Origin of the sequence: Echinicola arenosa, assembly GCF_014841125.1 — a bacterium.
GTDB lineage: Bacteria > Bacteroidota > Bacteroidia > Cytophagales > Cyclobacteriaceae > Echinicola > Echinicola arenosa.
In genome coordinates this window covers 115,343-157,814 of the sequence record NZ_JACYTQ010000010.1, presented here as the reverse complement: position 1 = coordinate 157,814, position 42,472 = coordinate 115,343, and the positions used below count along the sequence as shown (strand labels likewise).

40 protein-coding genes (1 of these 40 only partly in view) are annotated in these 42,472 nt (G+C 40.1%); 18 read left to right on the top strand and 22 right to left on the bottom strand.

What is annotated here, in order from left to right:
* The first annotated feature begins 144 nt into the window (after positions 1 to 144).
* Positions 145 to 642 carry a hypothetical protein gene (locus IFO69_RS20475; protein WP_192012014.1) on the top strand — a complete coding sequence of 166 codons (498 nt, stop codon included), beginning with the start codon at positions 145 to 147 and terminating at the stop codon, positions 640 to 642.
* Positions 643 to 823: 181 nt separating this feature from the next.
* A complete protein-coding gene (locus IFO69_RS20470; protein WP_192012013.1) occupies positions 824 to 4,318 on the top strand; it encodes an SMEK domain-containing protein in 3,495 nt (1,164 codons plus the stop codon).
* Positions 4,319 to 4,517: 199 nt separating this feature from the next.
* Here IFO69_RS20470 and IFO69_RS20465 read toward each other — a convergent pair whose 3' ends face one another.
* Positions 4,518 to 5,099, bottom strand: coding sequence for a group II intron maturase-specific domain-containing protein (locus tag IFO69_RS20465; protein ID WP_317173493.1), 582 nt, complete (start codon positions 5,097 to 5,099; stop codon positions 4,518 to 4,520).
* 87 nt (positions 5,100 to 5,186) lie between these two features.
* Between IFO69_RS20465 and IFO69_RS20460 the strand changes: the two genes are divergently transcribed.
* From IFO69_RS20460 to IFO69_RS20450, 3 genes are all read left to right on the top strand, one after another.
* A complete protein-coding gene (locus tag IFO69_RS20460; protein WP_192012012.1) occupies positions 5,187 to 5,396 on the top strand; it encodes a hypothetical protein in 210 nt (69 codons plus the stop codon).
* A gap of 246 nt (positions 5,397 to 5,642) precedes the next feature.
* Positions 5,643 to 6,215, top strand: a complete 573-nt coding sequence (locus IFO69_RS20455) for a hypothetical protein (RefSeq protein ID WP_192012011.1) — start codon at positions 5,643 to 5,645, stop codon at positions 6,213 to 6,215.
* Between the two features lie 257 nt (positions 6,216 to 6,472).
* Complete coding sequence (locus tag IFO69_RS20450; RefSeq protein ID WP_192012010.1) at positions 6,473 to 6,622, top strand: hypothetical protein; 150 nt, start codon at positions 6,473 to 6,475, stop codon at positions 6,620 to 6,622.
* Positions 6,623 to 6,631: 9 nt separating this feature from the next.
* Here IFO69_RS20450 and IFO69_RS20445 read toward each other — a convergent pair whose 3' ends face one another.
* From IFO69_RS20445 to dgt, 3 genes are all read right to left on the bottom strand, one after another.
* Complete coding sequence (locus IFO69_RS20445) at positions 6,632 to 7,273, bottom strand: lipoprotein signal peptidase (protein WP_192012009.1); 642 nt, start codon at positions 7,271 to 7,273, stop codon at positions 6,632 to 6,634.
* Between the two features lie 41 nt (positions 7,274 to 7,314).
* A complete protein-coding gene (gene ileS / locus IFO69_RS20440) occupies positions 7,315 to 10,701 on the bottom strand; it encodes an isoleucine--tRNA ligase (protein ID WP_192012008.1) in 3,387 nt (1,128 codons plus the stop codon).
* 1,129 nt (positions 10,702 to 11,830) lie between these two features.
* Positions 11,831 to 13,177, bottom strand: a complete 1,347-nt coding sequence (gene dgt, locus IFO69_RS20435) for a dGTP triphosphohydrolase (protein WP_192012007.1) — start codon at positions 13,175 to 13,177, stop codon at positions 11,831 to 11,833.
* Positions 13,178 to 13,352: 175 nt separating this feature from the next.
* On the opposite strand from dgt, the gene IFO69_RS20430 reads away from it, so the two are divergent.
* The 5 genes from IFO69_RS20430 (at position 13,353) to IFO69_RS20410 (ending at position 18,088) form a co-directional block, all read left to right on the top strand.
* Positions 13,353 to 14,411, top strand: a complete 1,059-nt coding sequence (locus tag IFO69_RS20430) for a carbohydrate-binding family 9-like protein (protein ID WP_192012006.1) — start codon at positions 13,353 to 13,355, stop codon at positions 14,409 to 14,411.
* A 265-nt stretch (positions 14,412 to 14,676) separates the two neighbouring features.
* Complete coding sequence (locus IFO69_RS20425) at positions 14,677 to 15,513, top strand: DUF4382 domain-containing protein (protein ID WP_192012005.1); 837 nt, start codon at positions 14,677 to 14,679, stop codon at positions 15,511 to 15,513.
* Positions 15,514 to 15,718: 205 nt separating this feature from the next.
* Entirely contained in the window at positions 15,719 to 16,525 is an 807-nt protein-coding gene (locus IFO69_RS20420) for a DUF4382 domain-containing protein (protein ID WP_192012004.1), read from the top strand.
* 22 nt (positions 16,526 to 16,547) lie between these two features.
* Positions 16,548 to 17,576, top strand: coding sequence for a bifunctional diaminohydroxyphosphoribosylaminopyrimidine deaminase/5-amino-6-(5-phosphoribosylamino)uracil reductase RibD (gene ribD, locus IFO69_RS20415; protein WP_192012003.1), 1,029 nt, complete (start codon positions 16,548 to 16,550; stop codon positions 17,574 to 17,576).
* Positions 17,577 to 17,605: 29 nt separating this feature from the next.
* A complete protein-coding gene (locus IFO69_RS20410; protein WP_192012002.1) occupies positions 17,606 to 18,088 on the top strand; it encodes a GAF domain-containing protein in 483 nt (160 codons plus the stop codon).
* Between the two features lie 51 nt (positions 18,089 to 18,139).
* Here the strand turns inward: IFO69_RS20410 and IFO69_RS20405 are convergent, their stop codons facing one another.
* Complete coding sequence (locus tag IFO69_RS20405; RefSeq protein ID WP_192012001.1) at positions 18,140 to 18,712, bottom strand: LOG family protein; 573 nt, start codon at positions 18,710 to 18,712, stop codon at positions 18,140 to 18,142.
* 159 nt (positions 18,713 to 18,871) lie between these two features.
* Between IFO69_RS20405 and IFO69_RS20400 the strand changes: the two genes are divergently transcribed.
* The 3 genes from IFO69_RS20400 to IFO69_RS20390 all read left to right on the top strand — a co-directional run bounded on the left by IFO69_RS20400 (position 18,872) and on the right by IFO69_RS20390 (position 20,647).
* Positions 18,872 to 19,450, top strand: a complete 579-nt coding sequence (locus tag IFO69_RS20400; RefSeq protein ID WP_192012000.1) for a non-canonical purine NTP diphosphatase — start codon at positions 18,872 to 18,874, stop codon at positions 19,448 to 19,450.
* A 36-nt stretch (positions 19,451 to 19,486) separates the two neighbouring features.
* The gene (gene udk, locus IFO69_RS20395) at positions 19,487 to 20,119 is read left to right on the top strand and encodes a uridine kinase (RefSeq protein WP_192011999.1); all 633 of its coding nucleotides are present in this window, start codon (positions 19,487 to 19,489) and stop codon (positions 20,117 to 20,119) included.
* A 99-nt stretch (positions 20,120 to 20,218) separates the two neighbouring features.
* Entirely contained in the window at positions 20,219 to 20,647 is a 429-nt protein-coding gene (locus IFO69_RS20390; protein WP_192011998.1) for an outer membrane insertion C- signal, read from the top strand.
* An 84-nt stretch (positions 20,648 to 20,731) separates the two neighbouring features.
* Here the strand turns inward: IFO69_RS20390 and rpiB are convergent, their stop codons facing one another.
* From rpiB to IFO69_RS20375, 3 genes are read right to left on the bottom strand one after another with little or no spacing between them, the layout of a single operon-like run.
* On the bottom strand, positions 20,732 to 21,169 hold the full coding sequence (rpiB, locus tag IFO69_RS20385; RefSeq protein ID WP_192011997.1) for a ribose 5-phosphate isomerase B: 438 nt from the start codon (positions 21,167 to 21,169) through the stop codon (positions 20,732 to 20,734).
* Positions 21,170 to 21,185: 16 nt separating this feature from the next.
* Entirely contained in the window at positions 21,186 to 22,031 is an 846-nt protein-coding gene (gene tatC / locus IFO69_RS20380; protein WP_192011996.1) for a twin-arginine translocase subunit TatC, read from the bottom strand.
* 16 nt (positions 22,032 to 22,047) lie between these two features.
* Complete coding sequence (locus IFO69_RS20375) at positions 22,048 to 23,316, bottom strand: serine hydroxymethyltransferase (RefSeq protein ID WP_192011995.1); 1,269 nt, start codon at positions 23,314 to 23,316, stop codon at positions 22,048 to 22,050.
* A 284-nt stretch (positions 23,317 to 23,600) separates the two neighbouring features.
* Between IFO69_RS20375 and IFO69_RS20370 the strand changes: the two genes are divergently transcribed.
* Positions 23,601 to 23,975 (top strand): UDP-glucuronosyltransferase, encoded by a 375-nt coding sequence (locus IFO69_RS20370; RefSeq protein ID WP_192011994.1) that lies wholly within the window; start codon positions 23,601 to 23,603, stop codon positions 23,973 to 23,975.
* Here IFO69_RS20370 and IFO69_RS20365 read toward each other — a convergent pair whose 3' ends face one another.
* Positions 23,976 to 24,203, bottom strand: a complete 228-nt coding sequence (locus IFO69_RS20365) for a hypothetical protein (RefSeq protein WP_192011993.1) — start codon at positions 24,201 to 24,203, stop codon at positions 23,976 to 23,978. It lies immediately after the preceding gene.
* Positions 24,204 to 24,311: 108 nt separating this feature from the next.
* On the opposite strand from IFO69_RS20365, the gene IFO69_RS20360 reads away from it, so the two are divergent.
* A complete protein-coding gene (locus IFO69_RS20360) occupies positions 24,312 to 25,217 on the top strand; it encodes an AEC family transporter (protein WP_192011992.1) in 906 nt (301 codons plus the stop codon).
* Between the two features lie 100 nt (positions 25,218 to 25,317).
* On the opposite strand, the gene IFO69_RS20355 is transcribed toward IFO69_RS20360, so the two are convergent.
* The 13 genes from IFO69_RS20355 to IFO69_RS20295 form a co-directional block, all read right to left on the bottom strand.
* A complete protein-coding gene (locus IFO69_RS20355) occupies positions 25,318 to 28,323 on the bottom strand; it encodes an AsmA-like C-terminal region-containing protein (protein WP_192011991.1) in 3,006 nt (1,001 codons plus the stop codon).
* A 147-nt stretch (positions 28,324 to 28,470) separates the two neighbouring features.
* Positions 28,471 to 29,085: an NADPH-dependent F420 reductase gene (locus IFO69_RS20350; protein ID WP_192011990.1), complete on the bottom strand. Its 615-nt coding sequence runs from the start codon at positions 29,083 to 29,085 to the stop codon at positions 28,471 to 28,473.
* 252 nt (positions 29,086 to 29,337) lie between these two features.
* A complete protein-coding gene (locus tag IFO69_RS20345) occupies positions 29,338 to 30,126 on the bottom strand; it encodes an inositol monophosphatase family protein (RefSeq protein WP_192011989.1) in 789 nt (262 codons plus the stop codon).
* Position 30,127: 1 nt separating this feature from the next.
* Positions 30,128 to 30,814 carry a 16S rRNA (cytidine(1402)-2'-O)-methyltransferase gene (gene rsmI, locus IFO69_RS20340; RefSeq protein ID WP_192011988.1) on the bottom strand — a complete coding sequence of 229 codons (687 nt, stop codon included), beginning with the start codon at positions 30,812 to 30,814 and terminating at the stop codon, positions 30,128 to 30,130.
* Positions 30,814 to 31,044: a 4a-hydroxytetrahydrobiopterin dehydratase gene (locus tag IFO69_RS20335; protein ID WP_192011987.1), complete on the bottom strand. Its 231-nt coding sequence runs from the start codon at positions 31,042 to 31,044 to the stop codon at positions 30,814 to 30,816. The genes rsmI and IFO69_RS20335 overlap by 1 nt, the downstream gene beginning before the upstream one ends.
* Positions 31,045 to 31,057: 13 nt before the next feature.
* A complete protein-coding gene (locus IFO69_RS20330; protein ID WP_192011986.1) occupies positions 31,058 to 31,324 on the bottom strand; it encodes a DUF493 family protein in 267 nt (88 codons plus the stop codon).
* Positions 31,325 to 31,433: 109 nt separating this feature from the next.
* Complete coding sequence (locus IFO69_RS20325) at positions 31,434 to 33,542, bottom strand: peptidylprolyl isomerase (protein ID WP_192011985.1); 2,109 nt, start codon at positions 33,540 to 33,542, stop codon at positions 31,434 to 31,436.
* Between the two features lie 90 nt (positions 33,543 to 33,632).
* Positions 33,633 to 34,898, bottom strand: a complete 1,266-nt coding sequence (locus IFO69_RS20320) for a hemolysin family protein (RefSeq protein ID WP_192011984.1) — start codon at positions 34,896 to 34,898, stop codon at positions 33,633 to 33,635.
* Entirely contained in the window at positions 34,898 to 35,113 is a 216-nt protein-coding gene (locus IFO69_RS20315) for a hypothetical protein (RefSeq protein WP_192011983.1), read from the bottom strand. Before IFO69_RS20315 ends, IFO69_RS20320 begins: the two co-directional genes overlap by 1 nt.
* A 25-nt stretch (positions 35,114 to 35,138) precedes the next feature.
* Entirely contained in the window at positions 35,139 to 35,690 is a 552-nt protein-coding gene (gene lptC, locus IFO69_RS20310) for an LPS export ABC transporter periplasmic protein LptC (protein ID WP_192011982.1), read from the bottom strand.
* Positions 35,691 to 35,816: 126 nt separating this feature from the next.
* On the bottom strand, positions 35,817 to 37,121 hold the full coding sequence (locus IFO69_RS20305) for a tetratricopeptide repeat protein (RefSeq protein ID WP_192011981.1): 1,305 nt from the start codon (positions 37,119 to 37,121) through the stop codon (positions 35,817 to 35,819).
* Positions 37,122 to 37,132: 11 nt separating this feature from the next.
* Positions 37,133 to 38,416 carry a hypothetical protein gene (locus IFO69_RS20300; RefSeq protein ID WP_192011980.1) on the bottom strand — a complete coding sequence of 428 codons (1,284 nt, stop codon included), beginning with the start codon at positions 38,414 to 38,416 and terminating at the stop codon, positions 37,133 to 37,135.
* Complete coding sequence (locus IFO69_RS20295; protein ID WP_192011979.1) at positions 38,400 to 39,128, bottom strand: type III pantothenate kinase; 729 nt, start codon at positions 39,126 to 39,128, stop codon at positions 38,400 to 38,402. The genes IFO69_RS20300 and IFO69_RS20295 overlap by 17 nt, the downstream gene beginning before the upstream one ends.
* Before the next feature lie 166 nt (positions 39,129 to 39,294).
* Here IFO69_RS20295 and IFO69_RS20290 point away from each other — a divergent pair, with 166 nt between their 5' ends.
* From IFO69_RS20290 to IFO69_RS20280, 3 genes are all read left to right on the top strand, one after another.
* A complete protein-coding gene (locus IFO69_RS20290) occupies positions 39,295 to 40,374 on the top strand; it encodes an anhydro-N-acetylmuramic acid kinase (protein WP_192011978.1) in 1,080 nt (359 codons plus the stop codon).
* Positions 40,375 to 40,648: 274 nt separating this feature from the next.
* Positions 40,649 to 41,875, top strand: a complete 1,227-nt coding sequence (locus tag IFO69_RS20285; RefSeq protein WP_192011977.1) for a Glu/Leu/Phe/Val dehydrogenase — start codon at positions 40,649 to 40,651, stop codon at positions 41,873 to 41,875.
* 189 nt (positions 41,876 to 42,064) lie between these two features.
* Positions 42,065 to 42,472, top strand: the 5' portion of a protein-coding gene (locus tag IFO69_RS20280) for a sodium:proton antiporter (protein WP_192011976.1). It continues 1,125 nt past the right edge of the window; only the first 408 of its 1,533 coding nucleotides appear in the window; it begins with the start codon at positions 42,065 to 42,067; the stop codon falls past the right edge of the window.

Genomic DNA, 42,472 nt, shown 5'->3' with positions numbered 1-42,472 from the left:
ATGAAAGACAAATGCCCATAGCACTTCACCGGCTTCGTTCAACTATGTTTTAAACGCAATCTTGATTGTCTTAAGAAAATAGTTTATTTTTTTGACTAGATTACGTTTAAAACACTTTGCGTTAGCCACAATTAAATAAAAGAAATGTCAGCAATAGCAGATTTTAGAATAATTAAAACTGATAAATTGGATGCTTTAAAAGAAGCTTCTGAGATAATTATAAAGAAGAGTTTATTCAAAAGGACAGTAACTGACAATTATTGGAGCTTCATAGAAGAATACTCAAAAAAACTAAAGGACTTTGAATGGTCTGGATATATTTTTGGAAACCTTCTAATTTATCTTCAGGAGAATAAAAAAATCGATCTTTTGACCAGTGAATTTGATGTAATTGCAGATTGGATTTCTGAAAAACGTGGAGCATCATTGATGATATTTACACATAATCACAAGAAAGCTTTTCTTGACAAATTGGATTCTGAAAATTTCCCAATGGAGGAACTAATAAACTTTAACAAAGAATTTTCTGAGGATGACGATCCTGAATTGGCAAAAGCTCAAATTGCAGGAATTGATGCTATTAAAGCGAGTCTTGAAGAATTAATTGATGACAAAGAGATTGTAATACTCAATGTAGGATAAAATAAAAAGTGGCTAACACTATGTAAAAATGCATTAAAAAGCATTTTACATTAACCGTTGTGTTTCATACTGAAAAAAGCCAACCGCACAAACAGCACATTTGGTTTTTTTCCAAAACATAAGCCAACGCTAAAAAACCAAAAGAGCTGTTTTATGCCAATGCTGAATCCAATAAAGTAAAATGAACTTTGCATCAGGAAACATAATAAAGGATATAAATTTTGGATTAGCATTATTAACCACTGCTATCAAGCTTGATACACACATCAACTTGACAGACAAAGCACAAATTGCAGAAAAGATATTTGGAGAGCTATTTACAATCATTTACAGCACAGATTATACAAGAGCGGATACAATAGCTTTAAAACATCCGGCAATTGATTTAATCTCTGATGATACAGTATTTCAAGTTTCAACTGATGCGACACCTGAAAAAATTAGAAAAACTGTTGCAACTTTTATAGAGAAAGAATACCATAAAAAGTATAAAAAACTCAAGTTTTTATTTATTTCTTCAAGAAATCCAATTGGCACTAGTAGGAATACGAACTTCGGAGATTTACCTGAACAAATATTCAATCCAAAGGAGGACATCTATTATTCCGACAGATTAAGCAGTCAGATACAAGGATTAGAAGATTCTGACCTAGAAAACATTAAAAACATTCTTTGGAAAGAACTTGGGTTAGACTATAAAAAGAAGCGATTTAAATGGATTAATGAACTAAAAATTGAATTAGAATCGAGAATTAATAAAGAAGGAACAAGCATTCTTGATTTTGAGAATAACCTTATTTATTACACAAAGCAAGAAGAAAGGCTGATTGAAAATTTTGAAAAAGAAATTGATTTTGAGAACAAAAATACATTCTTGATTACGGGCTTTCCTTCAACAGGTAAAACAACAGTTGCCTTTGATATTGCAAGAAGAGTTCAAACAGATAAAAACAAAGGTTATTACCCCTTTTATATAAAAATTAAGGCAAATGAAAATCTCAGTTTTGCCGATTTCTATGATGATGTTGAAAAAATTGGTTACAATCCAGCCATTCTTGTTATTGATGATATTCATTTGAATTTTCCTTTAGCAAACGAATTACTTTTAAAAAGCCAGCAATACTCAAATATTATTTTCCTGTTTGTATCTCGTTATATAACAAAGGATTTAAGAAAGGATTTATATACAGAAACCGAGGATATTTTTGAAGTGTTAAAGGACTCAAAACTATCTTTCGAGAAATTCAATTCCGATAATTTTTATAAAGAAAAACTATCAGGTATAATTGAAAAACACAAAAATTACAAGCAAAAAAAAGGCTATGATTTAAAAGTAGGAAACCCATTAAAAATATTCGACTTAACAAAAAAGAATTTATTCAAGTTAAGATTAATCTTAAAAGATTGGCAAGAGAGTAATAATACTCTTAGTGAACTTGATGATACTCAATTAAATAAAAATCTTTATTCTCGTTTTCTAAAAGGTCTAAATCCAACTGACCAAAAATTATTGTTAAGGTATGCCTCTTTGTACTCCTTTGAAATTCCGTTTTCCAAATCAGTGGTGGATGATTCATCTGAAAAAGATGGACTTTTCTTTACAGAAGATTTCAACGAGTCACTTTTTATGCACTCGAGTTTCTCTGATTTATTAATTGATGCATATCTTTTTTACAATAAGCCTGAATTCAAACAGCAATTTAATAGCCAAAAAGAAAGATTTATTTTCTCAAACATCACGGATTATATAAGCGAAAATACATCCAAAGCTTTCTGTGATTACCCAGATAATATCTATCAGATTTTTTACAACTTAGGTATCAATAAAGAACAATGGATTTTCAGTGAACTTCAAAAGAGTACAGATAGTTTTTTTGCACTAGTAAAGTATTTCCAGAATTCAAATAGTGCTAATTCGGAAGAACTAAAAAACATACTTCAATTGACGAAAATATATTCAAGAAAGAATTATGAAAAACTAGTTTCTAAGTTAATAGTTGAAAATGATAATAGAACAAACGTCTTAAAGAGAGGTGAAAATAGTTTATTAACATTGTCCTATGCCCATTACTCAATTCATCCAAAAAACAAAGGTTTAAAGAATCGTATTTACGAAGTTTTTTCAGATGGTGAATTAAAGGATATTATTCTAAGTGCCAATATTAGTAAGATAACTTTAGCTTTTAAATATCTTCAGGATATTAAAATTCGTCATCAATTAGTTTCAATTTTATCTAAGGAACAATGGGTGGATATTTTTAATAATGTGCCATTTAAGTTTTTAGGTAATTCATTAACAGAAATAAAAACCATAAACTCTGAACTTGCCTTTTACATATACAATAATCTTGATGAGGAATATATATCATCAAAAATTGGTAGAACACATTTCGATAATATTACGAAAACGCTAAGCGAAATAAATGTTCTTGGAAATCGGAAAGCCAAGTACATATTGAAGAACATATCCCAAGACAGGCTTCAAAAATCAATAGCATTCGTTACTGTTCCACAAATTGGAATCGGTTTATCAAGGCTTAAAAAAATTGACCAAACTATAAGCCTTGATATTGCAAACAGTTTAAATGCCGAACTTATTTATAGAAAACTAATTCGAAGTGATTTAAATGATTTTGGTAGAGTTTTAGTTGAAATAAACAATGTGAGCGAAGAACTTACTTCTCAAATATTATCGCACATTGAAGAGCAAAATGATTTAGAAGAAAAGTTCAATTCATCTAAAATTAGGGGAAAGGAAATATCGCATATTCTTGAATCTTTACATAAAGTTGGTGCTAGAAAGTATGGCAAATTCTTACTAGATAATGCCCATCCCGATATAATTTACGGTAGAATTTTGAGTTCAAGTGTTTCTATTTCTTCCCATATAATCAAATCTGTAGGATATTTCGATAAAGGTTTAGCCGAGAAATATATGGATTCATATTTTAAAAGTAATCTAGTTGAGAAACTTGAATCAAAGCAAATCTTATTAACCCATTTACCAAACATTTTTAACGATTTCAGTTCAATAAATTTTGTCAAAGCAAAAACCTTTTTCTCTAGTTTAGATAATTACTTGTTTGTAAAAAAAGGTTTAGCGAGAGAAGTTAAACTTCCAGGACTTGCAAATGCCTTTAATGTTTTGAAAAAATACGACAGAACTAAAATAGATGAGATTATTAAGAATCTAAATTCACACAACATATTCAAGCATAAAATAACGGAAAGCTCAGCTGAAAGTCTGTTTAGTTCAATTGCTATTTTAAATAAACTAAGTCCAAGTACAACTGATTCAATGATAAAGACCTACAAAGGGAAAATGGATACGAATCAGAAAGTTTCTATTCAATTTTCTCAATTCTGTGATTCTCTTTATCGATTAAGTAAAGTTGACAAAGATTTAGCATTAGACTTATTGATAGATTTTAAACCAATTTTGATTAGGTCATATAAAAACGTTGGATTTAGGAAATTATCATCAGGATTAAATACACTTGGAAAAATTGACATTGATTATGCTAAAAAACTGCTTTGTGAACTTCCTATTGAAGACTTAAAAAAGAAAATTGATAATATTTCAAATAACGAACACAATGTAAATGGAGCTTTGGGAGAAATTAAAAAAGTTGATGAAATGATATGGAAAAAACTGTATGAATACGCCAACGCTTAAAGCCATACACATTTGCAATTCGCATCAGCCGACACGCAAGCCAAAAATTGCAAAAGAGTATGCCTTTGCCAACGCTGACAAACAGAAGGGAAAAAGTACGAAAGCACAATCGTGTAGACGGCCGTGAGCTATAAGCTCACGGTGCGCCTCACACACCACTCCCGAAAGCTTTCGGGATACGGGTCTCGTATACGGCGGTTCACTGGATTGTAGGTTGCGATTTGATGTAGTAGGAAAGCATCGACTCGTACCCTTTTCTTCTCAGGCGTGACAAAGTGATAGTCGTGATCAGAATCGGACTCTGGGCTACTGCCCAGCCGCCTTTTCTGGTTCTACTCCATGCGTAAGCATGGTCTTGGTCAACTCCCAATCTGATCAGGTTTTTGCGTTTCCGCTCAGGTTTCTTCTCCGCCGCGGCGGACCAGATACAGTAACGGAGTCGGTTCCTCATCCACTCATCGAGTGATTTTAGCTTTGCGGTGATACTGGCAAGGCGGTAATTATTTACCCATCCCATCCAGACCTCTCTAAGCTTTTGGAGCCGTTCCTCAAGACTGTACGGTTTGGTCTTCTTGGTAAGCTGTTTGAGCTTGCGTTTGAGTGATTCCCAACTGTTTTTCTTCACCACCAATTGGTATTTTCCTTTGGCCCCCTTCTGATATGTTGGTACAAATGCATGTCCCAGCAGTTCGAAGTTGGAGGGTATTCGGATGCCGCTTTTCTCCCTGTTGATGGGTAACCTAAGCTTATCTCTTAGAAAGAGGTAAATCTCGTTCCCCACCTTCTTTGCTTCTCTTTTTGACTTGGTGTAGATGCTGAAGTCGTCAGCATAGCGGACGTATTTCAGGTTTCCCCCTCTAGGCGAAGTATGTCACTTCGCCTTCATATCTCGGGAATTTGTAATTCCCGTTATGAAGAACAAATTATAATATCTAGAGTGGATTTTGATAAAAAGGAGCTTTTATGTGAACGGCCAGAGATCTTTCAAACTTCATTGGGTGGTTTTGTAAGGGAAAAGGTTAGGTCTTTCCATATAGATGCTCTAAGTCCTATTAGAGATACAGTAGAGGATACGTAGACTTTTGGCTTGGACTTTATTGAAGGGGACTTTCGAAGGATATCATACCCAATATGAAGTATTTTATTTGTTTTGGGCATTCTTTAGTTTAGAGGACAATATCCATCTTTAACCATTTTGGTATACCAAATAATGGATAAAAATGATATCTTAAAATAAAATTCACGAAAGGTATGCCAATCCAGCAAAAAATGGGGCTTGTTAAACCTTTAGTGAACAGATATACAAGTTGGCACACATTAAAAAATGAAACTTAGACCATTTATAATATTGCTTCTCGGTCTGACTATTAGTTGTTCTCAAACGACTGAAAAGATAACAGAATCTGCAAGTGACAACACCAACTCTTCCGATAAAACGACAAAGACAGAGATGGTTAATTCAGACTCACCAAAGGACACCCTTATAATTGTCGACTCAGAATTTACAATTGATCCGTTCGATTTTGGAGAAAATCCATTGAAACGACTGACTTCGATTGAAAGCTCGTCAACGAACTACCAGACCTATAAAAATCCGCACGTAGACAATCAAATCGACACATCCTTTCAAGTGACAATTAATGTAGACACTTTCGAAGTTTATAAAACCGCTTCTGAAAATTGGGTGACTGCTGCTGACATTAACTCTGACCGTTTTCCGACCAGACAAGGAATTCGAATTGGGATGACAAAATCTGAAATTAAAGAACAACTAAAATCAGCCGACAACTTCCCAGACTTTATTCGACTTCAAAACCTGGAAGTTCTCGAATGGATTGACCTTAAATTCGTAAATAACAGGCTTGAAAAGATTGAATTTAAAGGGTACATGGACTAAGATAAAGAAAAAACGTGTGGCACATCGGCTACAGCAAACCCCTATTAACTGCTTAAAAATAAAGACATTACTGTAAGCTACCCCAAAAACTGGACAGTTTGAAAGGCGACAAAATTGCTAACTTTGAACTATACAACAATAATGATATTTTAACTGTTAGAAATAGAATGAAATAATAGAACGAAACTTGAAAAAGGTGTAGTAGTATCTAAGTATTCGGGTACCCGGAACCACCAAACCTGCCAAATTGGGCAGGTTTGAACATAAATTCAATATTGAACGAATGGTTGCTTGGAAAGGGCAATTATAAGGAAAGCCAAGGTACTTATCTGATCACTCAGTGGACTATTTTGGAATTGTTCTTAGATGAATCCAAAAAAAGCCCTGAAATGCTTCAGGGCTTTTGATATCGTTTCTTATTTCTCTTCTATAAACTGCTTCTGTATTTCATCTTCCTCTTCGTCTTTTTTGCCTTCTTTGGTTGTTTCACCAAAAAACCGTTTTTGGAAGAGCAGGATAATGGCTACACCAATAAAGATCGAAGCATCAGCGACATTGAAGATCGGCCAAAGTGCGGTATAACTTCCTCCCCACAAGGGTACCCAATCCGGGATAAAGCCTTCCCAAATATCGATGTAGAACATGTCCACTACCTGACCATGAAACCAAGGTGTACTGGCATCATAGGGCGCATTGTTTAACCAAACCCCATAGAACACACTGTCCACCAAGTTTCCGATGGCACCACCGAGGATCATCGCAATGCACACAATATACCCGGCATGGACTTTCTTGCTGATCAAATAGTAAAGGTAATAACCTATACCTACCATGGCCACCAGCCTAAAAGAGGTAAGGATCAGCTTTCCATACTCAGAGCCCAGTTGCATCCCAAAGGCCATCCCGGGGTTGGTGGTATAATGGAGCTTGAACCAGTCCCCAAAGATTTTGATTTGGCCGGCAGAGCCCATGGTCATATTGGAATCCACTGCCAATTTCACAAGCTGATCGATAAGGATGACCAGTAAGGTAATGCCAAAGTACTTTAAATATTTCATTTTCTATTTTTTCAGAAGCCTAAGACTGCATCAGCAGCCTCTTATACTTTTTCTACCTTTACTTTTAATTCAAATTCATCCATGTCCAAGACCGTACCCTCGCTCACATCTCCATTCACGGAAAGCGAAAGGGCCTGCGTTTCAGCTTGGATATAATCCGAGAAGTTGACCAAAGCTTGGTCTACTTGCTCATTCAATTGGGCCACTTTGATGGTAATCTTGTCCTGCACTTCCAGCCCCATATCCTTTCTCAGATTTTGGATCCTGTTCACCAAATCCCGGGCGATACCTTCCTGCTTCAATTCATCCGTCAAAGTCACATCCAAGGCCACGGTGATGCCATTGTCACTGGCTACAGACCAGCCTGGAATATCCTGGGAGGTAATCAACACTTCCTCCAGGTTAAGCGTGGCTTTCTCTCCATCCAAGTCGATCTCTACAGCACCATTTCGCTCAATGGCACTAATGTCTTCTTGCCCCCATTGATTGATCACAGCAGCTACCAACTTCATTTTAGGACCAAAACGCTTACCCAATAGCGGGAAGTTTGGTTTGGCATTCTTCACCAATATGCCTGAGGCATCATCGATATATTCCACCCCCTTGATATTTACTTCCGACTTGATCAGCTCCTCCACATGTTCAATCTGCTCTCTGGTCTTTTCACTCAAAATCGGGATCAAAATCTTTTGAAGTGGCTGACGCACTTTCAATTTATCCTTTTTACGCAGGCTGTGCACCAAGGATGAAATGTCCTGTGCCAATTGCATGCTCGCTTCTAGGTCGGTATTGATCAAAGCCTCATCAGCGGCTTGCCAATCCGTCAAGTGAACTGACTCCGCAATTTCCTGCCCTGCTTCTTTTGCTCCACCGGTCAAGTTCTTGTACATCCAATCGGCATAGAAAGGAGCAAATGAGGACATCAACTGGCAAAGGGTGGTCAAGCATTCATACAAAGTCTCGTAAGCAGCTTGCTTGTCCTCGTTCATATCACCTCTCCAGAAACGCTTTCTGGCCAACCTCACATACCAGTTGGACAGTTGGTCCACGGTGAAGTTCATGATGGCCCTGGTTGCCCTGGTCGCATCATAATTGTCCATGGAGTTTTCCACTTCCGTGATAAGTGACTGCAATTTGGAAATGATCCATCTATCCAATTCAGGTCTTTCACTGACGGCCACCATTTTGCTGGCATCATAGGTGAAGTGATCCAAGTTGGCATATAACGCAAAGAAGTTATAAGTATTTTGCAGGGTACCGAAGAACCTACGCTGTACCTCAGCAACGCCTTCCAGGTTAAATTTCAAGTTGTCCCATGGATTGGCATTGGAAAGCATGTACCAACGCAAAGCATCCGGCCCATACTCTTTCAAAGTCTTAAATGGATCTACCGCATTGCCCAATCGCTTGGACATTTTATTTCCATTTTTGTCCAGCACCAAACCATTGGCAATCACATTTTTGAAAGCCACGCTGTCAAACAACATCACCGCTATCGCATGGAGGGTAAAGAACCACCCCCTGGTCTGATCCACCCCTTCGGCGATGTAATCCGCTGGATAATTGGCCTTGAAGATGTCTTCATTCTCAAACGGATAATGCCACTGCGCGTATGGCATCGCTCCTGAGTCAAACCATACATCGATCAAGTCCGGCTCACGGAACATTTTATTGCCCTGTGAATCCACCAAGATCACATCATCTACATAAGGTCGGTGAAGGTCCACTTCCTCTCCTTTGAAAGGAGACTCGGTCATAAATCCCTTGGCAATGGACAGCTCAATTTCCTCATTCAGTTCCGCAATGGAACCAATACATTTGGTTTCGGTGGCATCTTCATTTCTCCAAACCGGAAGCGGGGTTCCCCAGAAGCGGGAACGGCTCAGGTTCCAATCCACCAAGTTTTCCAGCCAGTTGCCAAAACGACCTGTTCCTGTTGCCTCAGGCTTCCAGTTGATGGTTTTGTTCAATTCCACCAATCTATCCTTGCAAGCGGTGGTTTTGATAAACCAGCTTTCCAGTGGATAATAAAGCACTGGCATGTCAGTTCTCCAGCAATGTGGGTAACTGTGCTCGTACTTCTCTACTTTGAAAGCTTTATTTTCATTTTTCAAGATGATGGAAATGATCACGTCGGTATTTTTATACTCCGGTGCATTTTCATCTTCTTTCAAGTAATTCTTTACGTAGAAATCATCCACCCCATATTCCTTATGGGCAGTGATCTGGTGCTCCTTCATTTTGGCCAGCAAATATTCTCCCACTACCGGTAAGAATCTTCCTTGCTTATCCACTACGGGGATTTCATTTCCTTGGTCATCTTTTACAAAAACCCCAGGAACTCCCGCCTGCACCAAGGCCCTAAAGTCATCCGCCCCAAAGGCTTTGGCCAAGTGAACGATACCTGTACCGTCTTCAGTAGTAACATAATCAGCAGAAATCACTGTAAAAGCTGGATGGGGAAGTGCTATTCCTTCAATCGGGAAAAGCGGCTCATACTCCATGCCCAGCATGTCTTTTCCTTTGAACTCTTCTACCACCTCAAAAGGAATCAGCTTATCGCCAGGTTTATAATCTTCTATTTTCAGCCCTTCAGCCTTTTTGTTAAACAAAGCCGCCATTCTGGCTTTAGCCAAAATAACGGTCTGCTCCTGATAGGTATAAGGGTTGAAGGTTTTTACTTTCACATAATCCAGTTTCTCTCCGATGGCCAAGGCAGAGTTGGAAGGCAAAGTCCAAGGAGTGGTGGTCCAGGCAATGATGTATTCATTTTCCCGGCCCTTCACTTTAAACTGTGCCGTGATGGAAGTATCCTTGACATCCCTGTAGCAACCTGGCTGGTTCAGCTCGTGAGAGGACAAGCCCGTTCCTGCTGCAGGAGAATAAGGCTGGATGGTATAGCCCTTGTAAAGCAGGTCTTTTTCATACAATCGCTTAAGCAAGCTCCACAAAGACTCAATGTATTTTGGGTCAAAGGTGATATATGGATCGTCTAAATCCACCCAATAACCAATCTTTTCGGTCAGGTCATCCCACTCATTTTTAAAGCGCATGACCGTCTCCCGGCATTTTTTATTGTATTCTTCTACAGAGATTTTCTTTCCGATATCCTCTTTGGTGATGCCCAATTCCTTCTCCACTTGAAGCTCAACTGGTAGGCCATGGGTATCCCAGCCACCTTTACGCTTAACCTGAAATCCTTTGAGGGTTTTATATCGGCAAAAAATATCCTTCAGGGTCCTTGCCATCACATGGTGAATACCCGGTGTACCATTTGCTGAAGGCGGGCCTTCAAAGAAAGTAAAGGTTTCCGCACCTTCACGATTTTCAACGGACTTTTCGAAAATCTTGTTTTCCTGCCAGTAACTCAGTACACTTTCTCCTATTCCGGGATAATCTACTTGTTTGAACTCCTGATATTTCTTCACGATATCTCTATATTATTACTTCTTACTCAATTCTTTGGCTGCAAAAGGTAGGGAACACTTGATTTAAATGTCTCCTTTTAACCCTTTCAAAAGCAGGCACAAAGTTAATAGAAAACTAGGGTTTCTGTATGGCGAAAATAGAAAAACTCGCTTTGCCCCTGATTTCATCCATAAAAACTCCACTTTGGGCGCAAGGGTTTTACTTTTTTGTGGTTTTAATCAGGCTCTGCTCACAGATTATTTGGCCAAATTCTCTCAATCAAATGCCCAATAGAAACTCAACGGGTCAGCCGTCCTTCTCAAAAACCAAGTCCAGCAAAACTAAATTAGTATTGTAAGGGGACTTTTATCCTTAAAAACAACTTCACCCCTTCTTTCAAAGCTCATATGGCTGATAACAAAGCAGGATTTACACCGCCCATTTCCATCCGGTTCCCATATAAATAAGTTAGATTTTGCTAAGTTTTTTCTTACCTGCCTAATTCTTTTCACAATTTCAAGAATGAAAAGTCAATAAGAATTGATCAGAGGCCTTATAAGCATAATGAGACTTTGATGATCATGAAATTTCTGAATTTAGTGAAGGCTTATCTAGAACACGCTGTGCTAGTAAATTAAAGTCATTCAGCTTGAAATCTTTTATGGCGGGGAGGTCGACACAGCTGCGGGGCGGCGGTGGCTTTGCGGGAAGAAGCTTTAGCTGTGTCTTGATTTTTCTTTGCTTCGTTTCTTTTCATCTAAGGAAAAGAAATGAAGAGTAAAGCCTAGGAAACAAACTTAATTGCTAAAAAACATTTTCAATTATCAGTTTTTAAAAGATTAATTCAAATAATAAGTTTTATCAAAATATAGAACTAAAACAATGGGTTAACTAGAAAAACGATATAACATAAGGTCAAGAACATAAGATTAGATTGTTAGGGTTAGTTGTTAGTGTGTTTGTGTTGGCTTGCACTTAGGAGCAGGCTGCACAAACAACTCTTAAAAAACAGAATAAAATTTGTCACAATAAGAATTAACAACCTGTAAATAAAAAGTTTGGCATAAAAATAGCTAATAAAACAAAATATTAAATCAACCGCAATGGCCAAGGGTTGCTGACATCAAGTCAGCTCCCTTGGCTTATTTTTTAGGCACCTGGCAGAGATATCCCCTTCACTTTGCGATAGAGTGACAAGGCATATTTGTCAGTCATGCCAGAAATAAAATCTATCAAATTTCTTAAAAGTAAATAAGGCATCAGGACTTCTTTGTCCAGCTGGAACTCTTCCGGCAGTAATCTTAGGATACTTTTATCTTTACCAGAAAACTGCGCCGCATCAAAATACTTATTGAATAGCGCCTTTGAAAACACCTCTAAAAGCCCTTCCAGCACCTGAAAGCCTGCGGCTTCCTTTTCCAAAACTGGCTGGGATCGGTATATTTTCTGCACGGACAGTTGGCTGATTTCTTCCAAAACTGGAGCAGAAGGAATGATATCAGTCAATGCCTGATCAAAGTCACCTGTCAACATTTCCTCTTCATGTTCCCTAAAAGCTGCCACCGTTTCATCCACCAATCTTCCAATGGCCATGGCCCTAAGAATCGCCAATTTCTGTGCTTTGGATTTAAGGGAGTTGAGTTTTTCTTCATCAAACCGCTCTCCGATTATCCTGGCCAGCAAATCCACGACAGCCTCCAGCTGGACCAAGCCCAAGGTACATCCATCTTCCAAGTCAATAATGCTGTAACAAATATCGTCAGCAGCCTCCACCAAAAAGGCAAGTGGATGTCTAAACCAAGTGTTTTTTCCTGATGACGGAATCCCCAGCAGTTCCGCCAAACGCTTGTAATGTGGTATTTGATCTGAAAAGAAACCATACTTCTTTTGGCTCCTTCTTGCTTTATCCCTTTTCGTAATCAGTGCTGGCCTGGGGTATTTTGTAAATGCCGCCAATGTGGCAAAAGAAAGCTGTAAGCCATTATCTTTTTCCAGCAGCATTCGGAACCCCTGTGCATTGCCTTCAAAACTGGTCATGTCCGCCCATTCCTCTTCTTGCAGATGGTCTTTCCAGATATTTCCACAGGGATGAAATTTAAAAAAGTCAGAAATGGCATCTTCTCCTGAATGTCCAAAAGGAGGGTTGCCAATATCATGGGTCAAGGCAGCAGCAGCTACTATCGCACCAATATCACTGGACCCTATTCCTTTTTCACTCAGTTGGGGATATTTTTGTAATAAAAACTCTCCAGCTGACTTTCCCAGAGACCTTCCCACACTCGAAACCTCCAAGCTATGGGTAAGCCGGGTGTGCACAAAATCCAATTCCGGCAATGGAAATACTTGCGTTTTATCCTGCAGGTTTCTAAATGGAGCAGAAAAAATAATCCGGTCATAATCCCGTTCAAACTCACTTCTATATTGATCAGGGATAGTTTCTGTCTTCTTTTTCAGATCAGATCTACCCGCTCTTAACAGCTGTTCCCAATTCATCATGTCCAAAATTAATGATCCAAAGTAAGAATCTTGTCAAAATCACCTATAAAATCAATTAACTCTGCTTATAGCCCCTTCTCCGTTGATGTAAATGAATCAAAAACCAATGAAGGATTAAGCTTATTTAAATATATTAGCGCCTTCAAAAATGAATAAAACCCTACAACTAAATCATATGAATAAGTTAGTTCTCCTACTGATTTTGGCGCCAAGCATTCTGAGTGCCCAAGATTTAGCAAACAGAAAACACTATGTGGCACATCAGACGACGGGCCCTTTGGAAATGGACGGAAAGCTACAAGAAGAGGATTGGCAAGCGGCAGAGTGGTCAGATCTATTTGTAGACATTGAAGGAGATAAAAAACCTGCTCCACTTTATGACACCAAATTGAAAATGCTCTGGGATGATAAAAATCTCTATATCGCGGTTTGGATGGAAGAGCCTGATCTTTGGGCCACCTACACCAAACGTGAATCTGTGATTTTTCATGAAAATGACATTGAGGTTTTTATTGATCCAGACGGAGACACTCATCATTACTACGAACTGGAGATCAACGCCCTAGGCACTGAATGGGATCTCATGATGACCCAACCTTACAGAAATGGAGGTTCTCCCATTAATGGCTGGAACATTAATGGTTTCAAAAAAGGAATTCAACTCAATGGCACCATCAATGACCCTTCCGATAAAGACCAGTCATGGGTGGTAGAAATGGCCATTCCATTTGAGGCACTTTCCCAACGTGGCCCCAATGCAACAGTTCCAAGAGATGGTGACCAGTGGCGCATTAATTTCTCCCGTGTCCAGTGGCAGTTGGAAGCCCAAGGCGATAAATATGCGAAAAAGATCAATCCAGAAACCGGAAAAAACTTTCCGGAGTACAATTGGGTCTGGTCTCCGCAAGGACATATCAATATGCATTTACCGGAATACTGGGGGTACCTTCAATTCGCCAAAAGTCCGGTTGACCAAGAAAAAGTGGCTTTCCAAATAAAAAAAGATGAAAGCGTGAAAGATGCATTAAGAGAGGTGTTCCATCTTCAAAATGCCTATTTCCGAAAAAACGGAAAATATGCCACATCCACCTCGGAACTTGGCACCTCCAAAAGCCTAGATGCATACCAGCTCCAATATGAAGTAAGCGCTACCCGTTACAAAATCTCTATCCCTTCCATTGATTCAGAGGGAACCTGGTACATCACCGAAGATAGCAGGATCTGGAAAAAGTAGTCTTCCGATACCCACGGATCAATTCTAAACCATCGCTTCATGAAAGGCAAGCCTCCAAGGTTTGCCTTTTTAATTATTCCTTATATACAAAAATTTAGGTCAAATGGATTTTTACGGAAATAAACTGAATAAAAAAGTAAATAATAGAATTTTTGTATGAAAAAACAATATTCATATAAGAATACAGGAAAGTTAGATTGCCTGGCACCTCAAGTGGCATGCTAATTGTTTTGGCCTGACCAAACTAAACCAACTATTTGTTACAATGAAAACTTTACCATTCAAAAACTATTTCTTTGGACTCGCTGGATTACTTGCTTTGGCCTCTTGTAATAATGAAGATGAGGACATCATGGAAGGAAGTGCGCAGGTAAATATTGCCTTGATTGATGCGCCAGCAGACTATGACGAGGTTTGGATCGAAGTACTGGGAGTCGAAATCCTTACCAATGATGAAAATGAGAATGATGATTCCGCTTGGATCTCCATTCCCAATGAAGCTGATGAAGACAAGCTAAACCTCCTAAGCCTGGTGGGCGGCAATGAAGCTTTTATTGGTTCGGAAGAAGTGCCAGCTGGTGAAATTGCTCAAATCCGACTTTTATTGGGAGATGACAATTATTTGGTAATGGATGGAGAGGAGATTCCTCTGACTACTCCAAGTGCCCAACAAAGTGGATTGAAACTTAAGCTGAATCAAGAATTAATGGCAGGTATACAGTACGATTTGGTGATCGATTTTGATGCAGCCAAATCCATTGTTGAAGCAGGAAACTCTGGTCAATATATTCTTAAACCCGTATTGAGGGTGGTTGCCGAGGAGTCCGCGTCCATAGAAGGACAAGTACTACCCTTGGAAGCCAAATCAACAGTGTATGGAATTATCGGAGAAGATACTGTTTCTACTTATACGGATGACATCGGTGCATATGCACTGAGGGGATTGATAACAGGAGAATACACCATTATCATCGACCCAATAGAAGGCTATGAGCCGGATACTTTGTTCAGTGTATCTGCCGTAGAAGGAGAAGTAACGATACTTGATCCCATAGAATTAGAAGAGACTTCTGCAGAAATTGAAGTAGAAATCAATAACTAAGACAAGTGACTGTCTATCATTTAAAGGAGTCTATTCGACTCCTTTTTTCATGCCTTTTCCAGTATATTTTGATTACCACATCTCAAGCCCTCAAAATTTGAATTCATCAATGGTCATTTGCCACTCGAAATGGTTACTTTTGTGGAATAATTAAATCAAAAGCCATGTGCTTTTCGTTATTTACCTGAACTAAAAAACCGAGGCAATGTCATTCAAAAGCGTCTCCTTACTTTTCATTTCAATGCTATTCCTGACTTTTTCATGTCTGGATGCTTCTTCCAATGAAAACAGTGCCTTGATCAATATATACCTGATCGATGCACCCGGAGATTTTGACCAGGCCTGGATAGACATTGAGCGAGTGGAAGTTTTTATCCAAGGAGGAAACAGCGCAGGAACGAAAGATTGGATTCCCTTGGATTATGTACCAACCAGCAATGTCATCAATGTGACTAGTCTTGTCAATGGAAATCAATTGATATTAGGCCGTTCTGAATTGCCTTTAGGCAAAATAAGCCAAATTAAATTGGTTCTTGGAGAAGACCATTACTTGGTTAAAGATGATGAACAGCTCCCCTTGACCTTGCTCAATAGCGAAAGCCAAGAACCCACCATTGATGTCGACTATTCGCTTTCCGGCGCCATGTCTTATGACATTCTACTGGATATGGATCTGAGCAAGTCCATCATTGCAGACCCCGTGCAAGAAAATGTCTTCTGGCTTGACCCTGTGATGAGGTCATTTGAAACGGGCGCTGTAGCATCCATTAGTGGCAAAGTAACACCAATTGAGGCGAAACCGATCATTTATGCCATCATCGGTGAAGATTCCATATCCACGCATACAGATGATTCCGGCGCATTTCTTTTCAATGGCTTGCAAGCTGGAGATTATAGCATTTACATTTCCCCAAGAGCCCCTTACTTGGACAGCTTAACCACCGTAACTACCAAAATAGATTCCTTATCAGCTATGGAGACAATACTTCTACCCACACCTGATGAGGATTAGGAAACTCAATTGACGCTAAAACATGAAGGACTTTAATCCATATATGTTGCGGGCCTTAGAGTTGGCAGAGTTGGGTAGAGGGCATGTTAGTCCTAATCCTATGGTAGGCTGTGTAATCGTCCATCAAGACAGAATTATAGGTGAAGGCTATCATCAACAATACGGCGGCCCTCATGCGGAGCCCAATGCTGTCCATGATGTAGCTGACCAAAGCTTACTTAAAGAAGCGACAGTCTATGTCACCTTGGAGCCCTGTGCACATTTTGGAAAAACACCACCCTGTGCCAACCTACTAGTGGAAAAACAGGTCAATAAGGTGGTGATCGCCGCCTTTGACAGTAATCCGCTAGTGGGTGGTAAGGGCATCAAAATTCTCAGGGATGCTGGCATTGAGGTTGTCACTGGTGTCATGGAAAAAGAAGCAAGAATCCAAAACAAGCGTTTTTTTACTTCCATCGAAAAGCAACGGCCCTATGTCATCCTGAAGTGGGCCCAAACACAAGATGGCTTCGTAGCCAGGGCCAACTATGATAGCAAATGGATCTCCAATTCCTATAGCAGACAATTGGTCCATAAGTGGCGGGCGGAGGAAGATGCTATCATGGTAGGCACCAAAACAGCCCATTTTGATAATCCAAAATTGAATGTGAGGGACTGGGAAGGGAAAGATCCGCTGCGGATTGTATTGGACAAGCAGTTGACCTTGGATGCTAACCTGGCCCTTTTTGATAGAAGCATTCCAACAGTCTGCTATAACCTGATCAAAAATGAGTCACAGGAAAATCTGGATTATGTCAAATTGGAAAAAGACTTTTCCGTAGCAGATGTGTTGGAGGATCTTCATCAAAGGAAAGTACAAAGTGTGATCATTGAGGGAGGATCCTTTTTATTACAAAAGTTTATACAAAGTGAACTTTGGGATGAGGCCCGGGTGTTTACTGGCCAAAGCCGATTTGAAAGTGGCATTCCTGCCCCTAGATTAGCGCAAAATCCAGTGGAAACCCTTCAAATTATGAATGATCAATTGGAAGTTTATCAATCTGGTCATTAACATTTAATTTTACCTAAAACATATCATCCATGGCAGAATCCATATTTCTTCCTGAAAATGCTAACAAGGCAGAAAAATACGAAGCCTTGCTTCCCCAAATTGAAGCTTTGATCACAGGTGAGGAAGACCTGACCGCCAACTTGGCCAATATCAGTGCTGCCCTCAAGGAAGCCTTTGATTTTTTCTGGGTGGGCTTTTACCTCGTCAAGGGAGAGCAGCTGGTGCTTGGACCATTCCAAGGGCCAATAGCCTGTACCCGAATTGCAAAAGGCAAAGGCGTTTGTGGTGCCGCTTGGAAAGAGGGTAAAACCCAGTTGGTGCCGGATGTGGATGCTTTTCCGGGTCATATTGCCTGCAGCTCCGCCTCCAAATCTGAAATTGTTTTGCCTGCTTTAAAAGATGGAGAAGTAGCCTTAGTGCTGGATATTGATAGCAACCAGCTAAATGATTTTGATGAAACGGATGCCAAACATCTTGAGCAATTGATGAAAGTTATAGAAAAGTGCCTGTAGGGAATTTTCAACAATAAGGGGTGTAATGAATACGCCCCTTATTGTTGTATCTTAATTTGATCCCCACTTGGGAATATATTTAGGCTCATAGGTAGCCATCTTGTCCAGCATCTCTGCTGGATCATCACTTATGATCAGGAGCTCTTTCTGCTCATCTTTTAAAAAACCTTCTTCGGAAGCAAAGGATAAAAAGTCAATAAGTTTGTCATAATACCCTTCCACATTATACAAGGCCAAGGGTTTTTGGATATAGGCCAATTGATTTAAGGTCATGATTTCAAACAGCTCCTCCAAAGTTCCAATGCCTCCCGGCATGGCCACAAAACCATCTCCGCGTTCCGCCATCAGCCACTTCCTGTCCCTCATGGTCTCTACCACCGTCAATTCGGTACAACCCTGATGGGCTACTTCCACGTCCACCAATTTTTGTGGAATAATCCCATATACATTTCTCCCCACACTCAGCATTTGATTGGCGATCACTCCCATCAGGCCCACCTTGCCAGCACCATACACCAAGTCCATTTTTCGTAAAATCATTTCCTCAGCCAAAGCAATTGCCCCAGCTTTATAGGCAGGGTTTTTCCCGGTATTGGAACCACAGTAGACGGTTATTTTCTTCATTTCCTCTGAACTTTTGGGTAAAACAATTCTACTAATAACAGCAATTTCACCTCCTTTCGCAAAGCCAAAATATTAAATGAATACTAAGAATATCTAAATCGGCAACGCGTTACAATTTATCAAGCTTCATGAGCAGGAAAATTTGCTTACTTTTGGAGTATGAAAATCTGTTTTGCAACCAACAATCCCAAAAAAATAGAAGAAGTGAAAGCCGCACTTGGCGAAGACTTCACCATTGTATCACTTGCAGAAATCGGATGCCACGAAGAGCTCCCCGAAACTGGAGACACTTTGGATTTTAATGCTTTTCAAAAAGCCAGACATGTCTTTGATAACTATGGGGTAAGCTGCTTCGCTGATGATACAGGCCTGGAAGTAGAGATACTTAGCGGTGCGCCGGGAGTATATTCCGGCAGGTATGCCGGTGAGCCTCGCAGCGATGACAGAAATGTTGACTTGTTGCTTCAGAATTTAGAAGGAGCCTCTGATAGAAAAGCCCAATTCAGGACAGTGATCGCCCTGATCTTGGATGGTGAAGAACATAGTTTTGAAGGCACTGCCAAAGGGGAAATTATTACAGAAAGGTCTGGTGAGGGAGGATTTGGTTACGATCCGATTTTCCTTCCAGAAGGTTACAAAAAAACCTTTGCCGAGCTCAGCATGGATGAAAAAAATGCCATCAGCCACAGGGGCAAAGCCGTCAGAAAGCTGATTCATTTCTTGAACAGCTACCAATAAAGGGTATTGATTCCAAATAATTGATATATTAGGAATATGAGAAAACCGTATATAGTTGGTATCACAGGAGGAAGTGCCTCTGGCAAGACCTTATTTCTCAACAGGTTATTACAATCTTTTGATCCGGAAGAGATTTGCCTGATCTCCCAAGACAACTACTATAAGCCCATCGAACAACAGCCTTTGGATGATGAAGGCATTGAAAACTACGACACTCCTCATTCATTTGACTTTCAGGCTTATGCGGCAGACATCAAAAAAATTCAAATGGGTGAAAAGGTCTTTCGACAGGAATATACTTTTAACAACCCTAAAGTAACCCCTAAGATGCTGGAGTTTTGTCCGGCGCCTGTCGTAGTGGTGGAAGGAATTTTTGTGCTTTACTCACCAGAACTGTCCAACCTATTGGACTTAAAGGTCTTTATAGATGCCAAGGACTATATCAAGCTCAAAAGAAGGATTGTCCGCGATAAGGTAGAGCGCGGATATGACCTGGACGATGTACTTTACAGGTATGAAAAACATGTGATGCCTACTTATGAAAAGTACATCGACCCCTTTAAGCATGATGCAGATCTTATCATTCCCAATAATGACAGTTTTGAAAAAGGACTGGAGATGCTAACAATTTTCCTGAAGGAAAAGATTGTAAACCAGCCCTGTATCTAAAAAATTCCATTGGTAGGTGGCAAACTTTAGCTTCAAATTCACTTTTTGGCAAAGAGTTTGCAAAGTTTGGTTTGAAAACTAAACCAACTATTATTTACCATGAAAAAGTTTTTGATTTTATCACTGACTGCTTTTTTGATTTTACAACACAAGTCCGTTGCACAGATCAGTGCCGGAGTTTATCAATTAAGTTCTGGAACCTTTGCGGCTATTGGAAGTAATCCGGACAATAAAATGTTTGGAGAGGCCAGGATAGGCGCTGGAGGCAATGTGGATATAGAAGGTACCTTTGGATACAATTTTGTCCAAAGGGATGAAGTTAACTTCTACAGCGGCTTCCACTTGGGTGTAGATGATCAAGGAAATGACAATGACCTTTACCTTGGTATTCCCCTTGGAGTCTTTGTCAAGCCTTTTCCTTCCACCAGAAACTTCGGTTTTCTCTTGGAAGCCAGTCCCATTTTTCCCACAGGAGAAAGCAATAATTATTTCAGGGCAGGGATAGGCCTCAAATACACATTTAGGTAAAAACCATTCGACCATGAAACGATAAAAAGGGCCTGACAGCAATTGTCAGGCCCTTTTTGGTTTGACTGATAAGTCTATTCAAATCTACTTACAAGCAATTTTATTCACCCTATTCGCATGTCGACCACCTTCAAAATCCGTCCTTAAGAAGGTTCCTACCATTTCTTGTGCCAATTCGTAAGGTACAAAACGAGCAGGAATGGAGATGACATTGGCATCATTGTGCTGTCTGGACAAAGCGGCCAAGTCAGTATTCCAGCAAATCGCCGCCCGGATTCCTTGGTGCTTATTGGCAGTAATAGCTACACCATTACCACTACCACAAACCACAATCCCCTGTACAAATTCCCCACCTTCAATGGCATCACAAAGCGGGTGAACATAATCAGGATAGTCAACAGAAGCATCTGTAAACGGACCAAAATCCTTTACTTCAAAGCCAGCTTCGGTCAAATAGGCAACCAGTTGCTGCTTATAATCAAAACCTGCATGGTCACCACCTATTGCTATTTTTTTGGACATGACGATAGTGTTATTATTATTTCTTTTCTTCTTCTAATTCTTCTCTCTTCTTACGTTCTAAACGCTTAGCGATCATAATCCCTGCCTCATACAATACCAGTATCGGCATGGCTATCAGCAACTGACTGATCACATCTGGCGGAGTAATCAACGCAGAAAGTACCAAAATGATCACGATAGCATGCCTTCTATAAGACTTCAGCATTCCAGAAGTAACCAGTCCAGACATGGACAAGAAATAAATCACCACTGGAAGCTGGAACATCACGGCAGAAGCCAGCACCAGCATGATTAAGGTCGAAATATACGAAGTGATATCAAACTCATTTGCTATGGAAGGATCCAGTCGGTAATGCGAGAGGAAGTTAATCGAAAGCGGTGCCAAGATAAAATATCCAAAGGCCGCTCCCATAAAGAACAACAAACTCACAAAGAAAACCGCCCCTCTGGCTGCCTTCCTCTCCTTATCATATAATCCCGGGCTGATGAAGCGCCAAACTTCCCAGAACACATATGGAAAGGCTACCACAAGCCCCACCACCAAACTGGAAGTCATGTGCATGGAAAACTGTCCAGTCATCTGTCTACTTTGCAAGATAAACGGTAGTTCGTCTATACAAAGTGCTGGAATACTTAAATAAGCAGAGAGCTGACAGAGCATCCTATAGGTGAAAAAATCCACCTTGGACGGTCCTAAAATCACTTCTCCAAATACGATACTCTTGGAAAGAAAGGCTACTACTGAGCAAATCAGAATGGCTGCAATGGATCGAACCAAATGCCATCGCAATTGCTCCAAATGATCCAAAAATGACATGCCTCCTTCTTCTTCCTCCTCTTCCCTGTATTGATCTAATGCCACTTAATTTCTTTTTTTCTTAGTACAATGGGAACTGAACCATCCAGTTATTTACCTCCGTCTTGATTGCTGCAAGGGTGGCTTCATTTTCATGGTTCATCAATGCCTTATCGATCAATTCCACGATCTTGATCATATCTTGTTCTTTAAGGCCTCTGGTGGTGATGGCTGCTGTTCCAACCCGCATTCCTGAAGTTACGAATGGAGAGCGGGTATCGAAAGGCACCATGTTTTTATTGATGGTGATATCCACTTTACCTAGCGTTTCTTCAGCAATTTTTCCTGAAAGATCCTTATTTCTCAGGTCGATCAGCATCAGGTGATTGTCTGTTCCACCAGAAATCAATTTATATCCTTTTTCCACGAAAGCATCAGCCATCACGGAAGCATTTTTCTTCACTTGCAAAACGTACTCCATGTATTCATCTGAAAGGGCTTCTCTGAAAGCCACTGCTTTAGCAGCAATGATGTGCTCCAAAGGTCCTCCCTGCATTCCTGGGAATACTGCTGAGTCCAACAATTGCGTCATTTTTCTCAATTCTCCCTTTGGATTTTTATGGCCAAATGGATTGTCGAAATCTTCTCGCATCATGATCAAGCCACCTCTTGTACCTCTTAAGGTCTTATGTGTGGTCGTGGTCACGATATGGCAATGCTCCAATGGATCATTCAAAAGACCTCTAGCGATCAGACCGGCTGGGTGAGAGATATCCGCCAACAATAAGGCGCCCACCTCGTCAGCGATTTCTCTGAATCTTGCATAATCCCAGTCACGGCTATAGGCAGAAGCACCACAAATGATCAACTTTGGCTGAACCTCTTTGGCAGTTTCTGCGACTTTGTCCATATTGACCACGCCAGTTTCTTCTTCCACACCATAGAAGTGAGGCTTATAGTTCTTGCCGGAGAAGTTTACCGGGGAACCATGAGTCAAGTGACCACCATGAGAAAGATCAAAACCCAAAATGCTATCACCAGGATTCAGACAGGCCAAAAACACAGCTGCATTGGCTTGAGCACCAGAGTGAGGCTGAACATTGGCCCATGTGGCTCCGAAAAGCTCCTTGGCACGGTCAATAGCGATCTGCTCAATATCATCCACTACTTCACAACCTCCATAGTAACGCTTCTTAGGTAACCCTTCGGCGTATTTATTGGTCAATACACTACCGGCAGCTTCCATCACCTCCTTGCTGGTGAAGTTCTCAGAGGCAATCAGCTCAATTCCTCTTTTTTGACGGTCTTCTTCTTTTTGGATAAGGTCGAATATTACCTGGTCTCTTTTCATGAGTATGCTCTTGTTTTTACAGTCTTTTTCTGCCCAAAATGATTTGGGAACTTCCACCAAGTCCTATGGCTAAGCCGGATAATGGCAGATATAATTTTGGCTGCCCAAAATTAGTTCGAAACAATGTATTATCCAATTGATTGAGAAATTGCTTCTGCTAAAAAAGACTTGGAAAAGGAAAAGCCGCGCAAACCTTCCATTAAGTATCTAAAACAGCTCACGGACAACACTTAATCAAACCCAACTTTGTTTAATTCTTGTCATTAATCTTTTAATTTTGAACCATGATTGATTTTGAATTTGCTCCTAAAAGTTATTTCGACGGTACTGGACCTTCGGCTTTACTCGCCAAGCTTTCTTATCCAGAGAGTCAATGGGGTGAGGAAATCAGCATTTATGCTGCTCCTTTGGATGGCAAAATCTATTACGAAGTGGTGGATTTTTACGGCAATGAATTTGACCCTAGCCCTGACAAATCAAATAACCCCCTGACCTTACAGGAGTTTATTTTTCTGATCGAAACATTGGAAGTCGTGGACCAAAGTATCAAGGGCGATATGAACCTGACGCTTGCTGGTATCCCAGAAGCAAAAAGTAATGTATATCCCCAACTGGAGGAATACTTTCAGGAAAAGCGCAAAAAGTTTGGGATGAATTAATTAAAAATCCCAAATGGATGCCACACCTTCTCGCGCATGACTGGACTGAAACCAATATTCATACGTTTCAAAATCGATGCAATCGTGCAGTTCCATTCCTTGAAAATTCATTTTCTTAATGCTTGAACCAGGCAAAAAGCTTCTTAAGTCATTGGCCTGGTCAATGGTCAGCTGTGATAATTGGATCATGCGTTGTTCTCCAATCAGGATAGGTACAAGTTTCGTCATAATCTTAGATTTTCTCCTATCAAATAAAGCACTCAAATTTAAAATATTGATTAACAACAGATTACATTACTGTTAATTTCTAAGCAATTTTTACCTTATTTTTGATCCATGACCAACCTCATTCTTGTCATTCTTTGTCTGATCATTGGCATTTTGCTCCAGCGCCTAAAGGAACTGCCCAAAGATGCTCCCAAGTCCCTCAACACTTACCTGATTTATATCGTCCTCCCTGCTTTGGCTTTGCTCCATATTCCCGAGACGGAACTTTCGCTTGGATTGCTACTTCCCGTACTGACTGCATGGATAAGTTTTGGGATTTCATGGGTAATTTTTGGCACTTTGGGAAAAAAATTGGGTTGGAGCAAGGCAACCACAGGTTGTTTGATCATTGTGCCTGGTTTGGCCAACACCTCTTTTATTGGCTTTCCGATCATTGAAGCACTTTATGGTAGCGAAGGCCTTAAAATAGCCCTGATGGTAGACCAAGCGGGTTCCTTTATCATTGTGAGCAGCATTGCCATCATTGTGGCTTCTATCTATGGCCATGGGAAAAAACGCAAAAGGGATGTGACCAAAAAGATCCTCACCTTTCCTCCTTTTTTATTCTTCCTGATTGCCTTGTTCATGAACCTCTTGCATTTGGAGTTTGAAGGTACTGTGTATGAAATATTACAGGCTTTTGCTGACACTCTTACACCCATAGCACTGATTGCCGTTGGCTTACAGGTAAAAATCAATGCAGAGACTTTATCTTCAAAAAACCTGTGGTATGGCCTGTCTTTTAAATTATTGTTTATCCCAACGCTCATATTCTTCCTATACAGGTTGTTCTTGGATGAAGGAAATATCCTTTACAAGGTAAGTGTGATGGAGACCGCCATGGCTCCGATGATCACTGGCTCTATCATTGCCATCAACCATGACCTCAACCCAAAACTTGCTTCACTTTTGGTGGGAATTGGCATTCCGCTTTCCTTTATCACCTTGATGGGCTGGTACTATTTGGTGGGGTAGAGAGCGGATTATTTTAAAGAATTGATTATGGCTAAATGTAAGCACAAAAAAGCCAGGCAAAGAATCCTCTGCCCGGCCAAATAAAACTGTTTCACCATTTTCATTCGATTGGTTTCGTTTTGGTCGTATCTGTCTTGGGCTTGGACTTGTTGAAAAATCCTTTGAGTAAATCCTTCACTTCATCCGCCGCTTGGTTTTGCGCTTCTTCCACCTTTTTGTTCAGTTCCTTTTTAGCACTGTCCTGAGCGGCATTTGCTTTGGCTTTCAATTCTTGTTTTACACTGTCTTCCTGTGCCTTGAATTGCTCGGCCACTTGGTTCTGCAACTTTTCACCTTCAGCTGAAGCTCTTGACTTCAGCGCATTGGTGATCAAAGCTTCCATGCTGTTTCCACCGGCCAAGCTGATTTTAGGCTGTTGATAAGTACCTCCCAGATTGATCGCAACAGGAATCTTGGTATCCCCCGTTACCTCTGTTCCAGAGATGGATGCCAATAAACTGTTGGCTTGGCTCCCGAACTTTCCTGCTGGCACTTGCATATTGACTAGGTAACTGATACTTCCATCAAACCCCGTACTTCCTTGAATATTGGCCTGGTAATCCCACAGTTTGATATCAAAAGGACTCACATTGAGCATGCCATCTTTGATTTCTGCTTTTAAATTCAGGTCCTTTATCTCCAATGTATTTCCATCTTTGAGTTTGGTCAATGAGGTAATGCCACCAATGATTTTACTATCTTTTAAGGCCGCCTGTGCCACTTTAATCAGTCCGTCTCCATCCAGCGAGGACAAAACAGGCATCATGTCTTGACCTAAGTTTCCAGATAAAGAAAAGTTCGTTGTAAAATCACCATTAAGGTGTTCTGCAATGGGTGCAAATGCCTTGATAGTATTGAAAGATTTAAAGGCTTCCTGAATACTCACTCCCAGCATATTGAAATCCATATTGAATTTCGGGTCTTTTATATTTTGGGTATTATAGGCACCATTCAATGTGAGCTGCCCCCCCATGGTGTTCATGCCCGCATCTTTGAACGTCAAAATGCCATCCTTTAGGGTCATCATACCTTTGGCATTGGTAAAGACCAAATTATCATACAACACCTCATCAGCCTTCACGGACATGGTGAAATTGACATTTTTAGGCAATTCTATCAAAGTAAGTGAAGTTGTATCAGCTGTAGTTTCTTCACTCTCTGTCATCCACTCATTGATATTAAATTTGCTGGAATTAATGTCCAATCTACCAGTCAAAACCGAAGTGTCCTTAAAAAGGTAAGCCATGTAGTTGCTCAGGCTACCGTTTGCTTGAACGGGGCTTTCTCCTAGTCTGGCATCGAATTTTGTCAAATTAATAGCTTGAGGACTGAAATCCCCATTGGCCTGATGAATTCTTATTCCTTGAGGAAGATCTTTATCCGTATAATAGAAATCTGTTAAGGTAATCTGCCCACTTGTGCTCAGTCTATTGTAGCGTTCTGCTTCCACATCAGCATAACTTCCTTTGGTGTCAATATCCGCCTTGATTTTACCGTCCATGATCACCTCTTCCATCGGAAATATTTTACTGATTTTCCCTAAATCCACTGTACCATGGATAGCACCATCCCAGTTCAACTGGTCCAAATCACTGACTTTCATATTTCCTCTAATCTCCTCACCTTCCAGTTTAAACCCAAAATTCGACAGGTTAACCCAGAAATCACTCATCTTACCCGAATTGTTTTGAATAGTCGTATTCGCATTCAAATCTTCTATAGGCGCTGGATATTCTTCACTTTTTACAAAGCCATTCGTAAGAGCCATCTTGGCATTGATAGCAGGAATGATTTCAGCTACACTGTCATACCTTCCTTTAGCTGTAGCATCCACATCCAAAATCCCTCTTAGCTCCATTCCCTCAATGGGAAAAATAGAAGTCAGCTCTTCCAAATTCAGTTTTCCTTTCAATTGACCATCCACATCGTAAGTAATCAAGTTCTCTAAGAGCAATCTACCTGAAATCGGATTGGAGCCGAAGGTCAGGTTAAATGCTGGAATATTCACTTGGGTATTGTCTATATTTCCTGTTTCATTTTTGACGGACATATCCACATTAATGTTGTTGACCGGCTTGGGCAAGTCTGGATATTGGAACATCCCGTCAGCTACTTTCAAAGAAACCTCAAATTTAGGAAACTGTGTTTCATTATAGCTTCCTTTCAGGTAACCTCCAAAATCCATAGTACCTGAAGTATTGATCCCGTCAAAGGATTCCGTGTAAATGCCCGGTACAAGGGAGAGAACACTTTTAAAACTATTTTCCTTTCCTTCAAAAGTCAGGTCAAAATCAATGTCCTCACTGGGCATTGCCAAAAAACCGTCAATGCCAAACATAAAATCATTAAGTCCAAACTGTCCTTCTCCAAAGGTGAACTTCATTTGGGTCATATCTACCTGAATCTCGGTATCTGCGGTAAAAACTTTATTACTAAGATAATTGACCTCTTCATAATCCATCCTGGCAATATTGGTACTGATCTTTCCATTTAGATCATATACGTCCGCCGTAAAATCACCGTAACCCTCCATATCAAAATCCTGTAAAGCCAAAAAATATTTCAACTGTCGATCATCATAAACAAAATTGACATCTTCAATTTCCATCAGGTCAATCCCTAGTTTAAAATTGGAAGGTTCTACAGCCACAGTATCTTCTTCACTCTCCATGGCAATATCATAGTTCGCAGTACCATCCTCTAGTACTTTGACGTAAATACGGCCCCCTTTCAAGTGTAATCCAGTCAATTCAGGGTAATCCCCAAAAATAACAGACATCAAATTAAAATCCACTTGGAAGTTATTGACATGCGCCAAGGTATCATTTTCAAAAGGTGCATATCCTTTTACGCCAAATTCCTTCACAGTGGCTGAGATATTGGGAAACCTCTTGAGCACACTCAAACTGATGTTATCAATATTATAATAAACTTGAGCGTTCACAGAATTAGCTATTTCCTGATCTATACGTGCCACAATTTTATCTTTAAAAATAAAAGGCGTCGCAATCAAGGCCACCAATAAAAAGGCAAATACTGCCAAAATTATAATTAATGTCTTTTTCATAACCATTAGATTTTAAACCAGTCTGTTTTTTGACTAAAAATTAAATAGCAGACGAAGCTACATTATTTATGCATCAAATTTGATGCCTCATAAAAAAAGGGACACGAATATGTCCCCTTTTTAAAATAATATGTCTTCTAAAACTTCTTAGACTGACATGAGCTTGAAATGATAATCTATTTTTTCATTTTTCTGATGGCTTATCTGCTTTCTCAAATGATAAATAGCTTCCAATAGTGGTGCATTGTTAAGATCTCCAACATCAATCGCCCTGAAGCCAATTAATTCAATAAGTCGTTTGATCCGGAATTTATCCACTTCGGCATTGCCACAGAAATAAGTTTCTTTTACCAATTCCAGAGGATCAGAATTAGGATAATCCAAGCCAAGATTATTAAAACCCTTCAATACCCTTTCGTATCCTGATTTCTCTTGAATGTATTTAGTATTGCACCCAAAATTAGGGTTATAGTTGCCATTGGTACAATCCAAAATTATTTTGTCTGTACTTTCCAATTGGGAAAGGCAATGGCAAACCAAGGGCAAATATTCATTCTCACAGCAAATTAAAATGACATCTGATCTTTTAATGGCTTCACAGTAGCCAAAAACCTTGTCTTTCTGCATGCTTAGAATTTTCCATTCTATTGGCCTTAGTTCAAATTCTTCCCTTACCCCAAAAACCACATTTAAACCCATGGACATGTACTTGTTCCCTAGTGTGGTTGAGAGTTTAGTTCCTCCGATGATTCCTAACGTCATGGTCTTCATGTTTAAAAGTAATCCTCTAATCTTTTAACGATATTGGCGTGGGTTTCTTTTCTTTGGTGAGGGAAAAGAACTTGGATGATTAACGTCGCTAAAAGTTTATACTTGTATAATCAATTGAAAACTATAAAAAAAACACTGAAGAGCCAAATTTATTTTGGTATAAATAGCTTAAAACAAGCACAATACATTTTTAGCTGGTCAAAAAACCAAAATATAGATTCCAATAACAGTCATTAGGGAATTTTACCAGACTTTTTTTATTTGATCATACAATTCTTGGTGAATATTACCGTTGCTTGCTATAATTTGTCGACCAAATATGTAATCATCACCATTATTGAAATCGGTAACTTTTCCTCCAGCTTCTTGGACGATCAATAAGCCACCAGCCACATCATAGGAATTTAAGTTATACTCAAAATATCCTTCGACCCTACCAGAAGCGACGTAGCATAAATCCACAGCCGCACTACCAATTCTCCTGATCCCATGAGAATTTATCATAAAGTATTTTAGAAGTTCCATGTATTGATCCACCTGCTCAAAATCATAATACGGAAATCCTGTAGCAATTAAACTGGATGACAGGCTTGGGGCTTGGCTGACACTGATTTTTGTATCATTACAGTAAGCACCGCCATCTTTAGTAGCATAAAAACATTCGTTGTTATTTACCTCATACACCACGCCCAAAATGATCTCGCCTTCTTTCATCAAAGCTATGCTGACCGAAAAAACGGGAATGCCATGTACAAAATTGGTAGTGCCATCCAAGGGATCCACTATCCAGTTGTAAACATCCTCCTGCTTGTTGATAGTCCCTTCCTCAGTGATAAACCCTGCTTCAGGCAAAATCTGCTGCAGGCCATTTACCACGATCTTTTCAGCTTCTTTATCCACATAAGACACCAAATCATTGAATCCTTTGTGTTCTACTTTGGTGAGGTCAAAACTTTGTCTTTCTTTTCTGATAAAAGCACCGGCCTCTTTGGCAACGATGATAGTTTGATCTAAAAGTGATTTTAATTCCATCTTAATTTTTTCCTGATACGGTAATTACTATTTCTCCTTTTATGGTGTTTTCTTGATAATATTCGACTAGTTCTTCCAAAGTCCCTCTGATATTCTCCTCATATAGCTTTGTAAGCTCTCTGGAGACGCAGGCCAAGCGGTCTGCACCAAACGCCTCTTTGAACTGTATAAGGGTTTTTAAAAGCCTGTGTGGGGACTCATAAAATATCATGGTCCTGACTTCTTCCTGTAAATTTTCTATCCTCGTCTTCCGTCCTTTTTTATGGGGTAAAAAACCTTCAAAAACGAAACGGTCATTCGGAAGGGCAGAATTGACCAAGGCAGGAACAAAAGCAGTAGCTCCTGGCAAGCAGTTCACTTCCAGGCCAGCCTCTCTGGCTGCGCGCACCAGTAAAAACCCTGGATCAGAAATAGCTGGTGTACCCGCATCACTCACTAGGGCAAATCGCTCCCCATTCTCCATTCTGGAAATGAGTTTTTCTACTGTCTTGTGTTCATTAAAAATATGGTAACTCTGCAATGGACGCTGAATCTCGAGGTGCTTGAGCAGTTTGCCCGTTGTTCGGGTATCTTCTGCTAGGATAACGTCTACTGTTTTTAATACCTCGATGGCCCTTAAAGTAATATCCTTCAAATTCCCAATAGGTGTGGGGACCACAAACAAATGGGTATGCTTTTCTTCAGTCATCAGGTCAGTCGATCTATTGCCTCAGCCAGCTTTCTGTCTTTGTCAGTCACCACATTTCCTTGATCATGTGTGGTAAGTTCTATGGTGACTTTATTATAAACATTACTCCAGTTAGGGTGATGCTGGTGGGCTTCTGCCAAAAAAGCGACCCTACACATAAAAGCAAAAGCTTCTGTAAAATCTGAAAATTCAAATGTCTTTTTTAATCGGTTGTTTTCCTCTGGCCACATAACTGTCTTATTTTTAAAGTGAGATAATACCTTCTATCTTAGAAGCCTCCTCATATACTTTAATAATTGCCTCACTGTCTTTCATCATGGCTTTGATCGTAGCACTGATATAAGTCCCCTTGGCAGAGGCTTTGAAAGTAATCTGGTTATTAGGCAATAATCGCTTCACTTCATCCTCTTTTCCTTTAGGCACAATAAACTTGAACATGTACAATGCAGGAAAGGTAGTCTGCTCATCCAATTTTTCTTTGAACGCTGCTTTATCAAATACTTTATTCATAATTATCGAATTTACTTTATTAACGCGATAGATAAAAAATTAAATCCATAAACAAGAAAATCCCACCCTCATTAGAGGATGGGATTCTTTATGATTCAAACTTCTACCATTAGAAGAACTTATATCTAAAGTCTTTCACATTGGCCAACTCCTGAGCAGCCATCATGATCATATAAGTAGTTCTTTGTTGCGCGCTGGCCTGCAATTGGTTTTGGTACATGCTATAGTCAGCCACTTCACCAGCAGGAGTAATGCTATTCAGCTTAGCTACTATCACACCAATATCTTCTTTGATAGGCTGGGTTACTTGTCCTTGTTTCAGGCCAAATACCGCTCCAACCGCTTTAGGCGCATAACCCACTCCTGGAATCGTATTATCACTTAGTTTTAAGTCAGCAGTAGTACCTACAGATGCATATTCAGGAAAAACTTCCTTCATTGCCTCTAAGCTCTCCTTACCTTTTAGTTTCTCACTGATATAAACTGCCTTCTTTTCGTTTCTTACTTGAGCCATCACTTCAGCCCTTACTTGATCCAAAGTAACATCCCCTTCTTCAGTCTCTCCTCTTAGCATGGCCACTACATAAGCATTGTCCAATTCAAATACTGGAGAAACACTTCCTACAGAAGCATCATTGAATGCCCATCTTACGACTTCTCTGGCTCCTCCAAGATTGTTGATACTTCTTGCATTGGTACCAAGGCTATTGGCCTGAAGCACTCTGTATCCATCTTTCTCAGCATTTGTTTTGAATTCATCTGCGTTGCCTGTATTGGCAGCAAAGTAATCCGCATTTCTGAAAATCTCGTTTCTGGTCGCATCACTTGGCCCTAATTCAAGTTCTAAGGTTGCCAGCTTTACAGTGGCTGTCTTAGGCATTTCTGTCACAGAAATGACATGGTAACCATATTCTGTTTCCACCAAACTGTTGATAAGACCAGTTGACTTAGCGGCAAATACTGCATCAGCAAATGGCTCTACAAAATCTTCTTTAGCGAACCATCCCAGATCACCACCTCTTTGGGCAGTTCCATCTTGTCCATATTGCTGCGCAGCCGCAAAGAAATTACCACCGTCTTTTAGTTCAGCAAGTACTTTCTCCGCTTGAGTTTTCGCTTCTGCTTTAGCTGCATCATCCATTCCCTGAGTACCAAACAAAATATGGCTGGCTCTCATTCTAGGTGTACCATCAAATTTCTGGGAAACCTTATAAGTCACATAAGTGCTTCTGTCGGTAATATAAGGACCATACACCGCTCCCTCTTCAGGATCCTCCACATTGGAAGTCAACAAAGCTGGAAGTTGCTCACCAGGCAAGTAAGTTCTGAATGGATTGGAAATTTCTGAATTTCTCAATACAAAGACAGAATCGTTGGATGCACTGCTTAGCTCCTCAGTCAATTGAGAGATTTGCTGAATAACCGTCGCAGAATCTTCTCCGCTAGGGTAAAGATCAAACCTGATATAAGAGATATCCCTGGTATTCGCTCCTTCAAACTTTTCTTTATTTTCAGAAAGGTAGGCTTTTAGATCAGATTCACTGATGCTAACCGCAGAATCTGAAACTGCATAGAATGGAACAAATAAATGTTCAATATCCGCCACAGAACTTTGCATTCTGTATTGTAAAGCACCTTCCTCTTTGTTCGCAAAGGAAGAAGCCGCCAATAAGTTGTCATATTTGATTCGAAGCCTAGAATCAGCGAAAGTCTGTTCTTGCTGTGCCCAGAAAGCTCTCTGCTGTGCGGGCGCTGATTCCAAAGACTGCAAGAAAGCGATCAACTGCTGTCTGTCGAACTGGCCAGTTTCCGGGTTAGTCAATTGCTGGCGAAGTTCCGCCACAATGTTTTTACCTTGAACCATGTCCACCAATTCCTCATCAGAAATGGTCATGCCCAACGCTTCATACTGCTCAGAGAATACTCGCTTCACAATCATGGCCTGCCATGCCTGCTCACGAATGCTGTACATCTCATTCTCTGATGGATTTCTACCAGTGTTCTGTTGGTAGTTTAATTTAAACCGCTCTACTTGGTCAATATACTCCTCATAGGAAATTTCCTCTCCGTTAATTTCACCTACAACGGTATCCCTGCCTCCTAAAAGCATTGAATTTGGACCCAATAAGTCTCCCCCTACGAGGAAAAGTATCAACCCTACTGCAATAACACCGATTGCAAGACCTGTTCTCTGTCTGATTTCTTTTATTAACGCCATTCTTCTAGTTTTTGAAGTGTCGCAAAATAATTACATCTAGCGGTAAATTCAAAATATTATCACTATCAATAAATTACTTATTGTACTCTCTTAGGTATTTATCTTTAATTTTACTGTATCAATACGGTGATCCTGCTTGGAAACCACCGTGAATGTGAAGGGGCCATAAGTAGCCGATTCACCTTTTTTTGGAATATTTTCAGTTACCGAAAGGATGAATCCAGAAAGGGTATCATAATCTCCCTCTGGTAAATTCCAATCGTATTTTTCATTCAGGTAATCTATTTCATGTCTGGCACTCAATAAATACTCATTATCTGAAATCTCCTGCTCAATCAGGTCATCATTGTCATATTCATCCTCAATCTCTCCAAAAATCTCCTCAATAATATCTTCCATACTTACAATGCCACTGGTGCCACCAAATTCATCTACCACCAATGCCAGGCTCTTTCTTTCGGCGATAAACTGTACCAAGAGCTCATGAACCAAAGCCGTCTCAGGCACAATAATGATGGGGGTGAGAATATCCGTGATCTTTTTAGGCTTCTTGAACAGCTCCAAGTGATGGCAATAGCCGATGACATCATCTATATTTTCCTTGTATACAATGATCTTGGAATGTCCACTCTCCATAAAAGTTCCTTTCAGATCCTCAATACTGTCCTCCTCATCTACCGCCACAATGTCTGTCCTTGGCACCATACAGTCCCGAGCCTTTACCTTTTTGAACTCTACCGCATTGTCAAAGATCTTGGTATCGATATCCATACCTTCATCTCCTTCAGTTTCCAAATTGTCCTGAATGAAGCTATTGAGATCGGTAATTTTGAAAACCGGTTTATCCTCGCTGTATTCTAAGCCCAAAACATGGGTAATAAACAACCTTGACATCCCCACAATCAACCACACGATCGGATACATGAGGTAATAAATCACAGTAAATGGGACAGCAAAAAAGCTCAGTAAATTATTGGGATTGAGCATAAAGATGCTCTTTGGGATAAACTCAGCTGTGATCAAGACAATTAGAGTAGATATAATTGTCTGAATGATCATTACGGCTGCTTGATGGTTCAGGCCTTCAGGCAGGTAAGACTGAATGGTCGGCTCCAGCAAGTAGGCCATAAAAATACCATAAACCACAAGTGACACGGTATTGCCAAGCAGGGTAGTACCAATAAACTGGCCAGGGTTTTTGACAAATCCTGCCAATACCTTTCCTGTAAAGCTTCCCTGCTTATTTTGCAGCTCTATCTGCAACTTATTAGCAGATACAAACGCAATCTCTAAGCCTGAAAACAATGCTGAAAACAATATGGTGATGAGGACGTAGCCCAAATAGTGATATTCCATTATCTGCTTTTTTTCTTCCTGTCTTGTTGCTGACCTACTTCTTCCTGATCTTGCTCAGCCCACTTAGTTTTTAAGTACTTATACCAAAATAACATGGCCACAGCAAACATAAAAATAGGATATGAAAACGTGATGCCTTGGGTCATCGTGACATGCGTCCCTATAATGACCAAAGCAGCAGATAATGATAATAAAATTATTCCTTTTAGCTTCATATTATTCCTATACCCATAATGGTATCTAATTTTCAGTATTGGATGGCCCCTCTTCAATTACAATCGGACTATCAACGATTTTATAGAAGGTATACTCATTGAAGCTTTCATCAGCTTCCATTCCGGTCCCGTGAATAACCGTTCCGTTTTTCTTTGTGACAGTTACAAATTTCTCGGTAAATATTATCCCTTTCCGCTCATCCCAAAAAAGCTCTTCAGAATTTAGCTTATTGCCTTTTTCGATATTATGGACCCGGACATCCCCTTCTCCGCGGTACAGATTCTCTCTATGATCAAAATAAGCCCTATCAGCTCTAATAGTTGAGCTGAGCACTCCATCTGTTTCATAAAAGTGGATCAAAATCCCCTCTGGAAATTCCATATCATTATTAGAAAACACCAATTGCCTGGGTGCCGTCATCTTAATCCGAACCACAGCCGAATCACTTCTGAAAACCTCCATGGCAGTAGTCACCCGCACAGGCCCATCGTAGTTCTCCAATTGCCTCAAATCTACACTTTCACGACAGGAAGCAGCCATTACAATTACCAGAAAAATAAAAGCGACTCGTTTCATGTTACAAATCTATCAAATTAATCGTGTTAATTACCAAATAGCCATACGAGTAAAGCAAAAAGGCGGTTATGAAAACCGCCTTTTAAGTATGATCAGGAGAGCTAATGCTCCTTATGTTCAATGATATTAATCTCTGGTTTTTAAAGAAACCGTCTGACCTACCCAACATCCAGTGCTGATGGTTTGGCCTACTTGGTAACCTTCAGTAAACAATTCCTCTTTGGAAGGGAAGCGTGCTTTGGCACTGGCCATTCCTGAATTGTCACCTGCCTTGGCGAAAGCATCATAAGCAGCGATAAAGATAGAGTAATCTTTTACACGGCTCTGACCACCTCTACAATCATTGGCAGAAGTCATGTATAATCCACCGATTAGAGACCAAGCATCAGAAGCCAATTTCGAATCTAGCTCAGCAGCCTTCAAAGCAGATTGTCTCGCCGCAGATTTCTGGCCGATTTTAGCTTGTGCTCGTGCCAAGTCAAAACTAACTTCAGCTCTCTGAGCATCATTTTCGGCCAATTCAAGAGCCCTTTGGAACATTTCAACAGCTTTGGCAGGCTCCTCACTTTGAATATACCTCATTCCCCTTACTTGAGAAGTTGAGAACGTTGGATTATCATTATCCACTACTTCCAATGCCTTGGTAAAGGTTTCAGAAGATGTGCATTTATAGGTTACTGAATATTGGAAAATTTGCTTAGCTAACTTGACATTGCTTGGGTCAGCTACTAGTTTTGGTCCCATTTTATTTTCAATGAAATCACAATCGATGATTTCCATATTTACCAAAATTTGGTCAAGTGTATTTCTCTGTCCTGAAACATCTTCTCCAGCAGCTTCCGCTTTATCCAATCTTGCATTTAGATTTTCATAAATCGCCAATACCTCTTCAGGAGTGTAAGCATTGTTGTACGCGTTGTTTCTATATACCAAATCAAAGTAGGCAGGAACCAAGCCAAAGGTGTTGATTTCACCATTTAGTTCAATATCTCTGGCAAAGTAAGAAGCAGCATCTCCAACTTTATCTTTATCACTTCTATAATATCTGTAGCCATAATAAGCCTTGTTTTCAATCCAAGCAGCTTCGTTATTGTATTTCTCAGCTCTCAAATCATAAATAGTCATTACAGAATCTTGATAAATCTTTTTCTGAGCTTCATCGGAAGTTTCATCAGCAGCACCATTGTAAACGGTGACACCATTGATATAAATGGCTTCATTAAGGTCTGGTGCATTGACCAATAGCCAGTGTAAAGGTTTGGTAGCCGCAATAAATTGATCGGCTTTCATATAATCGTTGTAGGCAGCGTTATACTCCCTAGCCTTTGATTCCAAGGCTGAATCAGAAGGCCAGTTCCAGTTATCCTGTGCCTGTGCCATGCCCGCTAATGCAAAAGACAATAACCCTAATAATGCAAATTTAGCTTTCATACTTATTATGTTTATTCAAATACTTTTTTGTAGAACCAACTGTTATCATTGATGGAAAAGCCAAGTGAAACTTTAAAATAGTTTTCCTTAACCAAGCCATTTTCTGTTGTACCTCTCTGTCCCACTTTTACAGCCATGTTTAAGAGTGATAAGCTGTTCATAGGAACAGAAGCTCCAAAATTAATGCCAATATCATTGACCTTATTTTGGCCTATCAGATAAGGGGTTTGCTCAAATTCAACCCCTGCCCGGAATGTAGACCGCATAAAAGCACTTTCCAAGGAGTAAATATCGGGAACAAATTGTCCACCGAGGCCTACTTTAAATGAATTTCCAAGACCTTCATTTAAGCCTATGAAAGATTCATATTCCCTAAAATCCTGATGCTGAGCCTCAAGACCAATTACAAATTTATTGATTTTTTCGAAAGATATACCATAACCTAACTTATTAGGTAAATAAATACTACCCTTTTCGTTATTGAATACGGTCTGTCCATTTGAATCCGGATCACTAGCTTGCCCAATACCTGCCATTTTCGCAAACTTTTTTCCTTCTAAGTCGCCAAAAACGTGATAAATGGCACCAAAATTCAAGCGACTCCGCTCTCCCGTCCGCAAAGCATAATGGGCACCTCCCTTAAAGGAAAAATCACTCAAACTTAATCTATCATAGTATTCAGAAGCTCCACCCTGAACTACTCCATCCTCATCGGTCAGTGTCAATTGTTGCCTATTGATTGTAGATCCGAAGATGTAGGATCCGTGGAAACCAAGGTTAAAATTCCTAAATAATTCAAAACCGGTAGAAACATACACCTCACTAATTCCTCCTCTCCCTCTTATCCTACTCACCGAGTTCAGGTCAGAATTGACCACGGGAGCTTCCACCAAATGCTCATAATCAACCGTGCTGATTTGGTTTAGCCCCATGCCTACCGTCCATTTTCTTGGTTTTATAGGCAATGACATTACCACATTACTCAGACCGCCACCATCAAGTGTAGAAGAACTGGTTGCAGTTTGGGCAGAAAATCGCTTGTAATTGAATGCCGCCTGAAAGTTAAACACGTTGTTTTTTACTGAAAGGGCAGGGTTCACCTGATTGACAGACCAAGCATCACCATAACTAATCCCTAAGCCACCCATTGCCTGGTTCGGTGTCAGCCCGGAGTTGTTCATGTCTCCGATCCCGATAGAACTATAGGTAGAGGAACCAATCTGTCCTTTTGCTTGCGTAAATATGAAAATGGCACAAAATGCACCAATTAACTGCAGTCTAGTTTTTATTGACATTGTAAATTAAAATTCTATTCAATCCATGCAGGACCAAATTGGGGATTACAAATATGTGGTCTTTTGTTAAGCTTTCAAAGAATTTTGCATCACCTCCACAAATAAAGACCTTTAAACCTTGGTGTTGATGCTGATATTGGCTGATAGTTCCTTCTATTTCCTTTTGGATCCCATAATAAACGCCACTTTTCATTCCTTCCACCGTATTCTTTCCGATGAAACTAGGCCGCTCTTCTCCCATAACCATTTCAACCAATGGCAGTTTGGCTGTCTGGCGGTGCATGGCTTGAAACCTCATTTGTATGCCAGGACTAATGGCGCCTCCCAAATAACGATCAGCGCTATCTATAAAATCAAAAGTGATGCATGTTCCCAAGTCCACACTCAAAACTGGCCCTTTCTCTACCAAGCTGTAAGCTCCAATGGCCGCAGCCAGGCGATCAAGGCCTAGCGTATGGGGAGTTTCGTAATGGTTTTCTACAGGAAAGCGTGTTTCCCTGTCCAAAAAGAAAAATCCAAAAGGCAGCATCAATTCCAACTCTTCCTTATTCCAGCGCACAGAACTTACCATGACATGGTCAAAGACCCATTCTTGAATATGGTTCCTGAGCTCATCCATGTATTCCACACTGAACTCCTCTTGAAGGGCCAATCCTTCAAACATCGCTGCTTTTATCCGAGTATTTCCTATATCTATTACTAGATTCTTCAAGCCATCACCTTTAATTGCACTACTCACTAAGCCTTAAAACAGGCCGTTTCTAACAAGCAATACAAGCCCAAATTTCGGCGCTAAATTAAGGAATTTAAAAAGCGGGTTTGAATTACACCGTTTAAAATTATCTTTAAGTCCTCAATTTTAACAAACTTTAACCCTTATGGAATCCAGTAGAATTTACCGTGCCATTGGCTTGATGTCCGGAACTTCCGGGGATGGCCTGGATGTGGCCTATTGTCATTTTACTTATTCAGATCGATGGCGTTTTACCATAGAAAAAGCAAGCACGCTAGAATTTTCGGATGAACTGGGTTTCAAGCTGGCCAATTCACATACCTTGTCTGGTGAAGAGCTTTCCCTGCTGGACGTGCAATTTGGCCAATGGATGGGAGAAGTGGTCAAATCATTTTGCGATAAGCATCAATTAAATCCTGAAATCATTGCTTCTCATGGACATACCGTCTTCCATCAACCCCATTTGGGATTTACGAAGCAAATCGGTTGTGGCTGGAGTTTGATGAAAGCCTCAGGCTTTTCGGTCATCAACGACTTTAGAAGTTTGGATGTTGCCTTGGGCGGACAAGGGGCACCACTGGCACCCATTGGGGATCATTATCTATTTGCAGACTATGAATTCTGCCTTAACCTAGGTGGCATTTCCAATATTTCCATGATGCACCAAGGCGAAAGAATCGCTTTTGATGTTTCTCCATTTAATTTACTGCTTAATCTTATCGCAAAACGAAAAGGACTCGCCTTTGACAGAGGAGGAAAACTGGCTGCTTCCGGAAAAGTCAATCAAGACTTTCTGGACCAATTAAATGCCGCTGACTTTTACCAGAAAAAAGGGGCAAAATCTTTGGGAAGAGAAGACATGGATCAAAACTTTATTCCATTGATTCAAGCTCAACAGGATATTCCTGAAAATCTCTTGGCTACCTTGGTAGAGCATTACAGCCTGCAAATCTCACGGGTAATATTAAACCATGCCTTAGATAAACCAGCTAGGCTATTGATAACTGGTGGGGGTGCTTATCATGACTATTTTATTGATCGGCTTCAAACATACTTGGGAAACAAAGTCGCAGTAGTAGTTCCCAATGCTGAAATCATTGAGTTTAAAGAAGCTTTGATATTTGCCTTTTTAGGGGTAAGGAAAATAAGAAAAGAGGCCAATTCTTTTGCCTCTGTCACGGGGGCAGTGGCAGACAGTTGCGGAGGGGTATGGTATTCCCCTTAATTTGCGGAGGTTGCATTTTTTAAGATATTATAGTTTTGCTAGAGTTTTTCGTAAATTACCCAAAGCCAATGCTAAAATAACAGAGCTGGTAATTTAAGTTTCAATAAACCCAGATAAACCCTATGAAAAGTTACTTTAAAGCAAACCTGAACCAAGCAAGGTTAAAAAAACACCCGTTTAGAGCTTTTTTTCAAAATAAAGCCAAAGGCTTGCCTCAGAAATAGCCTGAGAACGATTTTTTTTTATTTTTGTGCAACTCTAATTAACCGTATTTATGAATGAACTGCTCAAGAAATTTGAGAACAAGCAACCTGAGATTGTTTTTGAATGGAGCGATAGCGAATCTGAAGCTGAAGGTTGGATAGTGATCAACTCACTGAGAAACGGGGCAGCAGGTGGTGGCACCAGGATGAGAAAGGGGCTGGACAAGCGAGAGGTGGAATCCCTTGCTAAAACCATGGAAATTAAATTCACCGTTTCTGGCCCACCCATTGGGGGAGCAAAATCCGGGATCAACTTTGACCCTAATGATCCCAGAAAAGAAGAAGTCTTGAAAAGATGGTACAAGGCTGTACTACCTATCTTAAAAAGCTATTACGGAACAGGTGGTGACCTCAATATTGACGAAATCCATGAGGTCATCCCCATAACAGAATCCTATGGTCTCTGGCATCCTCAAGAAGGAATAGTCAACGGATACTATCAAGCTACAGAACCTCAAAAAATAAGAAAACTGGGCCAGCTACGCCAGGGTGTTTCCAAAGTTTTGGAAGACCCAAATTATACTCCTGATAGCCCCAAGAAATATACTGTTGCGGATATGATTACCGGTTTTGGCGTGGCTGAAGCGGTAAAACACTATTATCACTTTTGGGGTGGAAACTTAAAAGGCAAGCGAGCTATCATCCAAGGCTGGGGGAATGTGGCCTCAGCGGCTGCTTGTTTTCTGGCGGTGGAAGGCGTTAAGGTCATTGGCATCATTGACCGGGAAGGGGGGCTGATCAAGGAACAGGGATTTTCCCTTGATGAGATCCGCCAGCTGTTTTTGACCAGAATTGGAAACAAACTCAATGTCGAAGAACTAATTCCTTTCGAAGAAATCAATGAAAAAATCTGGGATTTAGAGCATGAAATTTTCATTCCTGCTGCTGCCTCAAGGTTGGTAACCAAAGAGCAAGTGGATCGATTGATCCAAAGTGGTTTGGAAGTAATTTCTTGCGGAGCAAACGTTCCTTTTGCGGATCGGGAGATTTTCTTTGGCCCAATAGGTATGGCAGCAGATGAAAAAGTGGCTGTAATTCCTGATTTCATTGCTAATTGCGGTATGGCAAGGGTCTTTGCTTATCTAATGTCCGATGGGGCCGAAGTTACTGACCAAGCTATTTTCGAAGATGTAAGCCACACCATTTATAAGGCACTAAAATCTACGTATGATTTACATACTGAAAAAACAGGTATAGCGAGAAAATCTTTTGAAATCGCTCTAAACTTATTGGTTTAAAACGAATAACCGTTTTTAAGATTAAAAGATTAACCCAAAATTAATTTATTCCGACCATACCAAATTATTTTGGTGGGTTTGGCTCAAATTCTGTAGTTTAGGGGTTGCAAATTCCTTCAGACTACTTTTTGTCCATAACGGAAAAAAAGAATCAGCAAAACAAAGACGAATTAATCTAATTTCATTTTAATGAAGAATATAATAATTGCTTTTGGGATCATTTGGGGAACAGTGTTTTTCACAAACACCATTCCTGCAATGGCCCAAAATAATCACCAATCAACGGAGGTAACAGTACATCAGCAGGAGCAGACAGGTGAAGATCAACATCAATCTGATACTGAACACGCCGGAGACCATGGTGATGCGCATGAGGCTGAGGGGTCTCATAATCTAGCGCCTGCTTGGCTTGTTATTCCTTTCGTGGTGTTACTTTTGATGATTGCAACTGGACCTTTGTTCTATGAACATTTCTGGCACCATAATTACCCTAAAGTAGCCATTAGCTTGGCAAGCATAGTTGTTCTCTATTATATATTCGCTTTACAAAATGTTCACCTTCCTATTCATGCGCTTGCTGAATATTTGCAATTTATC

Coding starts and splice junctions, on each gene's coding strand:
- IFO69_RS20475 (WP_192012014.1), top strand. CDS start 145: ATGTCAGCAATAGCAGATTTTAGAATAATTAAAACTGATAAATTGGAT.
- IFO69_RS20470 (WP_192012013.1), top strand. CDS start 824: ATGAACTTTGCATCAGGAAACATAATAAAGGATATAAATTTTGGATTA.
- IFO69_RS20460 (WP_192012012.1), top strand. CDS start 5,187: ATGTCACTTCGCCTTCATATCTCGGGAATTTGTAATTCCCGTTATGAA.
- IFO69_RS20455 (WP_192012011.1), top strand. CDS start 5,643: ATGAAACTTAGACCATTTATAATATTGCTTCTCGGTCTGACTATTAGT.
- IFO69_RS20445 (WP_192012009.1), bottom strand. CDS start 7,273: ATGAAATATTTAAAGTACTTTGGCATTACCTTACTGGTCATCCTTATC.
- dgt (WP_192012007.1), bottom strand. CDS start 13,177: ATGATGAATTGGGAACAGCTGTTAAGAGCGGGTAGATCTGATCTGAAA.
- IFO69_RS20430 (WP_192012006.1), top strand. CDS start 13,353: ATGAATAAGTTAGTTCTCCTACTGATTTTGGCGCCAAGCATTCTGAGT.
- IFO69_RS20425 (WP_192012005.1), top strand. CDS start 14,677: ATGAAAACTTTACCATTCAAAAACTATTTCTTTGGACTCGCTGGATTA.
- IFO69_RS20420 (WP_192012004.1), top strand. CDS start 15,719: ATGTCATTCAAAAGCGTCTCCTTACTTTTCATTTCAATGCTATTCCTG.
- ribD (WP_192012003.1), top strand. CDS start 16,548: ATGAAGGACTTTAATCCATATATGTTGCGGGCCTTAGAGTTGGCAGAG.
- IFO69_RS20410 (WP_192012002.1), top strand. CDS start 17,606: ATGGCAGAATCCATATTTCTTCCTGAAAATGCTAACAAGGCAGAAAAA.
- IFO69_RS20405 (WP_192012001.1), bottom strand. CDS start 18,712: ATGAAGAAAATAACCGTCTACTGTGGTTCCAATACCGGGAAAAACCCT.
- IFO69_RS20400 (WP_192012000.1), top strand. CDS start 18,872: ATGAAAATCTGTTTTGCAACCAACAATCCCAAAAAAATAGAAGAAGTG.
- udk (WP_192011999.1), top strand. CDS start 19,487: ATGAGAAAACCGTATATAGTTGGTATCACAGGAGGAAGTGCCTCTGGC.
- IFO69_RS20390 (WP_192011998.1), top strand. CDS start 20,219: ATGAAAAAGTTTTTGATTTTATCACTGACTGCTTTTTTGATTTTACAA.
- rpiB (WP_192011997.1), bottom strand. CDS start 21,169: ATGTCCAAAAAAATAGCAATAGGTGGTGACCATGCAGGTTTTGATTAT.
- IFO69_RS20375 (WP_192011995.1), bottom strand. CDS start 23,316: ATGAAAAGAGACCAGGTAATATTCGACCTTATCCAAAAAGAAGAAGAC.
- IFO69_RS20370 (WP_192011994.1), top strand. CDS start 23,601: ATGATTGATTTTGAATTTGCTCCTAAAAGTTATTTCGACGGTACTGGA.
- IFO69_RS20365 (WP_192011993.1), bottom strand. CDS start 24,203: ATGACGAAACTTGTACCTATCCTGATTGGAGAACAACGCATGATCCAA.
- IFO69_RS20360 (WP_192011992.1), top strand. CDS start 24,312: ATGACCAACCTCATTCTTGTCATTCTTTGTCTGATCATTGGCATTTTG.
- IFO69_RS20355 (WP_192011991.1), bottom strand. CDS start 28,323: ATGAAAAAGACATTAATTATAATTTTGGCAGTATTTGCCTTTTTATTG.
- IFO69_RS20350 (WP_192011990.1), bottom strand. CDS start 29,085: ATGACGTTAGGAATCATCGGAGGAACTAAACTCTCAACCACACTAGGG.
- IFO69_RS20345 (WP_192011989.1), bottom strand. CDS start 30,126: ATGGAATTAAAATCACTTTTAGATCAAACTATCATCGTTGCCAAAGAG.
- rsmI (WP_192011988.1), bottom strand. CDS start 30,814: ATGACTGAAGAAAAGCATACCCATTTGTTTGTGGTCCCCACACCTATT.
- IFO69_RS20335 (WP_192011987.1), bottom strand. CDS start 31,044: ATGTGGCCAGAGGAAAACAACCGATTAAAAAAGACATTTGAATTTTCA.
- IFO69_RS20330 (WP_192011986.1), bottom strand. CDS start 31,324: ATGAATAAAGTATTTGATAAAGCAGCGTTCAAAGAAAAATTGGATGAG.
- IFO69_RS20325 (WP_192011985.1), bottom strand. CDS start 33,542: ATGGCGTTAATAAAAGAAATCAGACAGAGAACAGGTCTTGCAATCGGT.
- IFO69_RS20320 (WP_192011984.1), bottom strand. CDS start 34,898: ATGGAATATCACTATTTGGGCTACGTCCTCATCACCATATTGTTTTCA.
- IFO69_RS20315 (WP_192011983.1), bottom strand. CDS start 35,113: ATGAAGCTAAAAGGAATAATTTTATTATCATTATCTGCTGCTTTGGTC.
- lptC (WP_192011982.1), bottom strand. CDS start 35,690: ATGAAACGAGTCGCTTTTATTTTTCTGGTAATTGTAATGGCTGCTTCC.
- IFO69_RS20305 (WP_192011981.1), bottom strand. CDS start 37,121: ATGAAAGCTAAATTTGCATTATTAGGGTTATTGTCTTTTGCATTAGCG.
- IFO69_RS20300 (WP_192011980.1), bottom strand. CDS start 38,416: ATGTCAATAAAAACTAGACTGCAGTTAATTGGTGCATTTTGTGCCATT.
- IFO69_RS20290 (WP_192011978.1), top strand. CDS start 39,295: ATGGAATCCAGTAGAATTTACCGTGCCATTGGCTTGATGTCCGGAACT.
- IFO69_RS20285 (WP_192011977.1), top strand. CDS start 40,649: ATGAATGAACTGCTCAAGAAATTTGAGAACAAGCAACCTGAGATTGTT.